The following is a 57671-nucleotide window of genomic DNA, read 5'->3' as shown; positions in this document are numbered from 1 at the left end:
GCCCAGTTTGCCTGAACCCTATCCCGCGTCCAAGGTTTCCTGGGTGAAATCGCCGATCCGCAACGCGGCATCGGACAATACGCCCGTGGCCGATCTGGTGGCCGGGATCCTGGCCGATGTCAAAGCACGCGGGGACGCAGCGGTGCGCCACTATTCAGCCGAGTTTGACAAGTCGGATCTGGAGGTCTTCGAGGTTACGCGGGCAGAACGCGAAGCGGCCGTCGCCGCACTAGACCCGCAGACCCGCAATGACACCGAGTTTGCCATCGACAACGTACGCCGGTTTGCCGAAGCCCAGCTGGCAACGATCCTACCTTTGGATGTCGAACCCTTGCCGGGCGTGTTCATGGGGCACCGCGTCATTCCGATCGAGCGCGTTGGCTGTTACGTGCCGGGTGGACGGTTTCCGCTGCTTTCTGCCCCGATCATGACCATCGTTCCGGCCAAGGTGGCCGGGGTGGATGATGTGATTGCCTGTCTTCCGCCCAATGCGCACAACGCGATGATTGCGGGCTGTCATTTGTCAGGCGCTGACCGGATCTTCCGCATCGGCGGGGCTCAGGCGATTGCCGCGATGGCCTTTGGCACTGAAACCGTGCCGGCCGTGATGAAGATCATGGGCCCCGGAAATGCCTTTGTGAACGAGGCCAAGCGTCAGGTGTTCGGGCCGGTCGGGATTGACCAGCTGGCGGGGCCATCCGAGATCTACACACTGGCCGATGCGACCGGAGATGCCGAGATGATCGCAACCGACATGCTGGCGCAGGCCGAGCATGACGTGCGCACGCGGGTGGGTCTGATCACCACGCATCGTCCGCTGGCCGAGGCCGTGCTGGCCGAAGTGGAAAAGCAATTGGCAACCCTTTCGACCGCCCATGTCGCCGCGCCGGCCTGGGCCGACTATGGCGAAATCGCGGTTTGCGAGGACGAGGCGGCGATGATTGCCTATTCCGATTTCATCGCGGCCGAACATCTGCAGGTTCACACGGCAGACCCTCACGGGATGGCCAAGAAACTGCGCAACTATGGCTCGCTTTTCATCGGCGAGCTGGCCTCGGTCGTCTATTCCGACAAATGCTCGGGCACCAACCACACGCTGCCGACGATGGCGGCCGGCCGCTATACCGGCGGGCTTTGGGTGGGCGCCTACGTGAAGATTGCGACGCACCAATGGCTTGAGCCGAAGGGGGTAGAGCAGGTGGCACCCCCCGCAGCCCGGCAAGCGGCGAGCGAGGGGTTGGAGGGGCATCGGCGCGCGGCGCAGTTGCGGCTGGACCGGATGCAGGTGCGCTGAGCAGAGGCGTCAGTGCTGATAGGCCAAGATCACGGCCCGTTTTAATCAACGGGTCAGATCCTCAAACGAATAATCCGTTCGGAAACGCTGTCGCTCAGCGCCTGAAAAGCGGGCGCTGAGCGGACGCGTCGGTCGCCCGTTCAAAGGCATGGCCGGCGGCGCAGATCAAATCCTCGTCGCCCTTGCGCCCGATGACCTGCATGCCCAGCGGCAGGCCGTCGTCAAAGCCGATGGGCAGTGACAGGACGGGTTGGCCGGTGACGTTGAAAGGGATGGTGCGCATCGGCGTCCAGACCGCTTTTTGCCCGTCGAAAGCTGAAAAGGGCAGGGCGGGGGTCAGGGTCGTGGCGGTGATCACGATATCGACGTCCGCCATTGCCTGCAGGGCTTCTTCGGTCAGCGCGGCCTGAGCCTTGCGGGCGCGGGCCAGGTCCTCGGCGCCCACCGCCGCGCCGAAGGCGAGGCATTGCAGCACAGGGCGTCCGTAGAACGCCAGCCGATCCCTGATCAGGGCTTCGTGTTCGCCAAGCGCCTCGGCGTGAAGGATCACCGAGCCTACAGCCTCGAACAGGGCGTAATCTGGCAGGTCAAGCTGAGTGATCGTCGCCCCCAGCATCGAGAATTGGGCCGCGGCGTCATCCATCGCGCGGATCAGGGCGGGGGTTGCTTGCGGATCGTCTGCAAACCAATTGCGGGCGTAGCCGATGCGCAGGCCCTTGGCGCCGCGCGTCAGTTGGCCTGTCGCAGCGCGCCAGTCGTCAGGAGCCTCAGTCATCGCGTCAAGGGCGAGAGCGGCCTCTTCGACCGATGCCGCCAGCGGGCCAACGTGATCGAGCGAGGCGGACAGTGGAAAAGCCCCGCTGCGCGACACCCTGTCATAGCTGGGCTTCAGGCCGACGCAGCCGCAATAGGCCGCCGGGCTGCGGATTGAACCGCCGGTGTCGGTACCAAGGGCAAGCCGGACAAGGCCCCCCGCCACGGCCGCGGCTGACCCCGAGGACGAGCCGCCAGTGATGTGCGCCGTGTTCCACGGATTGCGCGCGGGCGGGTCGGGCAGGGTCATGTCCGGCCCCACCATGGCGAATTCGTAGGTCGCCAGTTTGCCCAGCACGACCGCGCCTTGCGCCCGCAGGCGGGCGACGGCGGCGGCATCCGCGGGGGCAATCCGCCCTGCAAGGACGGCAGAACCGCTGGTCGCGGGCAGACCGGCAACATCAATCAGGTCCTTGACTGCGATGGGAATGCCGCAGAACGGACCGGCGTGGCCGTCAGCCAACATCGCGTCGGCGCGGTCGGCCTCGGCCAGCGCGTCGGGGTTGAGGTGGGTGAAGGCGTGCAGCCGGTCGTCGCGCGCGGCGATGCGGGCAAGGGCGGCCTCGCTCAACTGACGTGCGGTCAGGCGGCCTTCCTGCAATGCCGCGGCGGCCTCGGGAATTGAAAGGTCGGCGAGGTCGGTCATGTCTTGGTGGCCAGATAGACGTCGATCCGGGCAATCTCGGCCCGCAAATGCTGCGCTCCCTTGAAGGCCGCCTCAAAGGCGGCGTCGTCGAGTTTCAGCCCGAGGGCCGCAAGTCGCGCGCGAAACTCTTCCCGTGTCATCCGGCATCCCCATAGCGGCGAGTGGTGCCGCGGATGACCAGTTCGCCGTTCAGGACAACCCGGGTGACCTTCGGCGTGTCGGCGGCGATCCATGTCGTCAGCATCGTCACCGTTTCGGCCACCATCTGATCGACGCGCTGTCGGAACGTGGTCAGGTTGTAGGCCGGCCATGACGCGGGGGGCACATCGTCGAACCCGACGACCGAAACGTCTTGCGGCACCTTCAGCCCAAGTTCAAACCGCAGCACGTCCATGACGGCAAAGGCCATGTGGTCGTTGCCGACAAAGACCGCATCGGGGCGTTTTGACGTGGCGAAGAGCTCGCGCGCGGCGGCCTGTGCGGTGGCGTAGTCGAAATTGCCTTCGGCCCGGGCAAACAGCTTTTGTCCGGCTTCGGCCAGTCCGGCGCAGAAACCGGCCTCGCGGTCAATCTGGGTCGATGCACCAGCGAAACCTGCGATATAGGCGATGCGCTGGTGGCCAAGCGAGCAAAGGTAATCAGCGAGGGCCTTGCCGCCGGCGAAATTGTCGGACGTGACCGATGACAGGTTCTTGTCTTCGTGCGCGCGGTTAAACAGCACGACCGGAATACCTGTCGCAGCACAGCGCGCAGCGAGGTCCGACGACATCGAGACCGAGGCCATGACGATGCCATCCACCTGATAATCCATGATTTCGCTAATCACCTTGTCGACATTCACCGTCGATACCGGGGCGAGGAAGATCAGGACGTGATAGCCAACCTTCTGCAATTCGGTCGACAGGCGCTCGACCATTTCGGGGTAAAAATAGTTTTCCAGATAGGCGACGACGAGGCCGATGATCTGGCTTTTGCCCGACTTGAGCGACCGCGCGAGGATGTTCGGGCGGTAGCCCAGTTGGGTCGCGGCGGCGCGAACCTTTTCGGCGGTCTTGGGGCTGACGGAGGAGCCCGGAGTGAAAACGCGGCTGACGGCGGACTGGCTGACGCCAGCAAGGGCGGCCACCTCCAAGGATGTCACTTTCTCATTGGCCACGTCCGCTCTCCCCCTGCGCGGGCGCAGTTTGCGACGAAGCTGCAAGCGCCGGCAAGCCCATCATTCCGGGCCGGACATGCGCGCGCCGGTGCCTTGGTTGAACAGATGGATCGCCGTCATTGGAATGCGGATGCTGATTGGCGCGCCGATCTCGATGCGGAAATCCTTGGCGGCGCGCACGGCGATCAGATCGGCGCCGCTGCGGACCGAGATCAGGGTCGCATCGCCCAGAAGTTCCATCGAATAGACCGGGGCCGTAATCTCGCCGCCCGCGTCGCTGACGCTGGCATCTTCGGCGCGAAAGCCAAGGATGATCGGGCCGTCGGGCGCCGGCAGGCCCGTCACCTCGATCCCCTGCGCATGGAACGTGCCGGCCGTAACCGTGCCCTCGATCAGGTTCATCGCCGGCGAGCCGATGAAGCTGGCGACGAAGGTATTGGCGGGACGGTCATAAATCTCGGTCGGGGTGCCGACCTGCTGGACGACGCCGTGGTTCATCACCACCACGCGGTCGGCCAGCGTCATCGCCTCAATCTGGTCGTGGGTGACGTAGATCGTCGTGGTTCGCAGCGTGTGGTGCAGGTTCTTGATCTGCGCCCGGGTCGAGACGCGCAGCTTGGCGTCGAGGTTGGACAGGGGCTCGTCCATCAGGAAGGCGTTCGGTTCGCGGACGATGGCGCGGGCCAGTGCCACGCGTTGACGTTGGCCGCCCGACAGCGCGGCGGGGCGCCGATCAAGGAAGGGGCCAAGTTCGACCATGTCGGAGGCGCGCATGACGCGGGTGTGATGCTCGGCCTTGGGAACATTGCGGACGCGCAGTGGAAAGCGGATGTTCTCGTAGACGGTCAGGTTTGGATAAAGCCCGTAACTTTGGAACACCATCGAGATGTCGCGGTCCTTCGGTTCCAGCGCATTGACCATCCGGTCGCCAATCCAGATTTCGCCGTCGCTAAGCTCTTCCAGCCCGGCGATCATGCGCATCGTGGTGGTCTTGCCGCAGCCCGACGGGCCCAGCAGCACCAGGAACTCGGAATCCGCGATTTCGAGGTTGAACTTGTCGACCCCGACATAGCTGCCCCAGCGTTTGCTGACGTTGACAAGGCGGATCTGCGCCATGGGTTACCCTTTCACCGCACCGGCGGTCAGGCCGGACACGATCTGTCTCTGGAAGAAAAGAACGAGGACGAACAACGGCACCGTGGCCGAGACGACTGCGGCGACAGCATACATGACGTTGCCCTCGCTTTGGATCGAGCCGAGGAATGACGCGATCTTCGGGATCATCGTCTGGTTCTCTTGTCGCAGCAGCATCGATGTGACGGCAAAGTCGTTATAGCCCAGCAGGAAGCTGAAAAGGCCGGTGGTAATGACGCCCGGCCACATCACCGGGATGATGACCATGCGGAAGGCCTGAAACCGGGTGCAGCCGTCGACAAGGGCACTTTCATCAAGATCCTTCGGGATCGACAGGAAGAAACTGTGCAGCATCCACAACGTGAAGGGCTGATTGATGGCGACCAGAACGATGATCGTCGTGGGCAGAAAGCCCCAGATGTTCAGCTGAAAGAACGGCAGCAGATAGCCCGAGACCAACGTGATCGGCGGCATTGCCCGAAACACCAGCGCCGCGATCAGGATCCAGAATGCGTAGCGACGGTTTGACCGGGCCAGTGCATAGCCGCCGAGTGTTCCGACCAGAAGCGAGATGAAGGTGACCGAAATGGTCACGATCAGGGTGTTGATCACCGGCTTCCAGAATTCGTTCAGGATCCACGCACCGCGATAGCCGTCCAAAGTGAAGGCGCCGCCGGTCTGTTGCGTGGTGCGTATTCCCTCGATCGCGTACCACCATGACTGGCGCGAGAAGAAGTCCGCCTCGACCTTGAAACTGCCCCAGACCGTCCACGCAAAGGGGAAGACGGCCGCGAGAAGCCAGAACACCAGAAAGGCATTCGTCAGGGTTTTCAGCGCAAGAGGTTGGCGGGGCATCCTACACCACCTTCCGGTTGAAATCGCGCCATGTGCGCAGCAAGACCGGGCTGAGCAGGATCAGCACCCCGATGATGGTGATAACCGAGGTGGCCCCGGCCGAGCCGAACTGCGGGTTGTCCGAACTGACCAGATCGTTGAACACCAGCCACGACAGCGAGGTTGCATTGGCCTGCGCTGAAAAGCCGACGATGGGTTCGAAGACACGGAAATTGTCCATCAGCTGTACCAGCGCCACGAAAGTGGCCAGTGGAACAAGATGAGGGATGATGACGAAACGCGTGATCTGCCAGCGGCTGGCGCCGTCGATGCGCGCCGATTCCACCGTGTCCTGGGGCACGGTCTGCAAGCCGGCATAGAATATGACGAAGGAAAACGGCCCGTTGGTCCACACTCCGTAGACCAGCACCACGATCCAGGTCAGCACGGGCGAGGCGCGCAGGCTGAGCCCCGGATCATTGGCCAGCCATTGCAATGTCGCGCCAAAGATCCCCGCCGGGTTGAACATCCATGCCAGGATCAGCGAGCCGACCAGCGGCGTGATGATCATCGGCAGGATCGACACGAAGATCGCGGGCCCTTTCAGTATCTTTGGCATCGTGTTCACCGCCAGAGCGATGGCAAAGCCAAGCATCATGGCCAGCGGCGTCACGACAAAGCAATAGGTCAGGGTAAAGGCCAGCGCCCGGTAGAAGGGCAGGTTCATCAGCGCCGAAACAATGCCGCTGAAGCTGTTGTTCTGGCTGAAGATCTCGCGCAGATCGTTCAGCGCAAGGTGGTTGTGGTTCAGGTAATTGGACAGACCCGCGAACTGGCCCATCGGCTCTTCGGCCTTCAGCTTGGCCATCGCCGCAACATCGACCTTGCTTTGCTTGCTGCAGCCGAATGGGCCGCAACTTTCCACCGTGGTCAGGATCGCCGGATGTTCAATGTACATCGATTGCACCGCCACCGAGATGATCGGCAGCGTGATGAACAACACCATCGCCAAGATCGACGGGAATATGAAGGTGAAGAAGGTGCGATGCGGCATCGGGGCGATCCAGTTTTGAGGACGGGTCGGGCGGATCCATGGCTTTCCGGATCCCGATGTTCAGGGCGACGATGGCGCCCCGCAAGCAGTATTGCCCGGCTACCTTGATAGCCGGGCAACTGGATGGCGTCAGTTCAGAAACCCGGCTTCCTTGGCCGAAGCGTCATAGCTGGCCTTGACGTCCTTCAGAGCCTGCTCGGCATCTTCCTTGCCGGCAATGAAGTCGGCGAGGCCGGTGGACAGCGCAGTGTGCAGCAAACCCATGTAGGGCTGCATCGGATAGGCTTGGGCGCCCTCGGTGGCATTGGCGATCACGCCGACGGCCGCCGGGCCGGGGGAGTAGCCGGCCACCAGCCAGGTCGCGACATCCGGATGCGCCTTGACCATGTCCGGGCTGATGGCATGCACCATTGCCTGGAACGAGGCCGCGGCATCTTCGTCCGAGATGTTCTTGGCAATGCTGAAGCCATCCCACCAAAGGGCCGCCGCCGGGATCGTGCCGCCACCGATGGTCGGTGCCGCGGCAAAGCCGGTGTTTGCGGCAACATCGGGGTTGGCGGTCTTGGGATCAATGGCCGCGCCAGCCAGCGAGCCCCACTGGTTCATCAGGGCGACCGAGCCGGCATCCCAGACCTTGTTCAGCTCGTTTGCATCATAGGTCAGATAGTCGGGGTTCATGAACTTGGTCATGGCGCGCATCGTCGCCAGCACCTTCATGCCATTTTCGTTGTCGATGGCCAGTTCAGCCGAGCCGGGAACGAAGAAATCGGCGCCGGTGCCCAGGTACATGTTGACGAATTCCGCGGCCAGATCCCAGCCGGGCTTGTCCGACGCGGCCAGCGGATACTGCATCAGGCCCTTGTCTTGGATGATCTGCGCATCGGCCAGAACGTCTTCATAGGAGGTCGGCACGTCCAGGCCGGCTGCTGCCAGAATGTCCTTGCGGTAGAACAAGTGCTGGCCATTGCCCATGAAGGCGATCGCCATGACCTTGCCGTCGATCTTGATCAACTGGTTCGGCTGCAGCGAGGCACCGTATTTGGCGACCAGATCATCCAGCGGGCGGATCAGGCCGGCGTTCAGCAGTGGCACGATCGAGTTGTTGGCAACCATCGCCACGGTGTATTCGGCCGGATTTGCCGTCAATGCCGGGACTTGGATGTTCTTGTGTTCGGCCGTCGCGTTCGACGTCACCGTCACCGTGGCCGAAGCACATTCCGCGGCGGTGGAGTTGACGAGACGCAGCGCCTCGAAGTCGTTGGACAGAATGCGGACCGAAGCCGCGCCCTGAATGCCACAGTCGGCCAAAGCGGCCCCGCCACCGGCGAGGAGGGCGGCAACACTTACTGCCCCTGCTGCGAAAGCCCTTGTCAGTTTGATAGTCATTTTGCACCCCTCTGCTGGTGTTGCCGCGCCCGAGTTTCCGATCGGGTTTCAGCCTGAGCCGCTGTCTGCGCTTGCTCTGTTCAAAATGCTAAGCACTCTTTGCATACGATTGCAAACATAATTGTGAGGCGCGCATCCGGTTTTGCCGGGGCACCGGCCATTGCCCAAAAAACGACCCGGCCCGCCGTGGAGCGGACCGGGTTCAGGGCAGACCGGGTTCCAGCGATGTGGGCTAGCTCAGTCCGGAGCTGACAGTGTGGCCGCCTTGGCGTCGGCCATCTGCGCCAGTTTCACCTGCACCAGCATCGACGCCTCGTCATAGACGCGCCACTCGTCGACGATCTTGCCATTCTTGTAGTGGAAGTGGCTGATCCCCATGACCTGCACCCGTTTGCCGGTGGGCGCGCCGAGGTGGTTCAGGATGCCGTAGCCAAGGTGGTGGCCTTCCATGATCCAGCGCACCGCGACCTTTTCGCCGCCCTCTTCGCAAAGGTTTGAGCAGATGTGCTGCGGTGTAAAGGCGGCATCCGGCAAGGACCCGATCAGGCCAAGTGTCTGATGAATGACAGAGGCAACGCCGTAAAGTTCGGCCATCAGCGGCCCGTGATACTGCACCGTTGGCGCGCAAACCTTGGCAATGGTGCCCAGCATCTTGCGATTGTAGACATCGTGCATCCAGCGCAGCGTGTGCCTTTCCACTTCTGTCGATGCCAGCGACGTGTCGGCTTCGGCCTCGGGCGGATATTGGCCAATCATGTGGCGGTTCTCGCCGATGTCCAACGAGACAACGCCCTTGTCGAAGCTCGCCTTGGCGATCCTCTCGGCATAGGCCTGCACATCGACCCCAAGTTGCTGAAGAATCGCGGTTGTGTCGGCCACCACCCATTCGCGATAGATCTTGTTTTCATAGATCATGCAGTCGGCAATGGTGCGCGAGGTGAACATCCGCCCAGTTGGCGCGCCAAGGGGGCCGCCTTGGGTGTGCCGCCCGGTGCCGGTCACCAGATGCGAGGTGTAAAACCCGTCATCCTCGTTGCCTTTCCAGATCACCTGGGTCGCCATGCCGCGTCGTTCCGGATAGGAGACAAGCCGCTGGATCGTGTCGCGAACAACCTCTTCGCGGGTATAAAGCGTGCCGGTCGTGCCGTAGAGCACACAGTTGTGGGTGTAGTGCGAATAGATCAGGCCAATGTCACGCTCGTCCCAGATCTTGTGCGTACAGCGAACGATATAGTCGACGATGTCGGTATAGATCGGGTCAAACCCCCGCATCGCCTGTGTGCGCTTGCCTTCGGCGGGGGCAAGATCGGGGTAGTCGTGCCGCTCGACCTGCATCACCTTTTCCGCCCGTGCCGGCGCGAGTTCGCCCGTTCCCTTGGCGGTGTCGCTTTTGTCTGCCATGGCCATCTCCTGCCTCGTGTCTCTTTCTGCGGGTCGCGACTCGGTCGCATGTCTCGTCCAAGCATAGCTTGGCCGCGAAAGATGTGATCGCATTAGCATACGTATGCAATCAGAATCTTGGCAATGGTGTTTCGGCCAGGACTGTCGGGATCAGGGCGGGTGCGCGGATCGACACGCTTGGCGGTGTCAGATCGACTCACATTTTGTCATGGCAACAGCACGACACCAAAGGCGCCCCTCTATCAGGGTCACGCGATCTTCGGCAGGGCGCGGGTTTCGTAGCTGTGCGTGATCTCGCGTCCGCTGGCGGGGTCGCGCAGCCGCATCCTGAACCGCGCCGCGGGCCGCACGCCGCCGATCGTGGGCAGCGTGCCGCAGAGCATCGCACAGGAGCCCTCAGCCGCAAGATCGCCCAGCCGGCTCCTCTCCAGCAGGGTGGCAAGCGGCCGGAGCGCGGCCAGTGTACCGGACTGGTAGGCCACCCACGCGCCGTCATCTTCGATCCAGCTGTCCAGTGCGATATCATCGAACCGGTCAGCCACCGTCTCCCATGGCCACAATTCGGGCGCGCAGGGCTTGGCGCAGATTTGCTTGGACAGGGCGACGGAATGCGCCTCGAGCGCCCGGTCGGTGTGGTCCGACGCCAACCCGATGTAGCTCTGCCCGTCGATGATCACGATCATCGGTTCGGCCTCGCCCGAGGTGTCGGGGCCGACCACCTCGATCATGGGTGCGGTGGTCAGAAGGGCTGCCGCCGCGCGGTAGTAAAGCGGCGTGGACGAGGGCGCGGGCACCCCCAGTGCGGCGAGTTCCTCAATATGATGGGCAATGGCGGCTTGATCGCGCCCGGTCCATCCGGCAACGATCAGCGCCGTGGGAGAAAGCGGCATCGCCTTGCCCGCGCTGTGAAACGGAAGCTCCATCGCCGTTACAGAACCGAAGGCAGCCAAAGCGCCAGCCCCGGAAAGGCAATCAGCGCCGCGATCATGCACAACATCACGAGGACATAAGGGATCGCGCCAAGGATCACCTCGTTCATCGAGCCTTTGCCACGGGTGCTTTGCACCACGAAAAGGTTCAGGCCGACCGGCGGCGTAATCAGTGCCATCTCGATCAGCACGATCATCAGCACGCCGAACCAGACCTTGTCGTAACCAAGGCCCGCGATGATCGGAACGATGATTGGAATGGTGGCGACCATCAATGACAGCGTCTCGATGAAGAAACCCAGAACCAGGTAAAGGCCAACGACCAGCATCAGCGTGCCGAAGGGCGAAAAGCCCGAGTTTTCCAACAGGTCGGTCAGTTGCCGTCCCAGCCCCGCCGAGGTCATTGCAAAGTTGAGGAAATAGGCCCCGGTTATCACAAGCGTGATCATCGCCGAGATCCGGATCGTGCCGTGCAGCGCCTCGGCGATTGTGGCCAGCCCCAGGCCGTTGCCCAGCACCACCGCGATGAGGGCCGCAATGACCACGCCGACAGCAGCGGATTCCGTGGGCGTTGCCCAGCCTGCGTAGATCGAGCCGATGACCACGGTGAAAAGGATGACGATCGGAACCAGTTCGACAAGGCTGGCCAGACGTTCGCCCCAGGTGAAACTGCGTGACGGGCCGCCCAGCGACGGGCGCCAAGCGCAGATCGCGGCGGTGACGGTGACAAAGGCCAGTGCCATCAGCAGGCCCGGCAGAAGGCCGGCCGAGAATAGTTGCGGAATCGAGGTTTCGGTGAGGAATCCATAGACGATCAGGTTGATCGAGGGTGGTATCAGGATGCCCAGCGTGCCCCCCGCGGCGATCGCACCGGAAAACAGCCGCGGGTCATAGCCCAACTTGTCGGCCTGCGGCATCGCCACGGTCGCCACCGTCGCCGCCGTCGCGACGGACGATCCGGATGTGGCAGAAAACATCGTGGCGGTGGCAATGTTGGCGTGGATCAGTCCGCCCGGCAGCCAGCTTAACCATTTGTCGAGGGCGGCATAGGTGCGCGCGGCCACGCCGCCGCGGACCAGAATTTCGCCCAGCATCACGAAAAGCGGGATCGCGATCAGGGTTGAAGAGGAAGAGGCCGACCAGATCACCTGACCCAGGCCCCGCAGTAAAGGGAAGGCCGAGTAGAATTCGCCCACGCCGATGCCGAGGATGAACAGCACGATGCCCACCGGGATCGACAGCGCCATCAGCGCCAGCAAGGAAACGGCGACGGAAACGATCATTGATCAAGCTCCGAACCAAAGCCGATTGCGCCGGCCATCTCTGCGCGTTTGCCGGCAAGGAAATAAGCCAGTCCGATCAGGCTTAGCGCCGTGGCGCTGAGGGCAAACCATGCCCATCCCGAAAACCAGATGCCTTGTGGAATCCACAGCGGCGTTTCCAGAGGCGTGTTCGCATGGGAGTCTCTTGCGATACTTTTCTGAAGGACTGGCCAGCAGTACCACGCAATCATCAGCACGATGCCGTTGGTAAGGATCATCGCGAACAGATCCATCAGCGCCTGTCCGGTCTGGCCCAGCCGCTGCCGGATCAGGTCAATGCGGACATGTGCCCGGTCGAGCAACGCACAGGCCAACCCCCAACTGGCGACGCTGGCCATGACGTAGCCCGAGATTTCGTCTGATCCGCCAAGCGAGCCAAGGCCGGTCTTGCGGCCGACCACGTCGATCAGGATGAAGACAACGGTCGCGACAAGGACCGCACCGAGCACCAGCGCGACAAGGCGGTTGGCGCGCCGCAGCGCGCCTTCCAATCTCTCGATACGGTCCATGCGGCGCGGCCTCAGTTCGCGACGGGGATTGTGACGCCCACCACCTTGCCCACGCTGTCGTTCCAGCGTTTGACCCAATCGGCGCCGGCGCGGTCGGCCCATTCGGGAAGCACCTCGGTTTCCAGCACCTTGCGGGCGGTGGCCATGTCGGCGTCAGAGGCCTGGACCAGCGTCATCGAGGCCGGCTTGCCTGACGGGCAGTCGCCATTGCCGGTCAGGCAGGCGATATCGTTGGTCAGGCCGCCTTGCGCCGCATCCCATGCCTTGTCTTCCAACCCGGTTTTCACGGCCTGCTTCAATTCGGCCTGCTGATCCGCCGGCAACGCGTCGAACCGGTCCTTGTTCATTGCGATCACGACCGGATCCCAACCGCCCAGCGGCAATGTCAGCAGATGATCAGAGACTTCCCACCAACCGGCCGAATAGCCCGAACCGGCACCGGTCACGGCACAATCGATGACCCCGCGCTGCAACGAACCCGGGACTTCGGAGAAGGCGATGTTGACGCCTTCGGCACCCAATGCCTCGAGAAGCTTGGTCGTCATTCGGCCCGAGCCGCGCACCTTCTTGCCCTTCAGATCGGCCAGCGAATTGACCTCGCCATTGCAGAAAACGATCTGCGGCGGATAGGGCGCGATCCCCAGCAGTTCAGCATTGAAACGGTCATGCATGATGTCTTCTACCATCGGGCGGGCGGCATCGACCATCGCCTTGGCCTGCGCTGCGGTGGTGGCGACCAACGGAACATCGAGGCCTTCCAGCTCGGGCGCATCTCCAACGGTGTAGTCGCCCACGGTTTGGCCGACGTCGAACACGCCATCGCCCAGCATCCGGAACACGTCGCCGCCGGCAATGCCCATCTGGTCGAAGCTGGTCAGCTGTGCCGTGAAATCGGCATTTGTCAGCTTCGGCAATTCCTCGGTCCAGAAAGGTGTTGTGAACTGTTTGTACAGGGGCAGGCTGCTCCAGCTGCCGACGACCGACAACTGCTCGGCGGTTGCGGCGGTGCCGACCAGCAGCGTGCCGGTCAGAAGGGCGGACATCATCATGTTCTTCATCTTGTTTCTCCTGTTGGGGTTTGAATGCGGTGGGTTGAGGGTCAGGCAGGCAGGACCCCGGTGAGGCGTCGTTCGGCGTGACTGGCGGGAATATCCGTGACCAGCATGTGCCCGGGGGCATGGGTTATCGCCAGATGGGGGCGTGCCGCGGCGATGGCCGCCTGCGGCGTCACCCCGCAGGCCCAGAAAACCGGAATGTCGCCGGGCCGGATATCGGGCGTATCGCCATAGTCGGGCGTGAAGATATCGGCGATGCCGATCTGTGATGGATCGCCCAGATGGACCGGCGCGCCGTGGGCCAAGGGAAAGTGGCTGCAGATCCTGACCGCCTCGATGGCATCGGCGGCCGGCATCGGCCGCATGCTGACCACAAGTGGCCCCGAGAATCGGCCGGCCGGGCGGGTTGCAAGATTGGTGCGATACATCGGGACGTTGCGGTCGGCGTCCTGATGGCGCACCGGGATGCCTGCACGCGTCAGCGCATCCTCGAAACTGAACGAGCAGCCCAGTGCGAACGACACCATGTCATCCTGCCAGAGCGCTGCAATGTCGCCCGGCTCTTCCGCCAGCATGCCATCGCGCCAGACACGGTAGCGGGGCAGGTCGTAGCGCAGGTCGATGTCAGCCCCCAGCGTCGGCAATGACGGGTCACCCGGCTCGCCCACGGCCAAAAGCGGGCAGGGCCGCGGGTTTGCCAGACAATAGCGCACGAAATCGCTGGCCGCGACGCCGGGAAGAATGACGAGATTGGCCTGCAGCGCCTCGCCGCCCAGCCCTGCCGTGGGCCCCCGAAACCGGCCGGCACGGATCTCGGCCCGCAGCAGCGGGGCGGAAAAGTGCCTGTCGGGACTGTCGGTCATGCCGCTCTCCTGCAAGTTGCGGACATGTTCCCGTAGGCAAACCGATTAGATCAACAGTTCAATTAGTCCCGTTATTGATCTGAAATGAAGATCAGTCATGGCCCGCCTCGACCGCCGCACGCGTCACCTCACGTCCGATTTCCTCATTCCGGTCAGGGTTGTAGCAGATTGCAAACTCCAGATCCGGCAGCCGTGCCTCGGGCAGGACCGTGATCTCGTGCAGTTTGGTCGAGGGCCATGCCGAAACGATGGAGCGGGGAATCGTGCCGATGCCAAAGCCCTGTTCGACAAGGTGCAGCATCGTCGCGAGTGAGGCCGAGCCGTGCACCATGGCGGGCTGGCGCCGTCCCGGCGTCAGCAGTTGCAGCACCTGCCGGTGCGGGCTGGTGGTCTTGGGGAAGGAGACGATGGGAAGTGCGGCCAGATCATCAATCCCCGCAGGATCGGGAAGGGTGAAATGGTCCTTCGAGACATACCAGCCAAGACTGACCGGCGGCACCGGTGTCATCAGAATGCCGCGCGGCGCCTGATCGCGCAGCATGATCACCACGTCCAACTCATCGTCGGTCAGCGCCTGCCCCATCTGGTCGGAGGTGTCGACGGAGATCTCGAAACGCAGTTGTGGATGGCGGATACGCAGCGTGGTCAGCATCCTTGGCAGGATGGTATGGGTCATCGTTTCGGAGACCCCAAGCCTCACAACGCCGGCCATCACGCCTTGCGTCAACTCGTTGAGAATTCGGTCACGCTGGGCGATCAAGACCTCGGCCTCGTTGCACAGCCGGCGCCCGGCCGCCGTCAGGCGCACACCACGTCCGTCGCGTTCGAAAATCGTGATGCCCATCCGGTCTTCCAGATGCCGGACCCGCCGCGAGATGGCAGACTGCGCCAGCCCCGTCGCCTCTGACGCCGCGCGAAAGCCGCCACAGCGTGCCACGGCGCGAATGGTCTCGATGTCGCGGAAGCCGAACATGGACCACATGCTAGTGGTCGCATCCCGCTCGCTGTCAACTGCGCGCGTGCCGTCACGGCCGTACTGATGGGCCTTCGTCCGCCCCCGCTGAAACGCCTGAAGCTGCCGTTCGTCTCGTCAGCGCGTGGTCCGGCGGGCCATTGCGCGAAGGGCATAAACCGGAATGGCAAGTGTGATCAGGACGCGGGGAATGTGCCCCAGCAACCAGATTGCGCGAATGGTGGCCGCATTGTCCGCCGTCACCGGACCCGTCAGCGCGATCCTCTGAAAGAAGCCAAGCAGATCTGCCACGGGCGAACCGACCGCTGCTGCAAGGCGCATGTTGAGGGGCATGTGATAGAAAACCGTGATCAGCGAGACCGCAAGATAAAGCCACAGCGCGATCAACCAGTTGCGCCGCGCCAAGGTTTCATGCCGATCAAGGCGGGCCGACAGCACGAGGGCCACCAGCATGATGACGAACAAGGTCATGATCGTGAAAAGGAAATTGCTGAACTGCGGAAAGAACTCCGCTACGAACTCGTCAGGGGCGAGACGCAGCCAGTAGGCGCCCATCGATAGCCCGATGAACAGGTTGGCGCCACCGAACGCGGCCGAGGTGACGACGGCCAGCGTGTTGATGCGGCTGCGGTATGGATTGGATGACATGTGAATTGGCTCCTCGAAGCGCGATGAATGGGGGTCGACGCAAATCTCGGCCAGTGACTGCGTTCTGATCGGGGACCAGGGAAGGGGTGCACACCTGACGGCGGTTCAGTGGAATTCGGTCTTGGCGAACTGACGAAACAGGAAAGCGGGCGCGATCCGGCTTAACAACCTGATCTGGCGGGACTGTCCCAACAGCAATTCGGTCTGATCACGGCGCAATCCCTTCAGGATGTCGCGGACCAGATCGGCGGGCTTCATCTTCTTGAAATTGTCGGATTTCAGGGCCTTGGCCATGTCGGTATCCACGACGGGTGGCATCGCCTCGAAAATGGTGATGCCGTGGGGGCGCAACTGGTGCCGCAGGGTTTGCGCGCAATGATGGATCAGGGCCTTCGTCCCGGAATAGATCGGCGTTCCCGGCGAGGCGACGAAGGCGACACCCGATCCGATGAACAAGACGGCGGGCCGGGCGCTTTTTTCCAGAAGCGGTAGCGCGCGCCATGTCAGGGTCAGCGGCGCCGTCGCGTTGATGGCAATCTCGCTCTCGATCTTTCGGAGCGTGTCGGTGTCGGACTTGAAGTCATAGGCAAGGAAAATGCCTGCATTGTTGATCAGCAGATCCAGCCGGCCGTGCTCTGCCTGAATGTCCGACAATATGCGGTCCTGATCGGCGGCAAGCGTCACGTCCCCTGCGATCGCTTGTGCCCCGGTCAGGCGTGCGGCCTCCGCCAGCCTGTCCGGGTCGCGCCCACAGATGATGACGGTGTTGCCACAGGCCACAAGCTGCCGGGACAGTTCGAGCCCAATGCCCGAGCCGCCGCCGGTAACGAGAATGATCATTGATTTCAGGTCCAAACCGGGTTCTCCAACAGCAGGTGTCGTCATCAAGGTAGGCTTGGCGGATCGTCGCGTTCCACCGAAAGTGACTTGCAGTTCGTTTCAATGGCTTGCAGATCGGCTCAATGCCGTTGCCAAGCATCGCGTATCCGTCTCTGATGCAAGGCGTGATGTTCCCGCGTGAAAGGCCGCTGGCATGCAGGCTCGGCAAAGACCCCCAATTTACACATCTGCCGTCCTTTCCGGCCCGATCTGCGGGATGCTCGGCCTTGACTGGGTCGAAGTTCTGGGAAGGGCCGGGATGGTCGCCACGGACCGTAACGACCGGGCCTTTCTGGTGTCGGGCGAGGAGTATCTTCGCATCTGGACCGCGATGATGGATCTTTCCGGGCATCCGGACGTCTCGCAGCTTCTTGGTTTGCGCATGGCGGGCGGCCCTGCGATCCCCGTCCTCTTCGCCCTTTCCACGGCGCCCGATTTCGAGACCGGCATTCACAGGATGGCGCAGTTCAAAAGCCTTTTCGGGCCGATGCAGTTCATCGTGACGCGCAGTTCATCGGACTTCAGCGTGCGTGTCGGACCGGACCAGCCAAGTCTCACCTTGCCGGGGTCATTCAGCAGTCCGCAGATCATCTATCTTCATGCGCAAGCCAACGCGCTGGCGCGTCATGCGATCCGGCCTTTGCGGGTTTCCCTTCCCCTGCCACAGGACGAACGCGAGCGGCTGAAAGAGGTTTTTGGCCAAGTTCCGTCCCATGGCGAGGCGACGCTGACCTATGCCCTTGCCGATGCCCGCATTCAGTTTGTCTCCGACAACCCCGAGCTTTGGCAGGCGACCGAGGCCGATCTTCAGAGCCAGGCCATGATCCAGTCCAAGGGACTGCCCCTGTCCGATCGGGTTCGTGCGACCATGCTCGAGGCGTTCTCGATCACCGAGCCCACGATCGCACATGTCTGCGGTCGTCTGAAACTCGGTCGCAGCACCTTGTTGCGGCGTCTGGCAGATGACGGGGTCACCTTCCAGTCGCTGCTTGACCAAACGCGACGGGAGCTTGCGATCCGATATCTGGTCAAGAGCGAGTTGAACAACCAGCAGATCGCCCACCTTGTGGGGTATCGCGATCCGAACGCCTTCCAGCGCGCCTTCCGGAAATGGACAGGGATGACACCACAGGCATTGCGCGCCGCGCACACGCATTGATGCCGTCTTAAGCCGTGTGCTGAAATCCCGGGCACCTGGGTAGGCCACGTTCGCGTGAGCGATTGAGTTGCCGTCGGCGCGCCACTATGGTTGTGGACCATCCAAGACCTGCGAGCCAGCGACGATGCCCGACGAGAAGACCTCCCGTTACACCGCCCCGGCTCTCGAAAAGGGGCTGGATATCCTGGAGCTTCTGTCGGCGTCCGACACCGGGCTGTCGCTCAGCGAGATCGCCCGCGATCTCAAACGCTCGGTCTCTGAAATCTTCCGGATGCTGATGGTGTTGCAGACGCGCGGCTATGTCGCGCAGGCGCCGGGATCGGACAAGTACGTGTTGACGACGCTGCTTTTCGAGGTGGCCCATCGCACCCCGATGATCCGCCGCCTGACGATGGCGGCAGCCCCCCTGATGCGCGACCTTGCCCAGCGGGTGAACCAATCGGTGCACTTGGCGATCCTGACCGATGACACGGTGCTGATCGTCGGGCAGGCCGACCCGCCCGCGCGCCACGTCATGAGCGTGCGACTGGGCACGCGGGTGGATATCTGGCGGGCCTCGTCGGGCCGGGTGATGATGGCCTATCACAGCGAGGAGGAACTGGCCGAGATGCTGGCCCGCCGTCCGCTGCCCGAGGGCACCGACGAGGCGCGGCTGCGCCGCGACCTCGCCGAGATCCGCCTGCGTGGGCACGAGATTGTCGACAGCTTCGTGATCAAGGGGGTGGTCAACATCTCGGCCCCGATCATCGACCACGAAGGACAGGCCATCGCCGCGCTGACCATCCCGCATGTCCAGCGGTTCGGCGAGCCGATCACAATGGCCGATTGCTGCGTGCAAGTGATCGAGACGGCGGCGCAGCTGAGCCGCAGCGTGGGCGGCGGCGCGGCTCAGCTGGTGCCCACTGAGGCGCCCAGGCGCGTCTAGTCGGTCGCCAGCGGAACGGCCGGCACCTCCATCGACTCAAAGCATGCCTCGACCAGCGCCATCGTCTGGAACGCGTCCTCGACCCCGCTGAAAAGGCGGTCATCCTCGCCCGCGGCAAAGCGCTGAACGTTGCGCATCGGGCCCATGAACGCCTCGATGAACCAGCTGCCGCTCAGCGGCACCTGCTGCCAGTCGCCGCCCTCGGGGCAGAACCACAACTCGTCGGCCTCGCCGTGCGGATAGTCAAAGCAGACGCCAAGCTTGACCATCATCACGCCCTTGGTCCCCTCGATCCGAAACCAGGCCGACTGGAACTTTCGTCCCGCTTGATGGTTGTGGCTGATGCTCATCACCCCGCGTCGCAGATCGCCCCAATCGAGGATCGCGGTGGTACGGGTCTGGGCGAATCCCGGCGCGCGCGGATCGGCCATCGACCGGGCAAAGGCCGCCTTGGGCGTGCCGAAAAGTGCGCGGATGGAATCGAGGTAATGGATGGAATGGACCAGGATCTCGACCCGCGGCATCGTCAGCAGGAAGGGAAAGATCGTCCATGGCGTGAAGATGTTGAGATGCACCTCGATCTCCAGCGGGTCACCGATCAGCCCCTGTTCGATCGCCTGCCGCGCCGCCATCATCATCGGCGAAAAGCGCAGCTGGAAATTGACCGCGGCCTTAAGGTCGCGATCGCGGCAGATCTGGCGGATCACCCGCGCCGTCGCAAGGTCCGGGCCCATCGGTTTCTGGATCAACACCGCGGCGCCTTTGGGCAGGGAGGGCAGGATATCGGTGATCGCGCCAGGCGGCACGGCAATGTCGTAGGCCACGTCATTGCCATGCGCCGCCACCGCCTCGGCCACCGAGGCATATGTGGCCGGGATGGCGAAATCGCGCGCAAGGCTGGCGCGGCGGTCGGCGTCGATCTCGGCAACGCCGGCCACCTGCAACCCGGCCTTGGCGTAGGCGGGCAAGTGGGCGTCGCGCACGATGCCACCCGCGCCGATCAGCACGATGGGGCGCGGCGCCGTGGGCGCAGGCCAGTTCTGTTCAAGCGTCTCGATCATGTCGTCACCTCGCGCCTTTCGACCAAAAGGATATGTTCGCAATACATGACCGTGCGGCCATGCTGGTTGAGTGTCTCGCAAATCTCCACCACCTGCCCGTGGCCCGGCCGCTTGGGGTCGTCCGCCCTGCGCCCGATCCGCACCCGCGTGCGCAGCGTGTCACCGGCAAAGACCGGCGTAGGAAAACGCAGCCGGTCATAGCCGTAGGTCATCGCGCGCGGGTTGATCTGCGTGGCCGTCAGCCCGATGCCGATGGCAAAGGTCATCGTGCCATGGGCAATGCGCTGACCGAAGGGCTGGGTGCGGCAAAACTCGGCATCCATGTGATGCGGGAAGAAGTCGCCCGAATGGCCGGCGTGAAAGACGATGTCGGCCTCGGTGATGGTGCGGCCCAGCGTCTGGCGGGTTGCGCCGACCTCGTAATCTTCGAAGAACTGTTCGTTTTCCATCGGTCCTCCCTTGCTGCCAATTTTGCTCATGAAAAAAGTTTTGACAAGTAAAACAATCTGGCTCACGCTGCCGTTAACTTGGGCCGAAGGGCCTCGGCCGGTGGGGGAGCGATGGCTGAAATAGGCATACATGCAAGGGGTTTACCCCAGCTTCCGGCCGATCATGCGGCGATTCCGGTCTGGAACGCCGAAGATTGGTATTTCGAAGATTTCAAGGTGGGCGACCGGATCCGGTCGATCCGACGGACAATCTCCGAAGGCGAGTCGATGCAGTTCAACAGCCTCGTCATGGACCACCACCCGTATGTCAGCGACGAGATCTTTGCGGCAGAGGAGGGCGTATTCGGCCGCCGGCTGGTCGCCGGGGCCTTCGTCTTTTCCTTGGGACTGGGGCTGGCGGCAACGAACTGCCTGAACTCGTTTTCCTACGGCTACGACAGGCTGCGCTTCATCAAGCCCGTCTTCATCGGCGACACGATCTACACGATCCGCGAGAACCTTTCGAAAGAGGTGCATAACGAAAAGATGGGCAAGCTGCGGGTCAGCTACTCGGTCTACAAGGCGCCGGGCGAACTGGTGCTTTACGCCGAACACCTGCTGACCGCCAATTACCGCGACCCGGCCCCCTTCGCCGCCGAGGCGCAGGCCAAGATGGCGGCGAAGGCCGCGGCGCGCAATGGCTGAGGCTGTCCTGCGCGGCATGACATGGGACCACCCGCGCGGGGTGGACCCGATGCTGGCCACTTCAGCTGCCTATGCCGCCGCCCATCCCGGTGTGACGATCACTTGGGAAAAGCGGTCCTTGCAGGCCTTCGCGGACCGGCCGATTTCGGAGATGGCCGAAACCTACGACCTGATGGTCATCGACCACCCGCATGTGGGCGAGGTGGCCCGGCAGGGCAACCTGCTGGCCCTCGACGGGCTGCGCGACGCCGAGATGGCTGCGCTGGCCGCTGGCTCTGTCGGGCTGTCGCATCCGTCCTACGCCTTTGGCGGGCGGCAATGGGCGCTGGCCATCGACGCGGCCACGCCCGTGGCCTGCCTGCGTCCCGACCGACTGGAGACGCCGCCGCGGCTCTGGTCCGAGGTGCTGGAGTTGGCCCGCGCGGGCCGGGTTGGGTTTGCGCTCATCCCGATCAACGCGCTGATGACCTTCTTCGGCATCGCCCGCAATCTTGGCCATGACATCGGCGAAGACCCCGACCGGCTGATGGACCCCAGCGCGGCCTCCCGCGTGCTGGCCCTCATGGTCGAGATTGCGGGGCTGGTCGATCCGCGTTGCCTGACTCTTGATCCCATCGGCATTTACGACTGGATGGGGCGTGGCGAAGACGGGCCGGATTATTCGCCCTTCGGCTATGGCTACACCAATTATTCCCGCGCCGGGTTCTGTCCGCATCCGCTGGCCTTCCACGATGCCCCGGGGATCGAACGCCCGTCGCCGCAGGGCACGGTGCTGGGCGGCACGGGCATTGCCGTGTCGGCCTTCACGAAACACCCCGAGGTCGCGGTGGACTATGCCTTCTGGATTGCCGGGGCCGAGTGCCAGCGCGGCCTCTACACCACCAGCGGCGGCCAGCCCGGCCACGCCGCCGCATGGGAGGGTGATGCCTGCAACGCCTTGACCGACAACTTCTTCCGCAACACCCGTGCGACGCTGGAGGGCGCATGGCTGCGCCCGCGCTATGACGGCTACATGGGCTTTCAGGACGTGGGTGGCGCGCTGGTGCATCGCTGCCTGACCGGCGAGGTGACGATCCCCGCCACCATCACCGCGCTCGACGCCGCCTACCGGGAGAGCCGCGCATGACCCGTCCTCTCGAAGGCCTGCTCGTCGTTGATTTCAGCCAGTTTCTGTCGGGGCCGCTTTGCGCGCTGAAACTGGCCGACCTTGGCGCGCGCGTCATCAAGATCGAGCGGCCGGGGCAGGGCGACCTCTGCCGCACGCTCTATCTGTCCGACACCGAGATCGGCGGCACCAACAGCCTGTTTCACGCGATCAACCGCAACAAGGAAAGCTTTGCCGCCGATCTGCGCGACGAGGGCGACCGCGCCCGTTTGCGGCGGCTGGTGGCCAAAGCCGACGTGGTGATGCAGAACTTCCGCCCCGGCGTGATCGAGCGGATGGGGTTCGGCTATGATGCGGTGCGCGCGCTAAATCCTGACATCGTCTATGGCTCAATCTCGGGTTACGGCGACGAAGGGCCTTGGGTAGACCTGCCGGGACAGGACCTGCTGGCGCAGGCGCGCTCGGGCCTGCTGTGGTTGACCGGCTCGGCGGGCGATCCGCCGATGCCGATGGGGCTGGCGGTGGCCGACATGCTGGCGGGCAACGCGCTGGCGCAGGGCATTCTCGCGGCCCTTGTCGGGCGCGGCCTGCGCGGCGAGGGCGCAAAGGTGGAAACCAGCCTGCTCGAGGCACTGCTGGACTTTCAGTTCGAGGTACTCACGACCCATCTCAACGATGGTGGCAAGCTGCCGCGCCGCGCCGCGGTGGGCGGGGCGCATGCCTATCTGGGCGCCCCCTATGGCGTCTATCAGACCGCGGACGGGTACCTTGCGCTGGCAATGACGCCCTCGTTGCGCAGGCTCGCAGAGTTGATGGGTATCGCAGCACTCGCCCCCTATCTGGACGACCCTGCCGCCGCGATGCGCGAACGCGACGCGATCAAGGCGATCATCGCGCAGGCGGTGCGCGGGCAGACGACGGCGCACTGGCTGGCCATCCTGCAGCCTGCCGACATCTGGTGTTCGGAAGTCCTCGACTGGCCCGGCCTTTTCGCGACCGAAGCATTCCGGCGACTGAACTTCATCCAGACGATCGAGAACGGCGCGGTGTCGCTCAGCACGCTGCGCGGACCGCTCCGGCTGGATGGCGCGGCGCTAACCTCGGGCCGGGCGGCCCCGGGGCTGGGCCAGCACACCCAAGAGATTATCGACGAGTTCGGGCTGAACCGAACCGATAACGGCGCGGCAGACGCCGACAGACCCTCGGAAACGACCAGTCGGCCGGGCAACCCGATTGCCGACACCATAACCAAGCGGAGGACATCATGAAGAGAAGAACGTTCAACAAGTTGCTTGCCGGTGGCGCGCTGGGCGCCCTTGCCGGACGCATGGCCAGCGCAGACGAAGTGACAAGCGCCGTCTACGGTTCTTTCGATGGCGTGACGGTGCGGGCCAAGCTGATCGGCGGCGCGCAGTACGAAACCCTCTATGCCGAGATTCCGAAATGGGAGGCCGCGACCGGTGCGAAGGTCGATGTGATCTCGCGCAAGAACCACTTCGAGCTTGACCGCGAGATCAAGCAGGACATCGCCGCCGGCACGCTGGATTGGGACATCGGGTCAAACCACACCAGCTTTGCGCCGCAGTACGGCGACATCTACATGGACCTCAACAGCGTGATGAAGCCGGACGTTCTGGCCGCATTCGACGCGCTGGCGCTGAAGAACTCCACCGTGGACGGCAGCCTGGTGCAAATGCCCCGGCACTCGGACGTGTCCAACCTTTACTACCAGAAGTCGCTCTATGCCGATCAGGGCAACAAGGACGCGTTCAAGGCCAAGTACGGCTATGACCTTGCCCCGCCCGAAACCTTCGACCAGTTCAAGGACCATGCCATCTTCTTTGCCAAGGCGCCCGATTTCTTCGGAACGCAGTATCCCGGCAAGGACGAGGCGATCACCGGACGGTTCTACGAGATGCTGGTGGCCAATGGCGGAGCGCTGTTCGACGACAAGTGGAACCCGACGTTCAACTCGGCCGCGGGCGTGAAGTCTGTCATGTGGTTCAAGGACCTCTACGACGCCAAGGCGGTGCCGGCGGGCGTGCTGAACTACCTGTGGGACGACCTCGGGGCAGGCTTTGCCTCTGGCACGGTGGCGCTGGATCTCGACTGGGCCGGCTGGGCCGCCTACTTCAACGATCCGGCCAACTCCAAGGTCGCGAACGACGTGGGTCTGATCCGCGCGCCCAAGGGCGACGGCGGCAAGCGGGCGGGCTGGTCGGGCAGCCATTCCTTCTCGATCACGAAGACCAGCCAGAACAAGGATGCGGCCGCCTCGCTGGTGACGTTCCTGACCAGCCACGACAACCAGATGATCGAGGCGCGCAAGGGCCTGCTGCCCACCCGCACCCAGGTCTGGAAGGACATCGCGGCCGAATTCGGTGCCGCCGGCAACGACTTCATGGTCGAGGTGTTCAACACCTATGGCCAATCGATGGCCGAGGATGCCTTCACGCCGCCGTTGATTGCGCCGTGGATCGAGGTTTCGAACGAGATCTTCCCGCGGCTGCAAAAGGCGATCCTGGGCGAGATGACCGCGCAGGCCGCCCTTGACGAGGCCGCGGCCGCCGCGACCCGGATCATGCAGGACAACGGCTACCTCTGAGGGCCGCATGGCGGGGCGGCCGAGTGCCGCCCCGCGCACCTTTCACGGAAGACAAGATGGCCCGATACAGCCCCAAACGCCTTTTTCGCAACAGGATGAACCTTGTTCCTTTCCTGCTGCTGCTGCCGGCCTTCATGGTTCTGGCGCTGGTCGTGGTGTTCCCTCTGGGCTTCTCGCTTTACACCAGTTTCACGCCCTACCGACTGATCCGGCCCAACACGCTGCATGTGTGGATCGGCCTGCGCAACTATACCGACCTGATGGGCAACGGCGATTTCTGGGCGGCCTTCGGGCGCACGGTGCTGTTTCTGACGATCGCGCTGAATGTCGAGTTTCTGGCGGGTCTGGGCATCGCGCTGCTGATCAGCCGCATCACATGGGGTCAGCGGACGCTGCGCACCATCATGATGTTCCCGATGATGTTTTCGCCGATCCTCGTGGGCTACCAGTTCAAGTTCGTTTTCAACGACAATATCGGCATCCTGAACAACGCGCTGCAGGCCCTGCACCTGAGCGACGGGGCGATCGCGTGGTTGGTGGACCGTAACCTCGCGATGTTTTCGATCATTTTCGCCGAAGTCTGGATGAGCACGTCGGTCTTCGCCATCCTGCTGCTTGCGGGCCTCTTGTCGATGCCGCGCGACCCGGTAGAGGCGGCTCGCGTGGATGGTTGCAACCCGTGGCAGGTCTTTCGCCACATCACGCTGCCCTACATCATGCCCTTTGCCTACATCGCGATGACGATCCGCTCGCTCGACGTCGCGCGCGCCTATGACATCGTGCACGTGATGACCGGCGGGGGACCAGCCGGCCGGACCGAGCTTTTGTGGACCCTGATCGCGCGGACCGGCTACAACAATGCCAAGATGGGGATGGCCAATGCGATGGCCTATATCTCGATCCTGCTGTCGATTGCCTTCACCTACTTCTTCTTCCGCAAGCTGATTGCTGCGCGCAAGTTCATGCGGGGGGCTGACTGATGGACCCGAAACTGCGCCGGCAGCTTGGACGGATCGTGTCTTGGGTTCTGACCTTCCTGCTGATGATGATCATCTGCGTGCCGGGCCTTTGGGTGGTGCTGACCGCCTTCCGGCCCAATGCCGAGGTGCTGGCCAAGCCCGCGGTCTGGGTGCCGCAAGTACTGAGCCTGAACAACTTCGCGAAGATCTTTGGCTTTGCGCAGGAAGTGGCGATTCCGGTGCCGGCCTATTTCGCCAACTCGATGATCATCGCGTTGACCAGCACTGCCATTGCTCTCCTGATCGGGATGTCGGGCGGCTATGCCTTCGCGCGCTACCGCTTCCGTTTCAAGGATGGGCTGTTTCTGGGCCTGATGTTGTCACGCACGGTGCCGGGTATCGCGCTGTCGCTGCCGCTTTTCATGATCTGGAGCAGGCTGGGACTGATCGATACCAAGCCGGGGCTGATCATCGTCTATGTCGCAATGAACGTGCCCTTCACGATCTGGCTGATCGACGGCTTCTTCCGGCAGATCCCGATCGAGCTGTCAGAGGCGGCGATGGTTGATGGCTGCACCCGCTGGCAGGCATTCTGGCGGATCGAGTTTCCGCTGGCGCGCTCAGGCATCGCTTCGGCCGGCATCTTTGCTTTCCTGACGTCGTGGAACGAATACGCGCTTGCCAGCCAGCTGACCCGCTCGACCTATTCCAAGACGTTGCCGGTCGGGCTGATGGATTTCACCTCGCAATTCACCATCGACTGGGCCGGCATGTCGGCGATGGCCGTGATCATCATCATCCCGGCGCTGGCGCTGACCTTCATCGTGCAGAAACACCTCATCGCGGGCCTGACCTTCGGCGGGGTGAAAGGATAACATGGCAGAGATCGTTCTGAACAAGCTCGTCAAGAATTACGGCCGGACACGGGCGGTGCATGGCATCGACCTGTCCATCGCGCATCAGGAATTCGTAGTACTGGTGGGGCCATCGGGCTGCGGTAAATCCACGACGCTGCGGATGATTGCCGGGCTGGAAGAGATTTCCGACGGCACCGTCAGCATCGGCGGTGCTGTGGTGAACGAACTGCCGCCGCGCAAACGCAACATCTCGATGGTGTTCCAGAACTACGCGCTTTACCCGCATATGAACGTGCGCGAAAACCTCGGCTTTGGCCTCAAAATCGCGGGCCAGCCGGCGGCAGATATCGCCCAACGGGTCGACGAAGCGGCCGAGATCCTTGGCCTGACCGAGCTTCTGGAGCGCACCCCGGCGGAATTGTCGGGCGGCCAGCGTCAGCGCGTCGCAATGGGCCGCGCGATCGTGCGCAAGCCCGCGGCCTTTCTCTTTGACGAGCCGTTGTCGAACCTCGATGCCAAGCTGCGCGGCCAGATGCGCGCGGAAATCAAGAAGCTGCACCAGTCGGTACGCACCACGGTCGTCTACGTCACCCATGACCAGATCGAGGCGATGACGCTGGCCGACCGGATCGTGGTGATGCGCGCCGGCCGGATCGAGCAGGTGGGCACGCCGATGGAGGTCTACAACCACCCCACTTCGGCCTTCGTGGCCACCTTCATTGGCTCGCCGCCGATGAACATGCTGCCCGGTACCATCTCGGGCGGTGCGGTGCGTCTGGCCGATGGCAGCGCGCTGCCGGTGCCCGAGCGTGCGGCGGACAATGCGCGCGAGGGGCAGGAGGTGCTGCTGGGCATTCGACCGGACGACATCAGCCCGGTGGGCCACGGCCTGTCGCAGGACGGCCCCGGTGCGGAACTGACCCTTACTGTCGCCATCGCCGAACCCTTGGGCATGGAAAGCCTGATCTTCACCCGGATCGCCGGGCAGGAAGTGCAGGCGAAACTTTACGGCCCGCGCATGGTGTTGCCGGGCGAGGAACTGGTGTTCCGTCTCGCGCTGGACCGTGCGCATCTCTTCGACGCGGCGAGCGGCGCCAGTCTGGAGGCACGCTGATGGCGCGGATCGACAGGGTCGAGATTCGCATGGTCGATCTGCCGCCGCAGGTCGTGCGCACCGACGCGATCCAGTCCTTCGTCAGTCAGGAAACACCGCTGGTCACCATCACCGATAGCGATGGCGCGACCGGTCACGGCTATGGCTATACCATCGGCACCGGCGGGCCTGCGGTGGTCAGCCTGCTGCGCGACACGCTGGTCCCGCGCCTTCTGGGCCGCGAGGCTGACGAGATCGAGGCGATCTGGCGCGACCTTCTCTTTGCCACCCATGCCACCGCCGTGGGCGCGATCACCTCGATTGCGCTGGCGGCCATCGACACGGCCCTGTGGGACCTGCGCTGCCGCCGCGCGGGCCTGCCGCTTTGGCGCATGGCGGGCGGAGCGAAACCCGCGATTCCGCTTTATTCGACCGAAGGCGGCTGGCTGCATATCGAGCGCGCAGCCCTTGTCGAAGATGCGCTGGCGGTCAAGGCGCAGGGCTTTGCCGGATCGAAGGTGAAGGTCGGCAAGCCCTCACTGGAAGAGGACCGGGATCGGCTGACGGCGGTGCGCGAGGCTGTCGGCCCCGAGTTTCGACTGATGGTCGATGCCAACCAGGCTTTCGCCTATCACGAGGCGCTGCTTAGGGCGCGGATGCTGGCCGAGGTCGGCATCACGTGGTTCGAAGAGCCGATGCCGGCTGACGACCTGACCGGCCACGCCCGGCTGGCCGCGCAATCGGCCGTGCCGATTGCGGTGGGTGAAAGCCTCTATTCGCCGGGCCAGTTCGCCGATTACCTGCGCGCAGGCGCCTGTTCCATCATCCAGGTCGATGCCGCGCGGGTGGGCGGCATCACGCCCTGGCTGAAAGTGGCGCACATGGCCGAGGCGATGAACATCGCCGTCTGCCCGCATTTCCTGATGGAGCTGCATGTCAGCCTTGTCTGCGCGGTGCCCAATTCATGGATGCTGGAATACATCCCGCAGCTTGATGCGATCACCACCAGCCGCCTCGATATCCGGGGCGGCATCGCGCATCCGCCCGAGGCGCCGGGGCTGGGCATTGACTGGGACAGGGACGCCATCGCGCGGCTGACCGTGGCGGGCAGCCACACCGAGCATCGGCAATGAAAACAGGGGAGGGGACGGGAATGCAACGGATGGGCATGGTGATCGGGCTGAAACCCGACAAGGTCGAGGCCTACAAGCGGCTGCACGCCGCCGTCTGGCCCGAGATCCTCGCGCAGATCAAGGCCAGCAACATCACCAATTACTCCATCTACCTCAAGGAGCCGGAAAACCTGCTCTTCGGTTACTGGGAATATACCGGCACCGATTTCGAAGGTGACATGGCCAAGATGGCCGCCGACCCGCGCACGCAGGACTGGTGGGCGGTCTGCATGCCCTGCCAGGAGCCGCTGGCCACCCGCGCCGAGGGCGAATGGTGGGCCATGATGGACGAGGTCTTTCACTGTGACTGACACCGCCAACGATCCGCGCATCGCCACGCTGCAGACCTGCTACACCTCGGTTCTGCATGACGTGATGCGGGCGATGGGGCTGCGCGATTTCACCCTGCCGCCGCGCCTGCGCCCGCTGAACCCCGAAGGCGTGCTGACCGGCCCGGCTTTCACCATAGAGGGACGCATCGTCGAGGGTGCCGATCCGCATGAAACGCTGCTGGCCTGGACCGGGCTTCTGTCGCAATGCCCCGGTGGCCATGTCTGGACGGCGCAGCCCAACAACCAGCTTGTGGCGCAGATGGGCGAGCTGTCGGCCGAAACGCTGCACCTGAAGGGCGTGCTGGGCGTCGTCACCGATGGGGGCCTGCGCGACACCAACTTCATCCTGCGGCTGGGCCTGCCTTGCTGGGGCACCTTTTTTACCCCGCGCGACGTGGTCGGCCTGTGGCTGCCCACGGCGACCGGCACGCCGATTTCCATCGACGCGGTCACGATCAACCCGGGCGACTGGGTGCACGGCGACCGCGACGGGATGGTGGTGATCCCGGCGGCGCATCTGGACGAGGTGATCGAAAAGGGCGTGGCGGCGATGCAGACTGAAAGTAAGGTGCGCGCGGCGATCCTGCAAGGCATCGACCCGCAGCAAGCCTATCTGTCCTACGGAAAGTTCTGACAGATGCAGATTGCGCGCGTCGATATCCGGGCCTGCCGCCATCGGGGCGCGGCGTTGGGGGCCGACGCGCTGCGCGACGGGCAGGCGCGCGCGGGGCTGGATTACCTCGTTTACACGGTGACGACAGAAGGCGGGCAAAGCGCCTCGATGTTCGGCTTTGCCGCGCGTTCGGCGCTGGGAGCTGGCCACCTTGCCGCCGCCTCGCTGCGGCCCTTCTTCGTGGGCCGCAACGCACTGGATCGCGAGGCGGCCTGGCAGGACTGGCGCGTGGCCGACCGCTGGTGGCATCACCTGCCGATCTACAGCTATGGCCCGCTCGATTGCTGCCTGTGGATCCTTGCGGCCGAGGCGGCGGGCAAGCCGCTCTGGCGCTATATCGGCGGCCTGCGGTCCGAGGTGCCGGTCTATGCCTCCTCGCTGGTGCTGCCGGATGCCGATGCCTACGTGGCCGAGGCGCGCGCGGTACAGGCGGCGGGCCTGCGCGCCTACAAGGTGCATCCGCCGGGCAAGTCGTTGGCGCAGGACATCGAGATTCACCGCGCCGTGCGCGACGCGGTCGGTCCCGATTTCCCGCTGATGTCGGACCCGGTCGCGCCCTACACGCTGGACGAGGCGCTGCGGCTGGGGCGCGAGCTGGAGCGTCTGGGCTATCTCTGGCTGGAAGAGCCGTTACCCGATGAGAACTTCGCCGCGCTGCGCGAACTGACCCGCGCGCTGGATATTCCTGTCATTGGCACCGAGGTGCTACCCAAACACCCCTATTCGGTGGCCGAATGCCTTGCCACCCGCGTGGTGGACGGCGTGCGCGCCGACCCGTCATGGTCGGGCGGCATCACCGGCACGCTGAAAACCGCCCGCCTCGCCGAGGCGTTCCATGCGCCTTGCGAGTTGCACACGACGATCTTCCAGCCGCTGGAACTGGTGAACCTGCACCTCAACGGGGCCATCGGCAATTCCCGCTATCTCGAACTGCTCTGGCCCGCCGAGACCTTTGCCTTCGGCCTTGCCGCGCCACTGCCCGTGGCAAACGGCATAGCCACAATGCCCCAGGGGCCGGGGCTGGGCATCGCGCTTGACTGGGACATGATCGACAACGACACGCTGGAGGTGCTGTGAGCGATCCCGCAACAGATGACCGCCTGCTCCTGCTGTCGCCCGCCGACAACGTGCTGGTCGCGCGCGCGCCAATCGCCGCAGGCGAACGGATCTGGCTGGACGGGCGGCAATTGACGGTCGGTGCCGCGCTGTCGATGGGCCACAAGCTGGCGCGCCGTGCCATTGCGGCGGGGGACAGCGTGGTGAAATACGGCGCCGTCATCGGCACCGCGACGGCAGACATCGCGCCGGGCGCGCATGTGCACCTGCACAACCTGCGCAGCAACTACACGGCAACCTATGCACTCGACGCACCGGCAGGGGGCACGCCATGACCGCACTTTCGGGCTATCTGCGCGCGGACGGGCGCAAGGGCATCCGCAACCGCGTGGCGGTGGCTTACCTCGTCGAATGCGCCCATCACGTCGCCCGCGAAATCGCCTGGCCCCACCGGGACGAGGCGCATGTCATCGGCTTTCCCGGTTGCTACCCCAACAGCTACGCCCAGACGATGATGGAGCGGCTTTGCACCCATCCCAACGTGGGCGCGGTGCTGCTTGTCTCGCTCGGGTGCGAAAGCTTCAACCGCCACAAGCTGGCCGAGGTGATCGCCGCCAGCGGTCGCCCGGTCGAGGTGCTGGTGATCCAGCGCGCGGGCGGCACGGCGGCCACCATCGCGCAGGGGCAGGCATGGGTGGAGCATGCGCTGGCGCAACTGGCCGGGCAGGCGCGGGTGCCGATGGAGGTGTCAGAACTGGTCGTCGGCACCGTCTGCGGCGGCTCGGACGGCACCAGCGGGCTGTCGGGCAACCCGGCGGCGGGCCGCGCCTTTGACAAGCTGGTGGCGGCGGGGGCCGCGTGCATCTTCGAGGAAACCGGCGAGCTGATCGGCTGCGAGGACATCATGGCCGAACGCGCCGCAACCCCGGAACTTGCCGGTGAACTGCGCGCGGCGGTGGAAAAGGCAGCGCGCTACTACGCCACGCTGGGCTATGGCAGCTTTGCCGCCGGCAATGCCGATGGCGGGCTGACGACGATCGAGGAAAAATCGCTGGGCGCCTATGCCAAGTCGGGCCGCTCGCGCATATCCGGGCTGATCAAGCCCGGCGACATTCCCCCCAAGGGCGGGCTTTACCTGATGGACGTGGTCCCCGATGGCGAGGTGCGCTTCGGCTTTCCCAACATCTCGGACAATGCCGAGATCGTCGAGATGATGGCCTCGGGCGCGCACCTGACGCTGTTCGTGACCGGGCGCGGCTCGGTCGTGGGCTCGGCGCTGGCCCCGGTGATCAAGATCGCCGCCAACCCCGAGATGTATGCCCGCCTGTCGGCCGACATGGACATCAACGCGGGCCGCATCATTACCGGCGAGGGGACGCTTGATGCCGTGGGCGACGAGATCTTCGACCGGGTCCTCGCCACCGCCGCCGGGCAGCCCACCTGTTCCGAGGCGATGGGCCATGCCGAGTTCATCCTGACCTACAAGACGTTCGAGCCGATCGGGCCGGCCTGCCTGCCCGCGTGAAGGAGAGAGAATGGGACGACTGGACGGCAAGCGCGCACTGATCACTGCGGCGGGGCAGGGCATTGGCCGGGCCAGCGCGCTGGCGATGGCGCGCGAGGGGGCGACGGTGATCGCCACCGACATCAATGCCGAGGCGCTGGCGGCGCTGGGCACCGAGGCGCCGGGGATCGAGAAGCGGCTGCTGAACGTGATGGACAAGGACTCGGTAAGCCGGATGGCGGCCGAGGTCGGCGCGCTGGACGTTCTCTTCAACTGCGCGGGTTTTGTCGCCCACGGCAGCATCCTTGATTGCGACGAGGATCAGTGGGCCTTCTCTGTCGATCTGAACATGACGGCCATGTACCGTATGTGCCGCGCCTTCCTGCCGGCGATGATCGCAGGCGGGGGCGGGTCGATCATCAACATGTCTTCGGTCGCCAGCGCGGTCATCGCCGCGCCCAACCGCTTTGTCTACGGCGCGACCAAGGCGGGTGTGATCGGCCTGACGAAATCCATCGCCGCCGATTTCATCGGGCAGGGGATACGGGCCAACGCGATCTGCCCCGGCACGGTCGAAAGCCCGTCGCTGGAGGGCCGCCTGCGCGCCACAGGCGACTATGACGCCGCGCGCCGCGCCTTCATCGCCCGGCAGCCCATCGGCCGCATAGGCAAGGCCGAGGAGATTGCCGCGCTGGTCGTCTACCTCGCCTCGGACGAGGCCGCCTATACCACCGGCGTCGCCCACGTGATCGACGGCGGCTGGGCCAATATCTGAAGGAGACCGCGCATGAAACTTTTCCGTCACGGCCCCCGCGGGCAGGAGCGCCCCGGCATCGTCGCCGCCGATGGCAGCCTGCGCGACCTGACCGGGCTGGTGCCCGATATCGGCGGCGCGGTCCTGTCGGATGCGGGCCTTGCGATGCTGCGCGCGGTTGATCCGCTGGCCCTGCCGCAGGTCGACCCCGCCACCCGGCTGGGCGCCTGCGTCGCCGGCACCGGCAAGTTCATCTGCATCGGGCTGAATTATTCCGACCATGCCGCCGAAACCGGGGCGACGGTGCCGCCCGAACCCATCATCTTCATGAAGGCCACCAGCGCCATTTGCGGGCCGAACGACCCCATCATCATCCCTCGCGGATCGGTCAAGACCGACTGGGAGGTGGAGCTGGCCGTGATCATCGGCAGCCCTGCGAAATATGTGAGCGAAGCCAATGCACTGGCCCATGTCGCGGGCTATGCGTTGACCAACGATGTCAGCGAGCGCGCCTTCCAGATCGAACGGTCCGGGCAATGGACCAAGGGCAAATCCTGCGACAATTTCGGCCAGATCGGCCCGTGGCTGGTCACGCGCGACGCGGTTCCCGACCCGCAGGCCCTGCCGATGTGGCTGACGGTGAATGGCGAGACGATGCAGAACGGCTCGACCAGGACGATGGTCTTCGGTGTGGCGTACCTGGTCAGTTACCTCAGCCAGTTCATGACGCTACATCCGGGCGACGTGGTTTCAACCGGCACACCGCCGGGCGTCGGCCTTGGCATGGTGCCGCAGCGCTACCTCAAGGCCGGCGACGTGGTGGAACTGGGCATCGAAGGGCTGGGCACGCAACGGCAGGATGTGATCGCGGACTGAAACGGAAAAGGGAGGCACGAAGATGGATTTCATCGACACGCACCAGCATCTGATCTGGCGGGACAGGTTCGGCTATGGCTGGACCAACGACATCCCGCCGCTCGCCACGGGTGATTTCACGCCCGAGGACTACCAGGCGCAGACCCGAGGCCTTGGCGTGGCCGGCACGCTGTTCATGGAGGCAGGCGTCGACGACGCCGATTACCAGGCCGAGGCGCGCTATGTGGCGACGCGCGTCGGGGCGGACGGGATCATGGGCCAGATCGCCTCGTGCCGGCCTGAGGAGGACGCGGGCTTTGACGCCTGGCTGGAGGAATGCGACGGGCTGCACGTTCATGGCTACCGCCGCATCCTGCATGTCGTGCCCGACGAGATGTCGCAGGCGGACGTCTTTCGCGCCAACCTGCGCAAGATCGGGCAGCGCGGGTTGACCTTCGATCTGTGCTTTCTCGCCCGGCAGTTGCCGATCGCCGCAGAGCTGGTGCGCGCCTGCGACGACCAGACCTTTGTCCTTGATCATTGCGGCGTGCCTGACATCGCGGGCGGCGGGTTCGACGCTTGGGCGGCGGGGATGGATGCCCTGGCCGCCTTTCCGCATGTCAATGTCAAGCTCTCCGGCATCACGGCCTATTGCGCGCCCGGCACGGCCAGCGCCGCCACGCTGCAGCCGTGGGTGGATCATGTGCTCAACCGCTTCGGGCCGGACCGCGTGGTCTGGGGCTCGGACTGGCCGGTGGTCGTGCTAGGCGCGGGGCTGACCGACTGGATCGCGATCACGCGCGACCTGCTGGGCGGGCTGTCGGCGGACGAGCAGGAAAAGATTGCCGGTCAGAACGCCCGAAGGATTTATAACCTACCCGCCTGACATGGGCAGGATTTGAGCAGGGCCCCTCGGCATTCCGTTACCGTGATGCGGGCGCCCTTCGGGTGGCGTCGGCGTGTTGTTGACCGACGCGTGCAAGAGGAGTGCTGCGTCGGGCGCAGCAGGCCGGCCGATCGCGCCAGCATTGGCCCCCGGCACAGATCACAACCGGACGGCCGTCGCTACCGCGCAAGACCCGCGGCCGGTCGCGGTGGTTTCGTTCAGCACCAGAGCGGGGCCGAACTGGTCAGCGGGCTCCTGCTGCGAGGTTGGCCAGCAGGCGGAAGGCGCCCGGCACCAGCTTTTCCATCTGGTAGTGCAGGATCAGCGCGCAGTGGCTGTGCCGCCCCTCGCCGATCTTCGCCGACAGCAGCGCGCCTCGCAAAGGCGCCTCGCCCGGATCGGCCATTTCCAGCAAGGGCTGATAGGCCGGGTCCCATGCGCTGGCGAAATAAAGGCCGCGCTCCTTGATCCAGCCCTCCCAGTCGGCGGGGCCGATCTTGTTGGGGCCGGTCAGCAGCGGATGATCGGGCACCAGCACGGTGACGGCCGCCGCCGGATCGGTGACGCGCCAGCGCAGCGAGGGCATGCCGATGGTCAGAGGCAGCGGCGGCACGCTGGCCGGATCCCAGCCATCCATCGGCCGGTGGTAGAGCGTCACCAGGTGGCCACCGGCGCGCACCCAGTCATGAATGCGCGGCATCGCGGCGCGCAGGGCAGGGCGCGTGCGCATCGCGAAGGGGCCGACGATCAGCGTGTCGACACCATCGAGCGGGCGGGCCGAGGCCAGCGCCGCATCGGTGGGTTCTTCGCAATCAAGGCCGATGGCGCGCAGCCAATGCGCCACCCGGTCGCTGCCGCCGCCGATGCAGGCGACGCGCGACGTGGGTAGCGCCACGTCGAGGGCGCGAAGCTTCAGCACCGCCGGGACGGCACGAAGCCGGGCTGCGACATGCGGGTGGTCGATCAGGGTCACCTGCGCGGCCGCCTCCCCGTCAAGGTGAAGCGGCACCTCGTAAAGCCCCGGCGTAAGGTCGGCGGGCGCCTGCAGGGTCAGACCTCCCGGTCCGGCCTCTTGCGTCCAGCCGTCCGGGGCCGCGGCGCTGACGGCGGCGGCCGGGGGGTGAACCTCGGCCAGGTCAAGCGTGACGGCCGTCTGCCCGGCCTGCCTGTTCAACACAGCCGTCGCAGGGTGAAGTCGCAGGCTGCGGGCGGGCAGCACAAGGGGCTGGGTTTCCAGCGGAAGGTGCAGGGTGGACGACACCGCGCCGGAGCGGACTGTCAACGCCACGCAGGGCAGGTGCGGCGCGTCGGGGTGCCATTCGGCCGGGTAGGGATCGGACGGCGCGGCATCGGGCCGGGGGCCGATCCTGTCGTCCTGTTGCTGCCAGTCGGCGGGCAGCACGGGGGCCACCGTGATGGCATCGGCGCGGCCCTTGTCCGCTTCGACGACCAGCCTCGCGCTCTGCCCCGGGCGCAGGCGATCGGCGTCGAGATAGGCCGCAACCTCGACCCCGGCGGCAAGCTGGATCACGCGGGCAAGCTGGGCCTCCTTGCGCTGAAGGCGATGGCGCGGCTCGGCGGGGGCCGCGTCGCGCGCCCGCGTGACCGATGCCAGCGCCTCGGCCGCCAGCCGCAGGACGGCGGCGGGATCGGGGAAGGCGGCGATGGCCGCGTCGATGGCGCGGTCGGCCTCGGCAAGGCCGGGCAGGCCCAGATCGCCCAGCCGCAGCGGCAGGCCCGAGGTGACGGCGGTATCGGGCCCGGCAACCTCGGTGCGCGCAAGGTGCAGCGGCCAGTCACGCCCGGTGCCCGCGGGCCGCCAGGCGCCCATGCCTTGGGTGGCATGGAACCAGCGCGACTGCTGGCCGATCTGCTCCCACGTCCAGCCGGAAAACCCGTCCTCGCCACTGCCCGTAATCGTCAGCGTGGCGGGGGGCGGCGGCACGTCGTCGTCATAGCTGCCACCGCCGCCGCCCCATCCGGGCAGGTAAAGCTTGGAAACCTGCCAGGCCGGCAGATCACAGCCGTCAAAGGCCGGGTCGGCCGCGGCGTCCATGACCAGGTGCGCCGTGGCGGTCATCGCCCGGTGATGGCCGTGCTGGCCCGGTACGTCGAGGAAGGTGGGGCAGATGATGTCGGGCCGCTCGGTCCGCACGATCTCGACGAAGCGGGCCAGCGTCCGTTCTGCCCCCCAGCGGCGCAGCGTATCTTCGCCCGACTTGGAAAAGCCGAAGTCATGGACCGGGTCGGCCGGGTCGCGCGCGAACCAGTAAAGGTGCATCCCCAGCACCTCGGCGGCACGCTCCATCTCGGCGGTGCGCAGGGTGCCGAGGTCCTCGGACACCTCGGTGCCGATCGCGTTCTGCCCGCCCTCGCCACGGGTCGAACAGGCATAGGACAGCTGCAAGCCGTCGCGCAGGCCCAGCACGGCCAGCATCGCGGTGGTTTCGTCATCGGGATGCGCGCCGGTGTTCATGAACGAGACGACCGAGCGCAGGGGCTGCAGCGCCCGCCACAGCATCAGGGCGCGGGGCCGCGTTGTCTGGCGGGTGATACGGTCGCGGGGGGAAAGCGGCATGGCGGGCTCCAGATGTCAGGCGGTGGTATCGGCAAGATGCGGGGTGAAGACGCGGCTAATCACCAGCGCGGCGCCGCCGAGGGTGGCGGTCATCCGGCCCGAGGCGCCGCGGCAAAGGCGTGGCAGTCTGCGGCCGGGGCGGGCCGCGACGGACCGGTCGCCGGGCCGGCAGGCGGCGATGAGATCGTCAAGCACGCCGTCGGGCATGGCCCCGCCAAGAATCACCGTTTCGGGATCGAACAGGTTCTCGATCATCTGTACTGCACTCGACAGCGGGCCTGCGGCCTCGGCGATCCAGTGTGTCAGCGCGGGGTGCCCGGCGGAATGCAGCCGGGCGATATCCTCGACGCTGGTCACCGTCACTCCCGCCTCGGCCAGCCGCTGGCCCAGGGCAAGGCGGCTGACGACCGATTCCAGCGGCACTGCCTGCCCCTCGAAGGGCACCGGCACATGGCCGATCTCGCCGGCATTGCCCTGCGCGCCCTTGATCAGCTGGCCACGCTCCACCACGCCAAGGCCAAGGCCGGTCCCGAAATAGACATAGGCAAAAGACGACAGGCCCTGCGCCGCGCCGGAGACACGTTCCGCGACGGCCGCGGCGTTGGCGTCATTCTCCAGCACGACCGGCAGGCCAAGTTCCTGTTCGATCCGGGTGCGGGCAAGGTCCAGCGGCCAATCCGGCAGGTCCGAGGCGCGGCCGGTCAGGCCGGTCGCACCGAACGGCCCCGGCAAGACGATGCCGGCGCCAATCAGTTTGCCCGCGGGCAGCCCCGTTGCCTTGATGGCCGCGTCGCGCATCCGCGCGAGGATGCGCGCGACATGGTCGATATCCGCGATCTCAAGCGGTTGACGGTCGGAGGCCAGCATCCGACCCTCCATGTCCATCAGCGTTGACAGGACCGTCTTCGGCCGCACCTCGGCCCCGAAGGCCAGCGCGCCCAACGGGTTGATGGTGTACTTTACCACCGGCAGGCCGCGCCCCTCGGCCACCCGTCCGCCTTCCTGCAACAGCCCGTCGGACAGAAGCTCGGCAATGATGTTGCTGACTGTTTGCGTGGTCAGGCCCGAGGCGCGCGCGATCGCCGCCCGTCCCATGCCGCCCGCAGCGTGGATGCAGCCCAGTACGACACGGCGATTGTGCAGCCGGGTACGCTCGGCATTCGAACCAGCGATGGAGAGGCCCGGTGCATTCATGTCACCTGTTTAAGTCAAGCGAAGTGAGTGTTCAAATGAATTGACTTAATCTGAGAATGTTTCATGATCGGTCCCAATAACGGATTTCACTGGGGAGAAACGTAATGACGAAACTGACACGACGTATGATGCTCGGCGCCGCGGCGGCGACTGCGCTCATGGCAGCGGCTCCGGCCCATGCTGTCGAGATTGAGTACTGGCAGTATTTCTACCAGCAGCGCGTCGATGCGATGAACATCCTGATCGCGAATTTCGAGAAGGCGAATCCGGACATCACCGTCAAGATGACGACCTTCCCCTATGACGACTACCGCACCAAGGTGGCCGCCGCGATTCCCGCGGGCGAGGGGCCGGACGTGGTGCAACTGTTCTACGGTTGGCTGAACGACTACGTCACCGCCGGGCTGATCCAGCCCCTGCCGGCGGATGCCTTCCCGCCGGACCAGATCGACAAGGACTTCTTCCCGATGGTGCAGGCGATGAAGGTGGACGGCCAGTATATGGCCCTGCCGACCGCCGTGCGCTCGCTGGCGCTGTTCTATAACAAGCGGCTGTTCGCGCAGGCCGGCATCACGACGCCGCCCACCACGCTGGACGAGTTGGTGGCCGATGCCAAGCTGATGACCAAGACCGATGGCGCGGGCAACATCATCCAGGAAGGTCTGACCTCGGGCATGACCGGGCAGGACCACCAGTGGATGCGCGAAGTGTTGTTCCGCCAGTTCGGCACCGCGCCCTATTCCGACGACCGCAAGACGGTGACCTATGACAACGAGGCCGGGGTGGCCGCGCTGAAGTGGTATACCGACCTGCAATTGACCGACAAGGTGACCAACAGCACCTTCATGGACGAGGCGCAGGCCGCGTTCAAGGCGGGCCGGGCTGGCATGCATATCGACGGCTCGTTCCGCATCGGCGCGCTGCAAAGCACCGACGGTCTGGACTGGGGCGTGGCCGAACTGCCCGCCGGGCCGACCGGCATCAAGTCTAACTATGCCTCCTACTGGGTGAACGCGATCACCAGCCAGGCACAGGGTGAAAAGCTGGCCGCGGCTGAAAAGTTCATGGCCTACATCACCTCGGACGAGGCGATGGATATCTGGCTCAAGACCGTGGGTGAGCTGCCGGCCAAACCCGCCGCGGCCCTGACCGATGCGAACAAGGCCGACCCGATCTATGGCCCGTTCGTCAACGGGCTGGCCTATGCCCATGCCACGCTCTTTGCCGATGAGACCACGCAACGCACGGTGCTGGTCGATGCGGTCAACCGCGTGCTGCTGGAAGGGCAGGACCCGGCAGAAAGCCTTGACGTGGCTGCAAAAGCCGAACAGGCCTTCCTCGACAAGTTCTTCGCGGACCAGTGATCCGCGTGCTGTGAAAACATGACAGGGGGAGCTGCTTGGCCCCCTGTCATTTTCCCGGGAAGGCGGCATGGGACTTTTTCACAATCCGACGGTCGAACAGCGCCGAACGCGCTGGGCGTGGACGTTTCTGGCCCTGCCCATCGTGTTTTACGTCGTGGTCAGGTTCTGGCCCACGGCGGATGCCTTCGTGCTGTCGTTCGAGAAGTGGAACCTTCTGAAGCCACGCGAATTCGTTGGCTGGAAGAACTACGTCGAGCTGTGGAATGACCCTGTGTTCTGGAAGGTGTTCCGCAACACCTTTGCCTACCTTCTGATCGGCACGCCGATCAGCCTTGTGCTGTCGTTCTTCGTGGCCTGGCATCTGGACAAGGTGCGCTTCATGCATGGCACGATCCGCGCGCTGTATTTCCTGCCTTTCATGACCTCGGCGGTGGCGATGGCCTGGGTCTGGCGCTGGTTCTACCAGCCGGTGCCGATCGGGCTGTTCAACAACCTGCTGTCGAGCTTCGGCTTCAGCCAGATCAAGTTTCTCGCCTCTACCACCAACGCGCTGCCTTCGGTGCTGGCGCCGGCCATCTGGGCGGGGCTGGGGTTCCAGATCATCATCTTCATGGCCGGGCTGCGGGCGATCCCCGGCAGCTATTACGAGGCCGCGCGCATCGATGGCGTGTCGGGCCTGACGGTGCTGTGGGAGATTACCCTGCCGCTTCTGAAACCCACGATCGTGTTCATCGTGGTCTTTTCCTCGATCGGATTCCTGCGGATCTTCGACCAGGTCTTCAACATGACCACGAACGACCCCGGCGGTCCGCTGAACGCCACCAAGCCGCTGGTGCTGCTGATCTACCAGACGGCCTTTGCGTCCTACGACATGGGCTATGCGGCAGCGCAGACGGTGGTGCTGTTCCTGATCCTGCTCGCGGTCAGCCTGCTGCAACTTTACATCATGCGGGACCGGGTATGACGGCGGGCCCTGTCCTGAAAGGTGCTGCCGACCGCGTCCTGGCCGCGCCTGCCGCGCCGCGCCGCAAAGGCCATCCCGGCGCCTACTTGCGCTGGCTGCTGCTGTTCGCCGGTGGGCTGATCATGGTGGCGCCGCTGGTCTGGATGCTGTCGGCCTCGTTCAAGTTCTCCTACGAGCTTTACGACCTCAACCTGATCCCGGTCGAGCCGACCTTGCGCAATTACGAGAAGGTGCTGGGCGACCCGCGCTTCCTGCGCTGGTTCGGCAATTCCTTCCTGATCGCCACGATCGTGACGATGTCGAACCTCTTCTTCGACAGCCTCGTCGGCTATACCTTGTGCAAGTTCCGCTTTCCCGGCCGCACGCTGATCTTCATCGCGATCCTGTCCACGCTGATGATCCCGACCGAGATGCTGGTGATCCCGTGGTACGTGATGAGCCAGAAGTTCGGCTGGCTCGACAGCTACTGGGGCATCATGTTCCCCGGCATGATGACGGCCTTCGGCACCTTCCTGATGAAGCAGTTCTTCGAATCCGTGCCGGACGATTTCCTTGAGGCCGCGCGCATCGACGGGCTGAACGAGTTCCAGATCTGGTGGTCGGTCGCGATGCCGCTGGTGCGCCCGGCGCTGGCGGCCCTGGCGATCTTCGTGTTTCTCGGCAACTGGACGGCGTTCCTGTGGCCGCTGATCGTGACCAACAGCGTCGAGATGTACACGATCCCCGTCGGGCTGAAGACCTTCGCGGTGGAACAGAACGTGGACTGGGAGATGGTGATGACCGGGGCCGCCATCGCCACGCTGCCCACGCTGGTCATCTTCCTGATCTTCCAGCGGTTCATCATCCGCGGCGTCGTGATGGCGGGGCTGAAAGGGTGACGCAGGACAGTTCGACCTTTCCCGATCCGGTCTATGCGGACACGGTGCTTGCGCCGCTCTTCGACGGGGTCAAGGCGCATTACGCGGGCCATATCGCGGCGATCAACCACGCCCATCTGGTGATGCTGGTGGAAACCGGGATCGTCGGGCGCGACGAGGGCGCGCGGATTGCCACGGCACTGTCCGAGGTCGAGGATGGGCTGGACCTGTCGGCGCTGCGCTATACCGGAGAATTCGAGGATTACTTCTTTCTTGTCGAGGCGGAGTTGAAGGCGCGGATCGGCGCCGATCTTGGCGGCATGTTGCACACGGCCCGGTCGCGCAACGACATGGACCACACCGTGTTCAAGATGGCGCTGCAACGGCGCACCGCCGCCCTTATGGCCGAAGGGCTGGCGCTGGCCGAGACGCTGCTGGCCAAGGCGCGCGCCGAGCGTGACACGCTGATCGTGGCCTATACCCACGGCCAGCCCGCCCAGCCCACCACCTTCGGCCATTACCTGTCGGCGGCGCTGGAGGTGTTGATCCGCGACCTGACCCGGCTGCACGCCGCGGCGCGGGCGCTGGACCATTGCCCGATGGGCGCGGCCGCGATCACCACCACCGGTTTCCCGATTGACCGCGACCGGATGGCGGATCTGCTGGGCTTCACCGCGCCGCTGCTCAATTCCTATGGCTGCATCGCCTCGGTCGATTACGTGACCGGCCTTTATTCGGCGATCAAGCTGACCTTCCTCCATCTCGGGCGGCTGGTGCAGGACATGGCGTTCTGGTCTGCCTTCGAGGTGGGCCAGCTTTACGTGCCCAACGCGCTGGTCCAGATCTCGTCGATCATGCCGCAAAAGCGCAACCCGGTGCCGATCGAGCACCTGCGCCACCTTGCCAGCATGGCGGCGGGCCAGTGCGACGCGGTGGTCAACACCATGCACAACACCCCCTTCACCGACATGAACGACAGCGAGGGCGAGGTGCAGCAGGCAGGCTACGCCGCCTTCGCCACCGGCACCCGCGTGTTGCGGCTGCTGACCAGCCTGATCGGCGGCGTCAGCATCAACGCCGCGCGCGTGCGGGCCAATGCCGCCGCGGCCTGTGTCACCGTTACCGAACTGGCCGATACGCTGGTGCGCACCGAAGGGCTGTCGTTCCGGCTGGCGCACGAGGTGGCCGCGGCGACGGCACGCGCGGTGATCGCGCGGGGGCAGGGCCTGGGCGAGGGGCATGACGCCTTCGCTGCGGCCTTCGCCGAGGTGGCGGGCCGGCCCAGCACCTTGAGCCCCGCCGCCTTTGCCGAGGCCGTCGCGCCTGAAACCTTCGTGGCCCGCCGCAATCGCAAGGGCGGGCCAGCGCCCGCCGCGCTCGACGCCGCCTTTGCCATCTACGCGGACGAGATCGGCGCGCTTGGCGCGGACCTTGCCGCCGGAAACACCCGCCGGGCCGATGCCGACACGCGCCGCGCCCGCGCCTTCGCCGCCCTGAAAGGAGCCTGAACCTTGGCTGACCTCGCGCTTCATGGCCTGACCAAGACCTTCGGCAAGACCAAGGTTCTGCATGGCATCGACCTCGCCGTGCAGGACGGCGAATTTGTCGTCTTCGTCGGCCCCTCCGGCTGCGGCAAGTCCACTACGCTGCGCATCATCGCCGGGCTGGAGGATGCCACCGCCGGCACCGTCGAGATTGGCGGGAGGGTGGTGAACAACCTTGAGCCCAAGGACCGCGACATCGCGATGGTGTTCCAGAACTACGCGCTCTACCCGCACATGACGGTGCGCAAGAACATCGGCTTCGGCCTGCGCACCTCGCGCCTGTCGCGGGCCGAGAAGGCCGCGCGCATCGCCGAGGTGGCCGGCGTGCTGGGCATGACCGACCTGCTGGACCGGCGTCCGTCGCAGCTGTCGGGCGGGCAGCGGCAGCGGGTGGCGATCGGCCGGGCGATGGTGCGCGATCCCAAGGTGTTTCTCTTCGACGAACCCTTGTCGAACCTCGACGCGCAGTTGCGCACCCAGATGCGGCTGGAAATCAAGAAACTGCACAAACAGGTCGGCACCACGATCATCTTCGTGACCCATGACCAGGTCGAGGCAATGACGCTGGCCGACCGCATCGTGATCATGAAGGACGGCGTGATCCAGCAGGTCGGCACGCCGTCGGAGGTGTTCAACGCCCCCGCCAACGTCTTTGTCGCGCGGTTCATTGGCGCACCTGCGATGAACCTGCTGCCCGGCTCCTGGCGCGAGGGCGGCGTGGCGCTGGACATGGGCGGGCAAATCGCGCTGCCCGGCCGTCAGCTGGCCGATGGCACGCGGGTCGATCTCGGCATCCGGCCGACCGATCTGGCGATCTCGGCCGACGGCGCCGGGCAGATCACCGGGGCGATCACTTTGGTAGAACCGCTTGGCGCGGAATCGATGCTTTACATCGACGCGGGCGGTGTCGAGATCATCGCGGCCTGTCCGGGCCGCACGGCGCCCGATCCCGGACAGCAGATCCGCCTGTCCGCCGATCCGGAGGCGCTGCACCTTTTCGATGCCACTACGGGCGAGGCCTTGCGGTGAACCGAGGCGTCCTCTGCGTCGGCCGCGTCTATTGCGATCTGGTCTTTTCGGGCCTGCCGGGCCTGCCCGCGGCGGGGCGCGAGGTGTTTGCCGAGGGGCTGCGGATGTCGGCCGGGGGCGGCGCGTTCATTACCGCGGCCTACCTTGCCGCGCTGGACAGACCTGCCGCGTTGGCCGCGGTGCTGCCCGCGGCGCCGTTCGACGGCCTGATGCGCTCGGAACTGAAACGCGCGGGCGTGGACGCCACCTTCTGCGAACAGGCCCACGGCGTGGAGCCGCAGATCACCGTCGCCATGGTCGAGGGAGATGACCGCGCTTTCCTCACGCGGCGCAGTGGCGCGGCCTTGCCCGACGGGATCGAGGCCGCGCTGGCCATGCCCGGTTTGCGTCACCTGCACATCGGCGAGGCAACGACCCTTGTCGAGCGGCCCGACCTGATCGCCGCTGCACGCCGGGTCGGCCTGACGATCTCGCTCGATTGTGGCTGGGACGCCGAGGTTTTCGCCGCCGCTGAACTGGCCAATCTTATTGCCGCCGTCGATGTCTTCTTGCCGAACGAAGCGGAAGCGCAGGCGCTTGCGGCGCATGGCATCGGGCCGGCGACAGCGCCCCTGACGGTGACCAAGCTGGGGGCCGCGGGCGCAATGGCGCGGGTGGATGGCCAGACAGTCAGGTGTTCGGCGCGAAAGAGCGCGGTCGTTGATTCAACCGGCGCCGGGGATGCTTTCAACGCCGGCTTTCTCCAGGTCTGGTTGGACAGCGGTGATATCGACGACGCTCTTCGGCTTGGCTGCGAATGCGGCGCGGTCGCGGTGGCCCGGTTGGGCGGGGCAACCGACCTGATACGGCGCGACATGCCACGGCAGACGGACCCGGCCGATGGCGGGCCAAGCCCGGCCAGACGGTTGGCTGATCTCTAGACTCCGGGACCTTGAAGATGGCGACGGGCCTCTGCGCGCGAGAGGTGGGCAATGGGCGAGGCTCCGCTTCCTGCGACCGGGATTATTGCAGAAGGTCGTCGCCTTTCATGCCGCGGACTTCGTCCGATTTAACCCGTGGCCGGGTCTCGTCTTCCAGCCGCGCTTCAAGCCGCTTCTACCCCCACGCGCAGCGACCGAATCGTTATAGCCGCAGGTGCGGCGTTCGTAGAATTGTGCCCGTTCTTGGCGCACACCAACGTCGCTCATATCCGTCTATAGTTGAGGCTTGGTTTGTGCGAACGCTGCTTTGACTCACAGCCCGGCGGCCTTCGTCAAAGGGGAAACTGGACATTTAATGGGGGCGCCTGTGTGCCGGTAAAAGAATGGGTCTCAAGGTATGCGCCGCGTCGTTAGTATCGCGTCAAGTGCGCAAAAGATGATGTTGCGGCATGGACGCTCTCTTTGATGTGAACCCCTTGACGATCTTGTAAGGGCTTGGATGGGCTGAAGAATCGGCCTAGCGTTGTTGCTGGTGGGTTACCTGTAAATCCCGCATGCGCTGCTAGACATCTCGTTTTGGCGACGGCGGATACCTTCAACAGTTCGCACTTGATCTGTGCGGCAAAGCGTCTTCGTCTGCCAAGAGTCTGCCATGAACCACGTCTTTCGCCTGATCTGGAGCCGCAACCTGGGGATGCTGGTTCCCGTTCCGGAGGGTCTGAAGGCACCGGGACGAGGGCAGCGCGCGCTGCGGCGGCGGATCCGGCGTCTGGCACGCAAAGGCGTGCTGGGAACGGCGGCGGCCGGGGGGCTTGTGCTGGCGCCGATCGGCGCGCTGGCGCTGCCGACGGGCGGACAGGTGGCGGCAGGGGCCGCGACGGTGGCGCAGACGGGCGGGGCGATGACCGTCACGCAGACCAGCGACAAGGCGGTGCTGAACTGGCAGGGCTTCGGCATCGACCCCGGCGAGACGGTGACGTTCCTGCAGCCCTCGACCAGTTCCATAGCGCTCAACCGGGTGCTGGGCCATGATCCCAGCGCAATCTACGGCCGGCTGGACGCGACCGGGCAGGTCTTTCTCGTCAATCCCAACGGCATCACCTTCGCCCCCGGCGCGCAGGTCAACGCGGCGGGCATCGTCGCCTCGACGATGGGGATCGAAGATGCCGATTTCCTGGCCGGGAAATACAGTTTCTCGGGCGAGGGCGGGACGGTTGCCAACGCGGGTGAGGTGACGGCGGGCGAAGGTGGCTACGTCGCCTTCATCGGGCAGAGCGTCAGCAACGACGGCACCATCTCCGCGCCGGGCGGCACCGTGGCCCTGGGAGCCGGGGCGGCGGTCGACATGACGCTGGCGGGCAACACGCTGTTGTCGTTCCGGGTCAGCGCGGCGGCGCTGGATGCGGCGGTTGCCAATGGCGGGGCAATCCGGGCCGATGGCGGCGCGGTGATCCTGAGTGCGGCGGCCAAGAACGCTGTGCTGCAGACGGTGGTGAACACCTCGGGCGTGATCAGCGCGCGCGGCGTGCGCAAGGGGCCGGGCGGCACGATCCAGCTTCTGGGCGGGGGCGGCGGTGTCGCGGTCAGCGGCACGGTGGATGCGAGTGCCGCGCAGGGGCGCGGCGGCAGCGTGGTGGCGACGGCCCCGCGGGTGACGATCCGGCCGCAGGCGCGGATCAGCGCGACGGGCGGCGCCGGCGGCGGGACCATCGCGATCGGCGGCGGCTGGCGGGGCGGCGGCGGCATCGCGCAGGCGCGGCAGGTGACGGTAGAGAACGGCGCAGTGATCGACGCCAGCGGCACCGGCACCGGCAGCGGCGGGCAGATCAGCGTCTGGTCGGATGTATTCGACACGGCCTCGGTCACGCTCTCCTACGGCACGCTGCGGGCCAGGGGCGGCGCGCGGGGCGGCGATGGCGGGCGGATCGAGACCTCGGGCCACCGGCTCGACGTGACCGGCAGCACGGTCGATGCCGCGGCGGTGGCGGGCGCGGGCGGACAATGGCTGCTTGATCCCTACGACGTGGTGATCGCAGCCTCGGGCGCCAGCGGCACAAGCTTTAGCGATACCTTCACGCCAAGCGCGCCTTCGGTGATCCTGAACACGGATATCGAGACCGCGCTGAACGCGGGGACCACCGTCACTATCGAGACCGGCAGCGGCGGAAACCAGAATGGCGACATCACCGTCGCCGCGCCCATCACCTGGGACCCGGCCAGCGGCAACGTCAACGCCCTGATCTTCTCGGCGACGGGCTCGGTCATCGTGGATGCGCCGCTCACGGTCGCCTCCTCTGGCGGCGGGATGGGCCGTATCACGGTGCAATACGGGCAGGGCTCGACCAATGGCGCTGGCACATCCTTCGTCGTCAACGCGCCGATAACACTGCCCGCCAACGCGATCTTCGGCACCCAAAAAGGCTCGGCCGGGACAGCGGTGCAGGCCACCGTCCTAACCACGGCAACCGCGCTGCAGGACGTCGCGACGGGCGATCTTGCCGGATCTTACGTGCTGGGCAACAATATCGACCTGTCCGGCATCGCGAACTTCACGCCGATCGGGAGCACTTCCACCAACTTCACCGGCATCTTCGACGGTCTCGGGCATACCGTCAGCAACCTGACGATCACAGGCTCGTCCAGCTTCGTCGGCCTCTTCGGTGTCACCAGCAACGCGACGCTGCGCAACGTGGGCCTTGTCGGCGGCAGCGTGTCGGGGAACGGCTTTGTCGGCGCATTGGCGGGCGATGCAAATACCAGCGCGATCACGAATGTCTACGCGACTGTCGGCGTGTCGGGGCAAGTATTGGTAGGCGGGTTGGTGGGCGCCAGCGCGTCGACCGCGATCAGCGGGGCCTACGCGACGGGTGGCGTATCGGGCAGTTCCAACGTTGGCGGCCTTGTGGGCAAGGCCTTTCATGGGTCGATCAGCAATGCCCATGCGACGGGCGACGTGTCGGGAAGTCCGAAGTATGCCGGCGGGCTGGTGGGCGCCACCAGCAACGCCACGATCAACGATGCCTATGCGACGGGAGGCGTCACGGGCGGCAGCAACGCCGGCGGGCTGGTGGGGCAGGCCAAGTCCGGCTCGATCAGCAATGCCCATGCGACCGGCGGCGTCACGGGCCACCTATCCGTCGGCGGGTTGGTGGGGTACGCCAATTCCTCCACGATCAGCAATGCCTATGCGACCGGCGCAGTTACGGGCAACATCAGTGTTGGTGGGCTGGTCGGGACGACCTATTCCTCCAAGATCAGCAACGCCTACGCGGCCGGTGTGGTTTCCGGCAGCTTGAGAGTTGGAGGGCTGGTCGGGTCGAACTGGATCCGCTCAACGGTCAGCAGCGCCTATGCGACCGGGGCGGTCTCTGGCACCAGCAATGTCGGCGGGTTGGTTGGGTTGAACTATTTGTACTCCACGATCAGCAACGCCTATGCGACCGGGGCAGTCTCTGGCAACACCAATGTCGGCGGGCTGGTTGGGTTCAACACCTCCAACGGCACGATCTCGAACGGCTTCTGGGACACGACCACCCAGACCAACGCGAGCCTTCCCGGCGTCGGCAGCAGCGCGAACGGGGCGAGCACGAACAACGTGGCGGGCCTGACCACGGCAGGGCTGGCCACGGCGCTGCCCACCGGGTTCGATGGGGCGGTGTGGTCCAACAGCGACGGGCAGACCACGCCCTGGCTGCTGGCCAACCGCAGCTTTGGCACTGTCAGCGGGAACGTGATCCTGGGGTCGGACAGCAGCGCCGCGCCCGCACGTTACGACGTGATCGCCACGCCCGACCAGTTGCAGAACATCACCACAACTGGCCTTGCCGGGGCCTACGTGCTGGGCAACGACATCGACCTGTCCTCCATCGCGAACTTCACGCCGATCCGGAACGGCTCGACCGCGTTCACCGGCACGTTCGACGGGCTGGGACACACCATCAGCAACCTGACGATCACCGGCTCGAACAATAATGTCGGCCTGTTCGGCTACGCGAATGGCGCGACGCTGCGCAACGTGGGCCTCGTGGGCGGAAGCGTGTCGGGGGGCAGCAATGTCGGCGGGTTGGCGGGCTATGCGTATTCCAGTTCAATTAGCAATGCCTATGCGACCGGCAACGTGTCCGGGGGCAACGAGGTTGGCGGGCTGGTGGGGCACGCCAATTCCTCCACGATCAGCAATGCCTATGCGACCGGCAGCGTGTCAGGCGGCACCAATGTCGGCGGGCTGGCGGGCTATTCCTCTGGCGGCACGATCAGTAATTCCTATGCAACTGGCGATGTGTCGGCGACCGGGGGTGGTGCCGGCGGGCTGGTGGGCTGGGCCTTCTATGACAACACGATCAGCAATGCCTACGCGACCGGCAGCGTGTCCGGAGTCTCTTATGTTGGCGGGCTGGCGGGCTTTGCGTATTCCAGTTCGATCAGCAATGCCTATGCGACCGGCAAAGTGTCAGGCGGCACCAATGTCGGCGGGCTGGTGGGTTGGGTCGATTATGGCAACTTGATCGGAAATGCCTATGCGTCCGGCAGCGTTTCGGGCAGCGTCAACATCGGCGGGCTGGTGGGCTCTGGTTATGCCAGCACGATCAGGAATGTCTATGCGACCGGCATCGTGTCAGGCGGCACCAATGTCGGCGTGCTGGTTGGGTCCAACTCCAGCGGGGCTATCTCCAACGGCTACTGGGACACGACTACCCAGACCAACGCGAGCCTTCCCGGCGTCGGCATCAGCAGGAACGGGGCGAGCACGAACAGCGTGGCGGGCCTGACCACGGCCGGGCTGGCCACGGCGCTGCCCACCGGGTTCGACGCGAGCAAGTGGTCCAACAGCGACGGGCAGACTACGCCCTGGCTGTTGGCGAACCGCAGCTTCGGCACGGTCAGCGGGTCGGTGCTGTTGAGCTCGGACACCTCGGCCACGCCGGTGCAATGGCAAGTGATTGCCTCGGCAGACCAGTTGCAGAACATCAACGCGACGGGGCTGGGCGGTGATTACGTGCTGGGCCAGAGCGTGGATCTCTCCTCCATCGCCAACTTCATGCCGATCGGGAACGCCTCGACCCAGTTCACCGGTCAGTTCGACGGCCTCGGTTACACGCTGAGCGACCTGACCATCGACCGATCGACGTTGAACGAGGTCGGCCTGTTCGGATTTGCCTCCGGTGCCACCATTCGCAACCTCGGTGTGCTCGGCGGCAGCGTGACTGGCAACAACCACGTCGGCGGTCTGGTCGGGCAAAGCGCCAACACCGCGATCAGCAACGCCTTTGCGACCGTGACAATCGCGGGCCTTAACGGCGTGGGCGGGCTGGTCGGGTGGAACGTCTCGAACGCCAAGATCAGCGACGCCTACGCGACCGGGACGGTCACGGGCAGAAGCGCCCAGGTCGGCGGATTGGTCGGGTTGAACGATTCCTCTGGTATCAGCAACGCCTACGCGACCGGTGCGGTCTCGGGCCCCATCAACGTCGGTGGGCTGGTCGGTCTGAACGCTTACAGCGCCACGATCAGCAATGCCTATGCGACCGGTGCGGTTTCCGGCAGTACCATAGTTGGTGGGCTGGTCGGGCGTAACACGTCTAGCGCCAAGGTCAGCAACGGCTATTGGGACACGGCGACGGTGCCCACCCTGGCCGGTGTCGGGGTCAACTCGAACGGGGCCAGCACCACAAACGTGGCAGGGCTGAGCACGGCCGAACTGGCCACGGCGCTGCCCACCGGGTTCGACGGTGCGGTGTGGTCCAACAGCGACGGGCAGACCACGCCATGGCTCTTGGCAAACCGCAGTTTCGACACGGTCAGCGGTGCGGTGTTGCTGGGGTCGGACACCTCGGCCACGCCCGCGCCCTGGCAGGTGATTGCCACGCCCGACCAGTTGCAGAACATCAACGCGACGGGGCTGGGCAGGGCCTACGTGCTGGGGACCGACATCGACCTGTCCCCGATCGCGAACTTCACGCCGATCGGAAGCACTTCCACCAACTTCACCGGCATCTTCGACGGGCTCGGGCACACCGTCAGCAACCTCACGATCACCGGCTCGAACAATAATGTCGGCCTGTTCGGCTTCGCGAATGGCGCGACACTGCGCAACGTGGGCCTCGTGGGCGGAAGCGTGTCCGGGGGCGACTATGTTGGCGGGCTGGTGGGCGTTGCCTCTTCCGTTTCGATCAGCAATGCCTATACGACGGGCAGCGTGTCCGGCACCAAAGATGTCGGCGGGCTGGTGGGGCAGGCCAAGTCCGGCTCGATCAGCAATGCCTATGCGACCGGCGGCGTGACCGGCAGTTCCAACGTCGGAGGGCTAGTCGGGTTTAACTATTCCTCTTCCACGATCAGCAACGCCTATGCGACCGGGACGGTCACGGGCGATTTGGGCGTGGGCGGGCTGGTCGGGGTCAACACCTCCAACGCCAAGATCAGCAATGCCTACGCGACCGGCGACGTTTCGGGGTGGGCCTTTACCGGCGGGCTGGCCGGCTTCAACTCCAACGGCACGATCTCGAACACCTACGCGACGGGGACAGTGATCGGGACAAGCTATGTCGGCGGGCTGGCCGGCTTCAACTCCAACGGCACGATCTCGAATGCCTACTGGGACACGACTACCCAAACCAATGCGAGCCTTCCCGGCGTCGGCCTCAGCACGAACGGGGCGAGCACCAACAACATCGCGGGCCTGACCACGGCAGAGCTGGCCACGGCGCTGCCCACCGGGTTCTATGCCAGCGTCTGGACCAACAGCGACGGGCAGGTCACGCCCTGGCTGTTGGCGAACCGCAGCTTCGGCACGGTCAGCGGGTCGGTGCTGCTGGGTTCGGACACCTCGGCCACGCCCGCGCAGTGGCAGGTGATCGCCACGCCCGACCAGATGCAGAACATCAGTTCGACCGGGCTGGGCGGCGATTACGTGCTGGGCCAGAGCCTCGATCTGGCCTCCATCGCCAACTTCACCCCGATCGGGGACAACGTCACGACATTCACCGGCAAGTTCGATGGTCTTGGTTACACGCTCAGCAACCTGACCATCAAGAGGCCCTCGTCAAACTTTGTCGGACTGTTCGGCCATACCTATGGCGCCACGATCCGCAACCTCGGCCTGGTGGGCGGCAGCGTCACGGGCCAGAGCTTTGTCGGGGGATTGGTCGGCTCGAACTACAATTCCAAGCTTAGCAATGCCTATTCGACCGGTGATGTCAAAGCCACGTCGATTGCTGGCGGGCTGGTCGGGCGAAGCGCGGTTTCTTCCACCATCAGCAACACCTACGCCACGGGCACGGTGACGGGCACAGGTGCCAATATCGGTGGGCTGGTCGGGGCGAACGTCTCCTCCGCCGAGATCAGTATGTCTTACGTGTCAGGGACGGTTTCGGGCACCAGCAACATCGGTGGGTTCGTCGGCGTCAACTCCAACAGCACGATCTCGAATGCCTATGCGGTGGGCAGCGTAACCGGAACGGCCAACATCGGTGGCCTGGTCGGAGTCGGCAATGGCGGCACAATCTCGAACGCCTACGCAACAAGCAAAGTGTCGGCGGCCGAGAGCAGCCCCGGGGTCATCGGGGCCGTGCAGAACGCGGGCGGCTTCGTCGGAAAGGTTACAGGCGGCACCGTCGCCAATGTCTACGCGGCCGGCGCGGTGGCGGGCGGGGCCGGGTCCAGCAACGTAGGCGGGCTTGTCGGCCGTCAATCGGGCGGCTCCGTCTCGAACGTCTATGCCACGGGCGCCGTTTCGGGCGGGGCCGGCTCCACCGGCCTTGGCGGGCTGGTGGGGGCCGCGACGGGCGGGGCGCTCAGCAACGGCTACTGGGTCATTTCCACAACCGGGCAAGGCACAAGCGGCGCGGGCAGCGCCAAGACCCTCGCGGACCTTTCGGGTGCGCTGCCCACCGGGTTCGATGCCAGTCTCTGGTCCAACAGCGACAACTACAGCACGCCATGGCTGCTGGCCAACCGCAGCTTCGACACCACAAGCGGGCAGGTTCTGCTGGGCAGCGATACCGGCGCCACGCCGACCCCCTTCCAGGTGATCGCCACGCCCACGCAGTTGCAGACCATGGGCAGTTTCGGCCAGAACTTCGTGCTGGGCCAGGACGTGGACCTTGGCGGGATTGCCAACTTCACGCCGCTGGGCGGCTTTGGCGGCACGTTCGAAGGCGCGGGCCACACGATTTCCAACCTGACGATCGACCAGCCGACGATGGACCACGTGGGCCTCTTCGGCGGGCTGTCGGACTACGCGGTGGTGCGCAACCTGACGCTGGCGAATGTCGACGTTTCGGGGGCGAGCGACTCGGGCGCCTTGCACTATGTCGGCGCGCTGGCTGGTTCGACGCAGGGACCGTCCATCTACGGCTCACCCGGCACAGTCGTGTCGAACGTCACCGTCTCGGGCACGGTCAGCGGCGGGCTGACCACGTTCTCCCTCGGCGCTGGCGCGGTCCAGCTTTACAACGACACGCTCTACCAGGGAGTCGGCGGGGTCGTGGGCTGGGCCAATGGCGGCACGTTCACCAACATCACCTCGGCCGCCAATGTCTCGGGCGTCTACAATATCGGCGGCATCATCGGCCGCACCTTCCAGGCCCAACTCTCGGATTCCAGCGGCTCGGGGACGATCACCGGGGCCAGCGGCGGCAGCAGCAACGTCGGCGGTATCATCGGCCGGGCGAGCAATCACGGCGTCTCTTACGACACGCTGAGCAACGTCTGGTCGACCGGAACGGTCAGCGGCACCGTCTCTGTCGGCGGGCTGGTGGGCTACAACCGCAACCATTCGACCATCGCCAGTTCCTATTCGACCGCCACCGTCACCGGCATCGACCTGCCGGGACTGACGCTGTCCAATATTGTTGCAAACGGCAGCGCCTATATCGGTGGGCTGGTCGGGCGGACGACGAATTCGCGCATCACCGACAGCTACGCGACTGGCAACGTGACCGGGTCGCGGTCGGTCGGCGGCCTCGCCGGGTTGAACTCCGGCGGCGTCGAAAGCACCAATACAATCTCCACGCGCGCCGCCCGCGGCACGATCGTCGGGTCATACGCCACCGGCAACGTCACCGGCATCACCGATGTCGGTGGGCTGGTGGGCAACGATTTTCCGGGCAATGATTCCGTCTATTCGACCGTGACGTCGAATTCCTATGCCACCGGCACCGTCACGGGCGGCGCCTCGACAGGGGGCCTGATCGGCTCGACTGACAAGTATTCCACCGTCACCGGGTCCTACGCCACCGGATCGGTCACGGGCGGAACCTATTTCGGCACCTATTACGGCATCCGCCTGGGCGGGCTGGTGGGCAAGAACCGCGGCATCCTCTCGGACGTCCATGCCACCGGCGCGGTCACCGGTACCAATGCCGTCGGCGGGCTGGTGGGCCAGACCGCGGGCAACACGACCAATTCCGCGAGCATCGCCGACGCCTATGCCACCGGCGCGGTCAGCGGCACGGTCGGGGTCGGCGGGCTGGTCGGCAGGATCGGCAGCACCAATGCCAGCACCAACACACCCTATGCCACGGTCGCAGGCTCCTACGCCTCGGGGGCCGTCACCGGGACGGCCTCGGTCGGCGGGCTGGTGGGCAGCAACAAGGGCGGCGGCATCAACCAGAGCTATGCCAGCGGCGCGGTCACCGGGACTTCCAACACCGGCGGGCTGCTGGGACTGAACAAGACCAACGGCATGGTGACCAACGTCTATGCCACCGGCAGCGTCGCCGCGACGTCGGGCCAGATCTCGCGCAATCTCGGCGGGCTGGTGGGGCGCAACGATACTAATGCCGCGGTGTCGAACGCTTACGCGACTGGCCCGGTGACGCCCGGTGCCGCCGGCAGCAGCAACAGCGGTGCGCTGGCGGGCCTCAACAGCGGCACGATCGGCAACGGCTATTGGGACACGACAACCGCAGGCGCGACCGGGCTTGGCGCGAATGCCGGCACGGTGACCGGCGGCGGTGCCCTGACGACCGACGCTCTGGCAAGCAGTCTGCCCTCGGGCTTCGATTCGTCCATCTGGTCGACCTCGGACGGGCGGGTGACGCCCTGGCTGCTGGCCAACCGCATCTTCGACACGGTCAGCGGCGATGTCATCATGGGCACCGACACCAGCGCCACGCCAACCGCGTATCACGTGATCTACAACCCCGCCCAGTTGCAGAACATCAACATCACGGGGTTGGGCGATTCCTACGTGCTGGGCAGCGATATCGACCTTGGCAGCATCGCGAACTTCACCCCGATCGGGCTGGACACGATCACGGGGACCGACAGCAGGTACGACGGCACGCCCTTCACGGGGACGTTCGACGGCCTGGGGCACACCATCTCTAACCTGACGATCACCGGCGCGAACGATTACGTGGGCCTGTTCGGCAAGACCAGCAATGCCACCCTGCGCAATGTCGGCGTCGTGGGCGGCAGCGTTTCGGGCCAGTTTGCGGTCGGTGGTCTGGTCGGCTATGCCGCAGGCAGTAACAATACCATCTCGAATGCCTTCGCGACCGTCGATGTTTCGGGCGGGGAGCGGACAGGCAGCACCAACTATGTCGGCTATATCGGCGGGCTGGTCGGGATAAACCACGGCACGATCTCGGGTGCCTACGCGACGGGCAGCGTAATCGCTGGAAACGCTTCGAGGTACCTGGGCGGGCTTGCCGGTGAAAACTGGCAGACCGGCAAGATTTCCAATGCCTACGCCACTGGAGGCGTCACCGCCGGGGACCAGGCCAGCTATGTTGGCGGCCTGGTCGGTGCGAACGACGTTGGCGCCCGGATCAGCAACGCCTACGCGGCAGGCAGCGTGACGACGGGAAAATCCGGGGATCACATCGGCGGACTCGCCGGCTGGAATTATAACGGAAGCAAGATCAGCAACGCCTACGCAACCGGTGGCGTGTCGGTCGGTAGCAATTCCGGGCCAGTCGGCGGGTTGGTCGGGGCGAACTACGGAACCAACACCACGATCGCTAACGTCTATGCCTCGGGTCCCGTGACGTTCGATCTTGTTGCGTTCCCCTATGGGGCTCTGGTCGGGTCAAACGCTGCGGGCGCGACGGTCACGAATGGTTACTGGAGCACCAATACCACGGGCGTGGCCAGCGACGGCCCCGGCGTCACCGGCAGCAAAGGGCTGAGCACGGCGCAAATGATGCAGCAGGCCAGTTTCACCGGGTTCGACTTCACGTCGCCCACTTGGGTTATCTACGAGGGGCATACCGCGCCGCTGCTCGGCGTCTTCATGACCCCGGCTACGGTCGTCAGCACGACGCAGCACGTCACCTATGACGGGCAGGCGCATACCGGTACGGTTCAGGTCAAGCCTTCGGGCGTTGCGCCGGGCGGGGCGCTGTTTGGGCAGTCGGGCACGGTCAACGGGGCTGATGCGGGCTTTGGCGCGCCGGTCGATGCGGGCACATACACGGTGACGATCTGGTCTGATCAGCAGGGCTACCTGCTCGACACGACCAGCGCGACGCTGACGATCGACAAGCGGGTGCTGACCGGGAGCATCGCCACGGGGTCTTCGACCTATGGCGACGTGCTCGCACCGGGTGCGGTATCGTTCAGCAACCTTGTCTCGGGTGATGACGTGAGCGCCTCGGTCAAGGTGGATACCACCAGCAACCTGTCGGGAAGCAGCAACCTCAAGGCCGGGAGCTACACGGGGATCGAGAGCGTCTCGGCCCTGACCGGGGCGGATGCGGGGAACTACAGTATTGGCACGATCTCGGGCGATTACGAGGTCGCCAAGCTTGCGCTGAGCGGGACCATCGCGACGGGGTCGTCGACCTATGGCGAGACGCTGGCGCCGGGGGCGGTGAGCTTTACCAACCTCGTCTCGGGCGACACGGTCGATGGCACGGTGGACGTGGATACCACCAGCAACCAGTCGGGGAGCAGCAACTTGAAGGCCGGCAGCTACACGGGCATCGAGAGCGTCTCGGCCCTGACCGGGGCGGATGCGGGGAACTACAGCATCGGCACGATCTCGGGCGACTACGAAGTCGCGAAGCTTGCGCTGACCGGGACCATCGCGACGGGGTCGTCGACCTATGGCGAGACGCTGGCGCCGGGGGCGGTGAGCTTTGCCAACCTCGTCTCGGGCGACACGGTCGATGGCACGGTGGACGTGGACACGACGGGGAACCTGTCGGGGAGCAGCAACCTCAAGGCCGGCAGCTACACGGGCATCGAG

General features: G+C 65.1%; 46 protein-coding genes (1 of these 46 running past the window's edge). 26 read left to right on the top strand and 20 right to left on the bottom strand.

Features of this window, described 5'->3' with window-relative positions; translation table 11 throughout:
• Window positions 1–1294: the 3' portion of a histidinol dehydrogenase gene (hisD, locus tag GC146_RS06180; protein ID WP_291835936.1), read on the top strand. The gene continues 2 nt to the left of window position 1, outside the view; the window shows 1294 of its 1296 coding nt (coding positions 3–1296); only part of the start codon is in view: it crosses the left edge, with 1 base visible at window position 1; the stop codon is at window positions 1292–1294.
• Window positions 1295–1388: 94 nt separating this feature from the next.
• Here hisD and GC146_RS06175 read toward each other — a convergent pair whose 3' ends face one another.
• The 16 genes from GC146_RS06175 to GC146_RS06100 form a co-directional block, all read right to left on the bottom strand.
• Entirely contained in the window at window positions 1389–2753 is a 1365-nt protein-coding gene (locus GC146_RS06175) for an amidase (protein ID WP_291835933.1), read from the bottom strand.
• Window positions 2750–2893 (bottom strand): hypothetical protein, encoded by a 144-nt coding sequence (locus GC146_RS06170; RefSeq protein ID WP_291835931.1) that lies wholly within the window; start codon window positions 2891–2893, stop codon window positions 2750–2752. The genes GC146_RS06175 and GC146_RS06170 overlap by 4 nt, the downstream gene beginning before the upstream one ends.
• Window positions 2890–3909 carry a LacI family DNA-binding transcriptional regulator gene (locus GC146_RS06165; RefSeq protein WP_291835928.1) on the bottom strand — a complete coding sequence of 340 codons (1020 nt, stop codon included), beginning with the start codon at window positions 3907–3909 and terminating at the stop codon, window positions 2890–2892. Before GC146_RS06165 ends, GC146_RS06170 begins: the two co-directional genes overlap by 4 nt.
• A 60-nt stretch (window positions 3910–3969) precedes the next feature.
• Entirely contained in the window at window positions 3970–5025 is a 1056-nt protein-coding gene (gene ugpC / locus GC146_RS06160) for a sn-glycerol-3-phosphate ABC transporter ATP-binding protein UgpC (protein ID WP_291835925.1), read from the bottom strand.
• Window positions 5026–5028: 3 nt separating this feature from the next.
• Window positions 5029–5898, bottom strand: a complete 870-nt coding sequence (locus tag GC146_RS06155; protein WP_291835922.1) for a carbohydrate ABC transporter permease — start codon at window positions 5896–5898, stop codon at window positions 5029–5031.
• A gap of 1 nt (window position 5899) precedes the next feature.
• Window positions 5900–6931 (bottom strand): sugar ABC transporter permease, encoded by a 1032-nt coding sequence (locus GC146_RS06150; protein WP_291835919.1) that lies wholly within the window; start codon window positions 6929–6931, stop codon window positions 5900–5902.
• A 129-nt stretch (window positions 6932–7060) separates the two neighbouring features.
• Window positions 7061–8317 (bottom strand): extracellular solute-binding protein, encoded by a 1257-nt coding sequence (locus tag GC146_RS06145; protein WP_291835916.1) that lies wholly within the window; start codon window positions 8315–8317, stop codon window positions 7061–7063.
• A gap of 237 nt (window positions 8318–8554) precedes the next feature.
• A complete protein-coding gene (locus tag GC146_RS06140; RefSeq protein ID WP_291835913.1) occupies window positions 8555–9718 on the bottom strand; it encodes an ester cyclase in 1164 nt (387 codons plus the stop codon).
• Between the two features lie 248 nt (window positions 9719–9966).
• Window positions 9967–10641, bottom strand: a complete 675-nt coding sequence (locus tag GC146_RS06135; protein ID WP_291835911.1) for a DUF2848 domain-containing protein — start codon at window positions 10639–10641, stop codon at window positions 9967–9969.
• Between the two features lie 5 nt (window positions 10642–10646).
• The gene (locus GC146_RS06130) at window positions 10647–11930 is read right to left on the bottom strand and encodes a TRAP transporter large permease (protein ID WP_291835908.1); all 1284 of its coding nucleotides are present in this window, start codon (window positions 11928–11930) and stop codon (window positions 10647–10649) included.
• Window positions 11927–12478 carry a TRAP transporter small permease gene (locus GC146_RS06125; RefSeq protein ID WP_291835905.1) on the bottom strand — a complete coding sequence of 184 codons (552 nt, stop codon included), beginning with the start codon at window positions 12476–12478 and terminating at the stop codon, window positions 11927–11929. The genes GC146_RS06130 and GC146_RS06125 overlap by 4 nt, the downstream gene beginning before the upstream one ends.
• An 11-nt stretch (window positions 12479–12489) precedes the next feature.
• Window positions 12490–13536: a TRAP transporter substrate-binding protein gene (locus tag GC146_RS06120; RefSeq protein ID WP_291835902.1), complete on the bottom strand. Its 1047-nt coding sequence runs from the start codon at window positions 13534–13536 to the stop codon at window positions 12490–12492.
• A 41-nt stretch (window positions 13537–13577) separates the two neighbouring features.
• Complete coding sequence (locus GC146_RS06115; protein WP_291835899.1) at window positions 13578–14396, bottom strand: putative hydro-lyase; 819 nt, start codon at window positions 14394–14396, stop codon at window positions 13578–13580.
• Between the two features lie 91 nt (window positions 14397–14487).
• Window positions 14488–15378 (bottom strand): LysR family transcriptional regulator, encoded by an 891-nt coding sequence (locus GC146_RS06110; RefSeq protein WP_291835897.1) that lies wholly within the window; start codon window positions 15376–15378, stop codon window positions 14488–14490.
• A gap of 108 nt (window positions 15379–15486) precedes the next feature.
• A complete protein-coding gene (locus tag GC146_RS06105) occupies window positions 15487–16017 on the bottom strand; it encodes a hypothetical protein (RefSeq protein WP_291835893.1) in 531 nt (176 codons plus the stop codon).
• 105 nt (window positions 16018–16122) lie between these two features.
• The gene (locus GC146_RS06100) at window positions 16123–16857 is read right to left on the bottom strand and encodes an SDR family NAD(P)-dependent oxidoreductase (protein WP_291835890.1); all 735 of its coding nucleotides are present in this window, start codon (window positions 16855–16857) and stop codon (window positions 16123–16125) included.
• Window positions 16858–17113: 256 nt separating this feature from the next.
• Here GC146_RS06100 and GC146_RS06095 point away from each other — a divergent pair, with 256 nt between their 5' ends.
• Both GC146_RS06095 and GC146_RS06090 read left to right on the top strand, forming a co-directional pair.
• Window positions 17114–18055: an AraC family transcriptional regulator gene (locus tag GC146_RS06095; protein WP_291835887.1), complete on the top strand. Its 942-nt coding sequence runs from the start codon at window positions 17114–17116 to the stop codon at window positions 18053–18055.
• A 124-nt stretch (window positions 18056–18179) separates the two neighbouring features.
• Entirely contained in the window at window positions 18180–18980 is an 801-nt protein-coding gene (locus GC146_RS06090) for an IclR family transcriptional regulator (protein ID WP_291835885.1), read from the top strand.
• On the opposite strand, the gene GC146_RS06085 is transcribed toward GC146_RS06090, so the two are convergent.
• Both GC146_RS06085 and GC146_RS06080 read right to left on the bottom strand, forming a co-directional pair.
• The gene (locus GC146_RS06085) at window positions 18977–20041 is read right to left on the bottom strand and encodes a Gfo/Idh/MocA family oxidoreductase (protein WP_291835882.1); all 1065 of its coding nucleotides are present in this window, start codon (window positions 20039–20041) and stop codon (window positions 18977–18979) included. The genes GC146_RS06090 and GC146_RS06085 overlap by 4 nt on opposite strands.
• On the bottom strand, window positions 20038–20520 hold the full coding sequence (locus GC146_RS06080) for a MaoC/PaaZ C-terminal domain-containing protein (RefSeq protein WP_291835880.1): 483 nt from the start codon (window positions 20518–20520) through the stop codon (window positions 20038–20040). Before GC146_RS06080 ends, GC146_RS06085 begins: the two co-directional genes overlap by 4 nt.
• A gap of 81 nt (window positions 20521–20601) precedes the next feature.
• Between GC146_RS06080 and GC146_RS06075 the strand changes: the two genes are divergently transcribed.
• The 16 genes from GC146_RS06075 to GC146_RS06000 are packed head-to-tail and all read left to right on the top strand — an operon-like array spanning window position 20602 to window position 35025.
• Complete coding sequence (locus GC146_RS06075; RefSeq protein ID WP_291835878.1) at window positions 20602–21174, top strand: MaoC family dehydratase; 573 nt, start codon at window positions 20602–20604, stop codon at window positions 21172–21174.
• Window positions 21167–22300: an extracellular solute-binding protein gene (locus tag GC146_RS06070; RefSeq protein ID WP_291835875.1), complete on the top strand. Its 1134-nt coding sequence runs from the start codon at window positions 21167–21169 to the stop codon at window positions 22298–22300. The genes GC146_RS06075 and GC146_RS06070 overlap by 8 nt, the downstream gene beginning before the upstream one ends.
• Entirely contained in the window at window positions 22297–23547 is a 1251-nt protein-coding gene (locus tag GC146_RS06065) for a CaiB/BaiF CoA-transferase family protein (RefSeq protein ID WP_291835871.1), read from the top strand. The genes GC146_RS06070 and GC146_RS06065 overlap by 4 nt, the downstream gene beginning before the upstream one ends.
• Complete coding sequence (locus tag GC146_RS06060; protein WP_291835868.1) at window positions 23544–24884, top strand: sugar ABC transporter substrate-binding protein; 1341 nt, start codon at window positions 23544–23546, stop codon at window positions 24882–24884. The genes GC146_RS06065 and GC146_RS06060 overlap by 4 nt, the downstream gene beginning before the upstream one ends.
• 56 nt (window positions 24885–24940) lie before the next feature.
• Window positions 24941–25864 carry a sugar ABC transporter permease gene (locus tag GC146_RS06055; protein WP_291835864.1) on the top strand — a complete coding sequence of 308 codons (924 nt, stop codon included), beginning with the start codon at window positions 24941–24943 and terminating at the stop codon, window positions 25862–25864.
• Entirely contained in the window at window positions 25864–26718 is an 855-nt protein-coding gene (locus tag GC146_RS06050; RefSeq protein ID WP_291835863.1) for a carbohydrate ABC transporter permease, read from the top strand. The genes GC146_RS06055 and GC146_RS06050 overlap by 1 nt, the downstream gene beginning before the upstream one ends.
• A gap of 1 nt (window position 26719) precedes the next feature.
• The gene (ugpC, locus tag GC146_RS06045) at window positions 26720–27814 is read left to right on the top strand and encodes a sn-glycerol-3-phosphate ABC transporter ATP-binding protein UgpC (protein WP_291835860.1); all 1095 of its coding nucleotides are present in this window, start codon (window positions 26720–26722) and stop codon (window positions 27812–27814) included.
• On the top strand, window positions 27814–28926 hold the full coding sequence (locus GC146_RS06040; RefSeq protein ID WP_291835858.1) for a mandelate racemase/muconate lactonizing enzyme family protein: 1113 nt from the start codon (window positions 27814–27816) through the stop codon (window positions 28924–28926). Before ugpC (GC146_RS06045) ends, GC146_RS06040 begins: the two co-directional genes overlap by 1 nt.
• A 20-nt stretch (window positions 28927–28946) precedes the next feature.
• A complete protein-coding gene (locus GC146_RS06035; RefSeq protein ID WP_291835855.1) occupies window positions 28947–29276 on the top strand; it encodes an L-rhamnose mutarotase in 330 nt (109 codons plus the stop codon).
• A complete protein-coding gene (locus GC146_RS06030; RefSeq protein WP_291835852.1) occupies window positions 29269–29931 on the top strand; it encodes an RraA family protein in 663 nt (220 codons plus the stop codon). Before GC146_RS06035 ends, GC146_RS06030 begins: the two co-directional genes overlap by 8 nt.
• A 3-nt stretch (window positions 29932–29934) precedes the next feature.
• Entirely contained in the window at window positions 29935–31047 is a 1113-nt protein-coding gene (locus tag GC146_RS06025; protein WP_291835850.1) for an enolase C-terminal domain-like protein, read from the top strand.
• Entirely contained in the window at window positions 31044–31361 is a 318-nt protein-coding gene (locus GC146_RS06020; protein WP_291835847.1) for a UxaA family hydrolase, read from the top strand. The genes GC146_RS06025 and GC146_RS06020 overlap by 4 nt, the downstream gene beginning before the upstream one ends.
• Complete coding sequence (locus GC146_RS06015; RefSeq protein ID WP_291835844.1) at window positions 31358–32551, top strand: UxaA family hydrolase; 1194 nt, start codon at window positions 31358–31360, stop codon at window positions 32549–32551. The genes GC146_RS06020 and GC146_RS06015 overlap by 4 nt, the downstream gene beginning before the upstream one ends.
• Window positions 32552–32561: 10 nt before the next feature.
• Window positions 32562–33305, top strand: a complete 744-nt coding sequence (locus GC146_RS06010) for an SDR family oxidoreductase (protein WP_291835842.1) — start codon at window positions 32562–32564, stop codon at window positions 33303–33305.
• Between the two features lie 12 nt (window positions 33306–33317).
• Entirely contained in the window at window positions 33318–34160 is an 843-nt protein-coding gene (locus GC146_RS06005; RefSeq protein WP_291835838.1) for a fumarylacetoacetate hydrolase family protein, read from the top strand.
• Between the two features lie 22 nt (window positions 34161–34182).
• Window positions 34183–35025 (top strand): amidohydrolase, encoded by an 843-nt coding sequence (locus GC146_RS06000; protein WP_291835835.1) that lies wholly within the window; start codon window positions 34183–34185, stop codon window positions 35023–35025.
• A gap of 244 nt (window positions 35026–35269) precedes the next feature.
• On the opposite strand, the gene GC146_RS05995 is transcribed toward GC146_RS06000, so the two are convergent.
• Together GC146_RS05995 and GC146_RS05990 are read right to left on the bottom strand one after the other, a co-directional pair.
• Complete coding sequence (locus tag GC146_RS05995) at window positions 35270–37603, bottom strand: PIG-L family deacetylase (protein ID WP_291835832.1); 2334 nt, start codon at window positions 37601–37603, stop codon at window positions 35270–35272.
• Window positions 37604–37618: 15 nt separating this feature from the next.
• Window positions 37619–38797, bottom strand: coding sequence for an ROK family transcriptional regulator (locus tag GC146_RS05990; RefSeq protein ID WP_291835828.1), 1179 nt, complete (start codon window positions 38795–38797; stop codon window positions 37619–37621).
• Between the two features lie 104 nt (window positions 38798–38901).
• Here GC146_RS05990 and GC146_RS05985 point away from each other — a divergent pair, with 104 nt between their 5' ends.
• The 7 genes from GC146_RS05985 to GC146_RS05955 form a co-directional block, all read left to right on the top strand.
• A complete protein-coding gene (locus GC146_RS05985) occupies window positions 38902–40161 on the top strand; it encodes an extracellular solute-binding protein (RefSeq protein WP_291835825.1) in 1260 nt (419 codons plus the stop codon).
• Window positions 40162–40228: 67 nt separating this feature from the next.
• Window positions 40229–41125 (top strand): sugar ABC transporter permease, encoded by an 897-nt coding sequence (locus GC146_RS05980; protein WP_291835821.1) that lies wholly within the window; start codon window positions 40229–40231, stop codon window positions 41123–41125.
• Window positions 41122–42003 (top strand): carbohydrate ABC transporter permease, encoded by an 882-nt coding sequence (locus GC146_RS05975; protein ID WP_291835818.1) that lies wholly within the window; start codon window positions 41122–41124, stop codon window positions 42001–42003. Before GC146_RS05980 ends, GC146_RS05975 begins: the two co-directional genes overlap by 4 nt.
• On the top strand, window positions 42000–43490 hold the full coding sequence (argH, locus tag GC146_RS05970) for an argininosuccinate lyase (protein WP_291835816.1): 1491 nt from the start codon (window positions 42000–42002) through the stop codon (window positions 43488–43490). The genes GC146_RS05975 and argH overlap by 4 nt, the downstream gene beginning before the upstream one ends.
• Before the next feature lie 3 nt (window positions 43491–43493).
• A complete protein-coding gene (ugpC, locus tag GC146_RS05965) occupies window positions 43494–44555 on the top strand; it encodes a sn-glycerol-3-phosphate ABC transporter ATP-binding protein UgpC (protein WP_291835814.1) in 1062 nt (353 codons plus the stop codon).
• Window positions 44552–45475 carry a PfkB family carbohydrate kinase gene (locus tag GC146_RS05960; RefSeq protein ID WP_291835809.1) on the top strand — a complete coding sequence of 308 codons (924 nt, stop codon included), beginning with the start codon at window positions 44552–44554 and terminating at the stop codon, window positions 45473–45475. The genes ugpC (GC146_RS05965) and GC146_RS05960 overlap by 4 nt, the downstream gene beginning before the upstream one ends.
• Before the next feature lie 652 nt (window positions 45476–46127).
• The coding region (locus GC146_RS05955) for a GLUG motif-containing protein (protein ID WP_291835806.1) at window positions 46128–57671 on the top strand (11544 nt) is incomplete at its 3' end.

This window comes from Limimaricola sp. (genome assembly GCF_016125575.1).
GTDB lineage: Bacteria > Pseudomonadota > Alphaproteobacteria > Rhodobacterales > Rhodobacteraceae > WGLM01.
Note: the sequence above shows the minus strand (reverse complement) of the source record. Positions and strands in the feature narration are given on the sequence as shown.

Coding starts and splice junctions, on each gene's coding strand:
- GC146_RS06175 (WP_291835933.1), bottom strand. CDS start 2,753: ATGACCGACCTCGCCGACCTTTCAATTCCCGAGGCCGCCGCGGCATTG.
- GC146_RS06170 (WP_291835931.1), bottom strand. CDS start 2,893: ATGACACGGGAAGAGTTTCGCGCGCGACTTGCGGCCCTCGGGCTGAAA.
- ugpC (WP_291835925.1), bottom strand. CDS start 5,025: ATGGCGCAGATCCGCCTTGTCAACGTCAGCAAACGCTGGGGCAGCTAT.
- GC146_RS06155 (WP_291835922.1), bottom strand. CDS start 5,898: ATGCCCCGCCAACCTCTTGCGCTGAAAACCCTGACGAATGCCTTTCTG.
- GC146_RS06150 (WP_291835919.1), bottom strand. CDS start 6,931: ATGCCGCATCGCACCTTCTTCACCTTCATATTCCCGTCGATCTTGGCG.
- GC146_RS06145 (WP_291835916.1), bottom strand. CDS start 8,317: ATGACTATCAAACTGACAAGGGCTTTCGCAGCAGGGGCAGTAAGTGTT.
- GC146_RS06140 (WP_291835913.1), bottom strand. CDS start 9,718: ATGGCAGACAAAAGCGACACCGCCAAGGGAACGGGCGAACTCGCGCCG.
- GC146_RS06135 (WP_291835911.1), bottom strand. CDS start 10,641: ATGGAGCTTCCGTTTCACAGCGCGGGCAAGGCGATGCCGCTTTCTCCC.
- GC146_RS06130 (WP_291835908.1), bottom strand. CDS start 11,930: ATGATCGTTTCCGTCGCCGTTTCCTTGCTGGCGCTGATGGCGCTGTCG.
- GC146_RS06125 (WP_291835905.1), bottom strand. CDS start 12,478: ATGGACCGTATCGAGAGATTGGAAGGCGCGCTGCGGCGCGCCAACCGC.
- GC146_RS06120 (WP_291835902.1), bottom strand. CDS start 13,536: ATGAAGAACATGATGATGTCCGCCCTTCTGACCGGCACGCTGCTGGTC.
- GC146_RS06115 (WP_291835899.1), bottom strand. CDS start 14,396: ATGACCGACAGTCCCGACAGGCACTTTTCCGCCCCGCTGCTGCGGGCC.
- GC146_RS06110 (WP_291835897.1), bottom strand. CDS start 15,378: ATGTGGTCCATGTTCGGCTTCCGCGACATCGAGACCATTCGCGCCGTG.
- GC146_RS06105 (WP_291835893.1), bottom strand. CDS start 16,017: ATGTCATCCAATCCATACCGCAGCCGCATCAACACGCTGGCCGTCGTC.
- GC146_RS06100 (WP_291835890.1), bottom strand. CDS start 16,857: ATGATCATTCTCGTTACCGGCGGCGGCTCGGGCATTGGGCTCGAACTG.
- GC146_RS06095 (WP_291835887.1), top strand. CDS start 17,114: ATGCTCGGCCTTGACTGGGTCGAAGTTCTGGGAAGGGCCGGGATGGTC.
- GC146_RS06090 (WP_291835885.1), top strand. CDS start 18,180: ATGCCCGACGAGAAGACCTCCCGTTACACCGCCCCGGCTCTCGAAAAG.
- GC146_RS06085 (WP_291835882.1), bottom strand. CDS start 20,041: ATGATCGAGACGCTTGAACAGAACTGGCCTGCGCCCACGGCGCCGCGC.
- GC146_RS06080 (WP_291835880.1), bottom strand. CDS start 20,520: ATGAGCAAAATTGGCAGCAAGGGAGGACCGATGGAAAACGAACAGTTC.
- GC146_RS06075 (WP_291835878.1), top strand. CDS start 20,602: ATGGCTGAAATAGGCATACATGCAAGGGGTTTACCCCAGCTTCCGGCC.
- GC146_RS06070 (WP_291835875.1), top strand. CDS start 21,167: ATGGCTGAGGCTGTCCTGCGCGGCATGACATGGGACCACCCGCGCGGG.
- GC146_RS06065 (WP_291835871.1), top strand. CDS start 22,297: ATGACCCGTCCTCTCGAAGGCCTGCTCGTCGTTGATTTCAGCCAGTTT.
- GC146_RS06060 (WP_291835868.1), top strand. CDS start 23,544: ATGAAGAGAAGAACGTTCAACAAGTTGCTTGCCGGTGGCGCGCTGGGC.
- GC146_RS06055 (WP_291835864.1), top strand. CDS start 24,941: ATGGCCCGATACAGCCCCAAACGCCTTTTTCGCAACAGGATGAACCTT.
- GC146_RS06050 (WP_291835863.1), top strand. CDS start 25,864: ATGGACCCGAAACTGCGCCGGCAGCTTGGACGGATCGTGTCTTGGGTT.
- ugpC (WP_291835860.1), top strand. CDS start 26,720: ATGGCAGAGATCGTTCTGAACAAGCTCGTCAAGAATTACGGCCGGACA.
- GC146_RS06040 (WP_291835858.1), top strand. CDS start 27,814: ATGGCGCGGATCGACAGGGTCGAGATTCGCATGGTCGATCTGCCGCCG.
- GC146_RS06035 (WP_291835855.1), top strand. CDS start 28,947: ATGCAACGGATGGGCATGGTGATCGGGCTGAAACCCGACAAGGTCGAG.
- GC146_RS06025 (WP_291835850.1), top strand. CDS start 29,935: ATGCAGATTGCGCGCGTCGATATCCGGGCCTGCCGCCATCGGGGCGCG.
- GC146_RS06015 (WP_291835844.1), top strand. CDS start 31,358: ATGACCGCACTTTCGGGCTATCTGCGCGCGGACGGGCGCAAGGGCATC.
- GC146_RS06010 (WP_291835842.1), top strand. CDS start 32,562: ATGGGACGACTGGACGGCAAGCGCGCACTGATCACTGCGGCGGGGCAG.
- GC146_RS06005 (WP_291835838.1), top strand. CDS start 33,318: ATGAAACTTTTCCGTCACGGCCCCCGCGGGCAGGAGCGCCCCGGCATC.
- GC146_RS06000 (WP_291835835.1), top strand. CDS start 34,183: ATGGATTTCATCGACACGCACCAGCATCTGATCTGGCGGGACAGGTTC.
- GC146_RS05995 (WP_291835832.1), bottom strand. CDS start 37,603: ATGCCGCTTTCCCCCCGCGACCGTATCACCCGCCAGACAACGCGGCCC.
- GC146_RS05990 (WP_291835828.1), bottom strand. CDS start 38,797: ATGAATGCACCGGGCCTCTCCATCGCTGGTTCGAATGCCGAGCGTACC.
- GC146_RS05985 (WP_291835825.1), top strand. CDS start 38,902: ATGACGAAACTGACACGACGTATGATGCTCGGCGCCGCGGCGGCGACT.
- GC146_RS05980 (WP_291835821.1), top strand. CDS start 40,229: ATGGGACTTTTTCACAATCCGACGGTCGAACAGCGCCGAACGCGCTGG.
- GC146_RS05975 (WP_291835818.1), top strand. CDS start 41,122: ATGACGGCGGGCCCTGTCCTGAAAGGTGCTGCCGACCGCGTCCTGGCC.